This is a genomic window from Providencia sp. M-27 (assembly GCF_011077905.1).
GTDB classification, from domain to species: domain Bacteria; phylum Pseudomonadota; class Gammaproteobacteria; order Enterobacterales; family Enterobacteriaceae; genus Providencia; species Providencia huaxiensis.
Window position 1 is genome coordinate 57,672 of sequence record NZ_JAALBT010000007.1, and the last position, 57,671, is coordinate 115,342.

Sequence of the window (57,671 nt, forward strand, 5' to 3'; positions counted from 1 at the left end):
ATGTTCCAATATTTCACTGGGATCAGCTTGGCTCTGTTCAAAATGAGACTCATGAGTAACATCATCAATGGATGTTTCTGATCTAGTTTGGCGTTGGTTACGTCGCCAATGGTCAATCAAAACATGATTCGCAATTTTAAACAGGTAAGCGCGGCTCTCTTTTACAGGCGTTTGTTCTTTACGGTTTAGCCATAGTGTAAACACATCCTGTGATAAATCATCAGCATCATTGCTGTTATCTAGCCGATTGCGGAAAAAGCGCACAAGTTGGCTATATGTTGACTGATACGCACCGCTAATTTTACGGGCAAGAGATTTATCAATAGTCATTTTACTGGTGTTAATGTCATAAAAGAGCACAATTGTGCTGATTAATAATCTGCTCAGATTACTTTATTATTTAAATCAATAAGTTGTTTTAATAATTGTGTTTTTACTAATAATAATGAATATCATTTTTGTTTGTATTATGCCTATAATCTGCAAAAAATAAAGTCGTGAGGCAGAATATGAGCAGTATGACGGGCCAGTTAGAGCGCCCGATTTTCCGTCCACTAGGCGGTTTGGTTTTAAGTTGTCTTTTCCATGGAACACTGGCAATCATTTTTATCGGGTGGTTTACCTCTTCAATTCCGAAGACTGGGGTGTTACCTCCGGCAATCTCGTTGCAGCTGGGTGTTTATCAGCTTGAACAACAGGCAGAGCCTGAAATTAACCATGCACCTAAACAACAGATGACAACGCGAGAGGAGTCATTACCTGAAGTTGTTGAAAAGGTGGATAAATTACCTGAGACTGCGATCGTAGATAATGGCACGTTAACAAAAGTTAGCGAAAAAAAACGCCCACCGAAAAAGAAAATTCCGCAAGAGAAAAGAGTAATCGAAGAAGCCCCTGTTACCACGCAGGAGTCTACGGTGACTTCCGCTCCTGCATCTGGAAGTGAATCTAGCAGCAGTGCGAATTTTTCCAGTAATGCGTCTGCGGCAGTAAGTGGGCACCAAGGTTGGCAAAGTGAGGTGCATCAGCGGATAGCCAAAACTAAGCGCTACCCGTGTGCAGCACTGCGTTACCGTTCAACAGGGGTCTCTCATATCAAAGTGATTTTGGATAGACGGGGTGAAGTGATTGCCGCCAGTTTATTGAATTCATCCGGTACAAAAATATTGGATAAAGAAGCATTGGCGACAATTTCACGTGCAGCGCCTTTCCCTATGCCACCAGAAACATTGTTGGTCGATGGCCAAGTCGAGTTTGTTGCGCCAATCGTGTTCGACACAACCTCTATTTAAATTCAACCAAATAGCCCTTTTGGGGGCTATTTATCAGACGAATTGGGCTTGTTTTTTGGGGTAGGCCGCTTAGGGCGATAAGGCCGCTGTTCTTTTTTTCGTTTTAAACGTGCAGGCTTCGTTGCCGGGGGCGCTTTGCTTCCTTGATTGTCGTCTTCATTACTCTCATCGTCTTCATTATCATCTTGATTTTCATCCGTATTAACGACTAGCGGTGGGGCTTGCTTGTGGCCTTTCTTTTTCTTTAAACGCAGTAATGTATTGGCTAAAACGAAGCCAATACATAAGGCGAGTAGAATAAAAATTCGCAATACATTGGTGCTGTTATCGGCTTGTTGAATTTCAGCGGAAAGGAGCTCTGTATCAATAGTTAAACGTAAATAGCCTTTTGGCTCTTTTGTGCCTTGGATGGGAACGACAAGTTGGTATTGAAAATTTTGCAGTGATGAGTTGTCATCTATTGCGAGCCGTTCTTTTACCGTTGCAGGCTCACCGACTTGAGTGATCAGTGTGCCACTGGCCGTATAGATGCTGGCATCTAAAATATACCTATCTTTTACCACGTTATTTAAATTGGCATTAATTCGTTCTAAATTAAAATCTTTACTGCCGGGAACAATATAATCAGATAAGCTGAAAGCGACTTGCTTAGCAAGAACATAGGTCAATTGTTTAAATTGCTCAATTCGGCCTTGGTTTTGGCTATTTCCTAAATAAGAAATACCATGCATGAGTAAAGTTACCAGCGCAACGCAGATAACGATAATAACTGTTTTGTGGAGCTTAAAGGTAAGTTTCATTGCTTTATTGGTGCTCTCGACTTATTTTGAGTATAAAGGTGTCGTTATACTTCAGCGAATATAGGGTTATCTTCCGTTTTAACAGTAAATACATAAGGTCATAAAGCCTTAAAATTTAGTATAGTGGCTTCGTTCGGCTGCTCGCAACTCTCATTATAAAAAAGTTACACTCTAAATAATTCGAGTTGTATGTAGGCGACAAACGAAGATAGTCCGATGAACATACACAAGTATGTGATTCGGCTAGCTGAGCGTAGTCAACAACCAGACAACTTGAAGTATGACGAGTATATCGATTACAGGAGCTAATTTTCATGTCAACGAGCTTAACCTATTGTTATCTACCCGACGAAATCCAAAAATGGCCGGGGTTGCCATTGTCGTTAAGCGGTGAAGAAGTGATGCCATTGGATTATCGTGCAGGTGACAGTGGGTGGTTACTATATGGTCGTGGCTTAGATAAAGCGCGGATCAGTAATTTCCAACAGCGATTAGGGATCGCTATCGTAATTGTCTCCTCGTGGCGTATTGATGATTACCAAGTGGTCAGAATTGCAGGGAGTATTACCCCTCGAATTAAAAAACTCGCTGACGAATGTTTATTAGATGTCGTGCCATTGGGGCAAATTCCACGTTTGCGTTCACCGGGTCTATTACTGATGGATATGGACTCGACAGCTATTCAAATTGAATGTATCGATGAAATTGCTCGCTTAGCCGGAGTGGGGGAGCAGGTGGCTGAAGTGACTGAGAGAGCCATGCTAGGGGAGCTCGATTTTACGGAAAGCCTACGAGCGCGAGTCAGCTTACTTGAAGGTGCAGATGCCGCTATTCTTGACCAAGTGATGGAAACACTGCCTTTGATGCCAGGTTTAACAAACCTCGTGCGTAAATTACAAGCGATGAATTGGCACATTGCGATAGCATCCGGCGGTTTTACTTTCTTTGCGGATAATTTACGTCAACGGCTTAAATTGGTGGCTGCTGTTGCGAACCAGCTAGAAGTGAAAAACGGTAAGCTTACAGGCAAGGTCAGAGGCCCAATTGTGGATGCAAAATATAAAGCGCAAACCTTGGTTAAGCTGGCAGAAAAACTGGAAATTCCAATCGAGCAAACTGTTGCCATCGGTGACGGGGCAAATGACCTGAAGATGATCCGTAAAGCGGGGCTGGGTATTGCTTATCATGCGAAACCAAAGGTGTATGCAAGGGCGAAGGTCGCTATTCGTCACGCAGATCTCATGGGGGTGATGTGTGTATTGAGTGGGGGCCTCAAACACGAAGAACGCTAAATATTCTTCATATTTCGTGCTGTGGCGGTGTTGGCCGCGCTCGCTAACCCTAGTCACATACTTATGTATGCTCCTAGGGCTTAGCTTTACTTGCCGCCTTGCTACAACACCATCCATTTAGAATATTAAGCTAAATTAGTATTCAAAATTTTAAGAAAATTTAGAGTGCTGTGGTTCGTCGGTTGTAATACATAATAATTTTAAGAGGAGTTTGCTGTGGCGAAAGGGGTTAAAAGAGCGTTTGTCTGTAATGATTGCGGGGCAGATTATCCACGTTGGCAAGGGCAATGCAGTGCGTGCCATGCATGGAATACCATTACAGAAGTGCGCCTGGCCTCCACAAGCTCTTCATCGCGTAATGACCGCTTAACGGGGTATGCAGGGAATGCGGCTGGGGTAAGTAAGGTTCAGAAGCTGTCTGAAATTAGTCTTGAAGAACTTCCTCGTTTTACTACAGGGTTTAAAGAGTTTGACCGCGTGCTCGGTGGGGGAGTCGTACCGGGCAGTGCCATCCTCATTGGGGGGAACCCGGGAGCCGGTAAAAGTACCTTATTGCTGCAAACCATGTGCTTATTGTCACGTGAAATGAAAACCCTGTACGTCACAGGGGAAGAATCACTTCAACAAGTGGCGATGCGAGCACACCGTTTAGGGCTACCGACTGACTCACTCAATATGCTGTCAGAAACCAGTATTGAGCAAATTTGCTTAACCGCAGAGCAAGAACAACCCAAACTGATGGTGATTGACTCCATCCAAGTGATGCATATGGCTGACATTCAATCATCACCGGGGAGTGTGGCACAAGTGAGAGAAACCGCGGCTTATCTCACTCGCTTCGCCAAAACGCGTGGTGTTGCCATCATAATGGTCGGTCACGTCACCAAAGATGGCTCACTGGCGGGACCAAAAGTTCTCGAACACTGTATTGACTGTTCTATCATGTTAGATGGCGATGCAGATAATCGCTTCCGTACTTTGCGTAGCCATAAAAACCGTTTCGGTGCAGTCAATGAATTAGGCGTGTTTGCCATGACAGAACAAGGGCTTAAAGAAGTGAGTAACCCTTCGGCAATCTTTTTGAGTCGTGGTGATGAAATTACTTCAGGAAGCTCCGTGATGGTAGTTTGGGAAGGAACACGGCCTTTGCTGGTGGAAATCCAAGCGCTTGTGGACCATTCAATGATGTCGAACCCACGGCGTGTTGCGGTTGGGCTTGAGCAAAACCGTTTGGCCATTTTATTGGCCGTATTACACCGTCATGGTGGTTTGCAAATGTCAGACCAAGACGTTTTTGTTAACGTCGTGGGTGGGGTAAAAGTGACTGAAACCAGTGCGGATTTAGCCTTATTACTTTCTTTGGTTTCCAGTTTTCGTGATCGTCCATTGCCTAGAGATCTGGTTGTATTTGGTGAAGTGGGGCTTGCAGGGGAAATTCGCCCTGTACCAAGTGGGCAGGAACGTATCTCTGAAGCAGCAAAACACGGTTTTAAACGCGCTATTGTGCCTCATGCGAATATGCCCAAAAAATCACCGCCAGATATGAAAGTGTATGGCGTAAAAAAATTAGCGGATGCATTAAGTATTTTGGATGAACTATAAGCTTTTAATTTAGGTAAAAGGAAAATACATGGCTGAATTTGACTATCTCAAAAACGCAATCAAACGAGCGGGTTACACGCTCCAGCAAGTTGCGGATGCGACAGATATGACCAAAGGCTATCTCAGCCAGTTAATTAACGACAAAATTAAGAGCCCCAGTGCACAAAAAATAGCGGCTTTGCATCGTTTTTTAGGCCTTGAATATCCAAATCAGCAAAAAACGATCGGTGTGGTGTTTGGCAAATTTTATCCATTGCATACTGGGCATATTTATTTGATTCAGCGAGCATGCAGCCAAGTGGATGAACTTCACGTCATTCTCTGCCATGATGAACCTCGCGATAAAGACTTGTTTGTTAACAGTTCTATGTCTCAACAACCCACTGTGAGCGACCGTTTACGGTGGTTATTACAAACCTTTAAATATCAAAAAAATATTCATATTCACTCGTTTGATGAAAACGGCATAGAGCCCTATCCACATGGTTGGGAAGTGTGGAGTGACGGAATGAAAGGCTTTTTGAAAAAGCATAATATCAATCCGAGTTTTATCTATTCAGGGGAAGCGAATGACGCTCCGCGCTATAAAAAATACTTAGGTATCGAAACCATTTTGATTGACCCTGAGCGCACGTTTATGAATATCAGTGGTAACCAAATTCGCCAAGCGCCATTTCGTTATTGGGAATATATTCCAACTGAAGTGAAACCCTTCTTTGTGCGTAAAGTGGCGATTTTAGGCGGTGAATCGAGTGGTAAATCGACGCTAGTCAATAAGTTAGCCAATATTTTCAATACATCCAGTGCGTGGGAATATGGCCGTGACTACGTATTTAGCCACCTTGGTGGTGATGAGATGGCATTGCAATATTCTGATTACGACAAAATTGCTTTAGGGCATGCTCAGTACATTGATTTCGCAGTAAAATATGCCAATAAAGTGGCATTTATTGATACCGACTTTGTCACGACCCAAGCCTTCTGTTTGCGCTATGAAGGTAAAGAACACCCATTTGTTCAGGCACTGATTGATGAGTACCGATTCGATTTGGTGATAGTTTTGGAAAACAACACCCCTTGGGTGGCTGATGGGTTACGCAGTTTAGGAAGTGATAAAGACAGGAAAGCTTTCCAAAACTTACTTATTGAAATGCTTAAGAAAAATAATATTGAGTTTGTCCGTGTAGAATCTTCTGATTACGATACGCGCTTCTTAGAGTGTGTCACCCTCGTTCAGCAGCTATTGATGTTGGATGACTTATAAAGCCTCACAATAAAAAACGGCATCGAATGATGCCGTTTTGATTCTATCTATATGATATCGATCCCTTAAATAATTTGAATTATAGGTAGGCGGCAAGAGAGTGAGTCCCTAGGAGCATACACCAGTATGTGACTAGGGCTCACGAAAGCAGCCAACACCGCTATAATTCTAAATTATGACAGGGATTATTTGGTCATACGCTTATACTTCATCCGGTGCGGTTGAAGTGCTTCCGCACCTAACGTCCGTTTTTTGTAATCTTCATATTCAGAGAAGTTACCTTCGAAGAACGTAATATTACCTTCGTCTTGGTAATCAATGATATGAGTTGCAATACGGTCAAGGAACCAACGGTCATGGGAAATAACCATAGCACAGCCCGGGAACTCTAACAGGGCGTTTTCCAACGCACGTAAAGTTTCAACGTCGAGGTCGTTGGTTGGTTCATCGAGTAACAGGACGTTACCGCCCACTTGCAGTAGTTTGGCTAAGTGTAAACGGCCGCGTTCACCACCAGATAACTCACCAACACGTTTACCTTGGTCTACGCCTTTAAAGTTAAAGCGACCGACGTAAGCGCGGCTTGGAATTTCAAAGTTACCAATACGCATGATGTCTTGGCCGTTGGAAATTTCTTCCCAGACAGTTTTGCTGTCGTCCATCGCATCACGGAACTGGTCAACAGAGGCAATTTTCACGGTATCGCCTAATGTGATGGAGCCAGAGTCCGGTTGCTCTTGGCCTGAAATCATACGGAACAGGGTGGATTTACCCGCACCGTTAGGGCCGATGATCCCGACAATCGCCCCTTTAGGAATGGAGAAATTCAGGTTATCAATCAGAACGCGGTCACCATAAGATTTACTTAGGTTTTCAACCTCGATAACTTTATCCCCTAAACGCGGTCCAGGTGGAATAAAGAGTTCGCTGGTTTCATTACGTTTTTGATATTCCACGCTATTAAGCTCTTCAAAACGAGCAAGACGCGCTTTACCTTTAGCCTGACGGCCTTTTGGATTTTGGCGGATCCACTCAAGCTCTTTCTCGATAGATTTACGACGAGCGGCTTCTGTAGAGGCTTCTTGCGCCAGACGTTCATCTTTTTGCTCAAGCCAAGAAGAGTAGTTGCCTTCCCAAGGAATACCTTCACCACGGTCAAGTTCGAGGATCCAACCCGCGACGTTATCTAAGAAGTAACGGTCATGCGTGATAGCCACAACAGTCCCTTCGTAGTCGTGTAAGAAACGCTCTAACCAAGCAACAGACTCGGCATCCAAGTGGTTGGTTGGCTCATCGAGCAGTAACATGTCTGGTTTTTCTAATAGCAGACGGCAAATTGCCACACGGCGGCGTTCACCCCCTGAAAGGTTCTCGATTTTGGCATCCCAAGCTGGCAGGCGTAGGGCATCTGCTGCACGCTCCAGTTGGTTATCAAGGTTATGGCCATCTTGCGCGGAAATAATCGCTTCTAACTCGCCTTGCTCTTTTGCGAGTTTATCAAAGTCTGCACCTTCTTCCGCGTAAGCCGCATAAACTTCGTCTAAGCGCGTTAATGCATTTTTCACTTCGCTAACCGCTTCTTCAACAGCTTCGCGTACGGTGTGCTCAAGGTTTAGCTTCGGTTCTTGCGGAAGATAGCCGATTTTCAGACCTGGTTGTGGACGTGCTTCACCTTCGATATCGGTATCAATACCCGCCATAATACGCAGTAACGTTGATTTACCGGCACCATTAAGACCTAAAACACCGATCTTAGCCCCCGGAAAGAAGCTCAGAGAGATATTTTTTAAAATATGACGTTTCGGTGGAACAATTTTTCCAACCCGATACATACTGTAGACGTATTGAGCCAATTTATTTACCTTTTGATTTGTAAAGGGAATTTTAGTTTTTTAGTCTATTTTTGCTTTAACAAGCTTAGGCTGAAAAGCATTTAATAAACAGCTATATAATTTTCTAGAACTATACCTGAACATCAGAAGATCATCCATCCCTCTCAGTGATACAAGCTTGATGACTTTCTATTATCAATTCGTGGGTGTGGAGTGTGTCTATACGCTATACAGTAAGTTGGCCATGATAAAAAGTTTTAAACATAAAGGAATTGAACACTTTTTTAAAATGGGCATTACGTCTGGTATTCAATCGAAGCACATAACAAAGTTACGGGTACAACTGACTGCGCTCAATGTTGCTAAAAAACCACAAGATATGTCTGCACCAAGTTGGAATCTCCATCAATTAAAACGGGGAGATTTGCAGCATCATTGGGCAATATTAGTGAATGGAAACTGGCGACTCACATTTAAATTTGAGGGTGAAGATGCCATTCTCGTTGATTATCAAGATTATCATTAAGTAAGGTGAACATAATGAGCAAAATGCATAATCCAGTACATCCGGGTATCGTTTTACGTGAATATTTAGAGGGTATTTCAGTCACTGAAGCTGCAAAAGCATTGGAGGTAACACGTACAACTCTCTCGCGTATTCTCAACGGTAATAGCGGTATTTCGGCAGATATGGCGATACGATTAGAAATGGCACTCGGAACCAGTGCTGAAATGTGGGTTGAGATGCAAGCCCAGTATGAACTTTGGCAAGCTTCTTTGGAAAAACGCCCCGCCATTAAACCTTTATTTCCGCGGAGGGAAGGTTCTAAGTCATTCATGGACTGAATGATACGTAAAAGACTGTAAAGTCGAAAAATTCAGGAACTCTCTGCTGTTACTAAATAAAAACTTTCGGTAGCATTCATAGTATTGATATATGTTTAATATATCCATGATCCTTCAAGTTGCAGCGCTTTTCGCCTACCTGCAACTCGAATTATTTGGGGTATATTTAGGTTAAGGCTTTTCCTGTATTTTGACTTTAGTTTAGCGATGGAGCGAGTGAATATGAAAGGTTGGTTAGCGGCAGTACCTGTGACAATGTTGCTGGTTTCCAGCACCGTATGGGCGGATTCCTTACAGGCACAGCGGGAGCGTTATCAGGCAATTAAGGTTGCATGGGATGCCAATAAAATGGATGAAGTCGAGCGCTTGCTGCCGACCTTGCATGATTACCCACTTTACCCTTATCTCGCTTATCGTGAGCTAACTCAAGACTTAGATATTATTTCACCTCGCCAAGTTCAGGAGTTTATTAATACCTATCCAACCTTGCCTGTCGCTAAAAACCTGAAAACACGCTTTGTCAACGAACTAGCTCGCCGCCAAGAGTGGAAATCGCTGCTTGAATTTAGCCCTGAAGCGCCAAAACCTGCCGAAGCACAATGTAATTTTTATTTTGCTAATTGGGCGGTGGGAAATAAGCAAATTGCTTGGCAAGGGGCAGAAAAAGCCTGGTTAAATGGCCGTTCAATGCCGAGTGCCTGTGATAAATTATTTAACGAATGGGAAAAAGCGGGTTATTTAACCCCTGAGATGACCCTTGAGCGTATTAACTTAGCCATAAAAGAGGGCAATACCTCGATTGCGAGTTATTTAGCGAAACGCTTACCGCCAAGCTATAAAACGATTGGTGATGCGTTAGTGAAATTACAAAATGACCCTGCCTCAGTTGTGACATTCGCCAAAACGATGACGCCAACAGATTTTACTCGTCAAGCCACCATCGCGGCTTTTAGCCGTTATGCACGCCAATCTCCTGATGCGGCTCGTACAGTACTGAATAGCATCAGTTCTGCCCAAAAAATGAATATGGCAGAAAAGCAGTTACTTAAAGACAGTGTTGCTTGGCAATATATGGGAGATGTGACCCCAGAGCAGGCTCAATGGCGTGATGAAACTATTCAAGAAAGTAATTCATCGTCATTGAAAGAGCGTCGTGTTCGTTTAGCGTTAGGAGCTGGTGATAAAACCGGTGTCGCGTCATGGCTAAAACGCTTGCCAGCAGATGTCAAAAATAAAGAAGAGTGGCAGTATTGGCAGGCTATCACGTTAATTGATGCAGGCAAAAAAGCGGAAGGAGAGGCATTACTTCGCCAATTAACGGAGAAGCGCGGCTTCTACCCAATGGTGGCCGCACAGGTGCTAGAAATTGACTATCCGGTGTATGTAAAAAGTGCGGTTAAGCCTGATTCAAGTATTGATCAATTGCCTGAAGTGCAACGTGTTCGTGAGTTAATGTACTGGGAAATGGATAACCTTGCCCGTTCTGAGTGGGTGAGTTTAGTGGCATCTCTGCCAGCAAACCAGAAAGAGCAATTGGCGCGTTATGCGTTTGATCATAAATGGGCAGATCTCAGTGTCCAAGCGACCATCACAGCCAAACTTTGGGATCACCTAGAAGAGCGTTTCCCATTAGCGTGGGACAAAGAATTCAATCTATATACCAAGTCGAAAGATATTCAAAAGAGTTATGCAATGGCGATCGCTCGCCAAGAAAGTGCGTGGAATCCACAGGCTCGTTCACCGGTTGGAGCGACAGGTTTGATGCAGTTGATGCCTGCAACAGCAAAACATACCGCACAGAAGCAGGGTATTAATTATGTGAATACGAGCCAACTGACTAACCCGACAACCAATATTGAGCTAGGAACAGCTTATTTGGAAGATGTTTATCAGCAATTTGGTAATAACCGTATTTTAGCTAGTGCGGCTTATAATGCAGGCCCATCCCGTGTGACTCGCTGGTTAGGTAACAGCGGGGGGCGCATTGATGCGGTCGCATTTGTCGAAAGTATCCCGTTCTCAGAAACCCGCGGTTATGTGAAAAATGTGTTGTCGTATGACTTATTCTATCGGCACTTTATGGGGCAGAAAAATAGTAAGATATTGCTTCCTAATGAGTGGAATATGAAATACTAATAAATACTCTTCATATTTCGAATTGTAGGGGTGTTGGCTACGTTCGCTAACCCTAGTCACATACTTGTGTATGCTCTTAGGGCTTAGCATCACTTGCCGCCTACCTACAATCCGAACTATTTTGAGTATTCATCTTTATTATATTTCGATTTATAGGGGCTTCGTATGTAAGCCCTAGTCACATACTTGTGTATGCTCCTAGTGCTTAGCATCACTTGCCGCCTACCTACAATCCGAACTATTTTGAGTATTCATCTTTATTATATTTCGATTTATAGGGGCTTCGTATGTAAGCCCTAGTTACATACTTGTGTATGCTCTTAGGGCTTAGCATCACTTGCCGCCTACCTACAATCCGAACTATTTTGAGTATTCATCTTTATTATATTTCGATTTATAGGGGCTTCGTATGTAAGCCCTAGTCACATATTTGTGTATGCTCTTAGGGCTTAGCATCACTTGCCGCCTATCTACAATCTGAACTATTTTGAGTATTCATCTTTATTATATTTCGATTTATAGGGGCTTCGTATGTAAGCCCTAGTCACATACTTGTGTATGCTCCCCGAGCTATCCTCGCTGGTCGCCTAGTCACAACTCAAACTATTTAGCATATTAACGCAGTAACTAAATGAAAATGGTGTTTGGTTGATGATTTCTAATAAGAGTGTGTTATTATTTGTACTAGTTAAATAGTATGGGTGGATAAACGATGACAGCAAATCAACAACATGACCCGGCGCTGACTGCCGATGAGAACGCTGACTGGCTGCGCTTTGTGAATTTATTACAATTGGCATTTGAACAAGATATTCATTTGCCAGTTCTTCAGTTATTACTTACGCCAGATGAGCGCACAGCGTTAGCGACTCGCGTTAAAATTGTGCAAGAATTGATGCGCGGTGAAATGAGTCAAAGAGAACTGAAAAATGAGCTAGGAGTGGGGATAGCAACTATTACTCGGGGTTCGAATAGCTTAAAGTCAGCGCCTATTCCTGTGAAGGAGTGGTTGGAGCAACAACTTCTCTAAAATACGCGTCATATTTTGCACTGTGGCGTTGTTGGCTGCATTTGGTTACCCGAATCACATACTTGTGTATGCTCATCGGGATAACCTCACTTGCCGCCTAGCCACAATCCAAACTATTTAGCGTATTGGTATTTATCGTATTTCAAATTGTAGGGGTGTTCAGGCTTCGCTCATTCGCCCTAGTCACATACTAGTGTATGCCCCTAGGGCTTAGCACCACTTGCCAGCTACTTATAATCCGAACTATTTATCGTATTGGTATTTATCGTATTTCAAATTAATAGTCACAAAAAAAGTATGGTTTCCCATACTTTAGTGTGAAAAGAGTGGTGTTTAATCGCACATGCAATTTTAATTATTTTAAGTATAATTAATCTTCTACTTGGTTTAGCTCTTTATAAATTTCATGCTTAATGGGAACCAAGGCCAATATCAAGGCTTGTTGGTAAACACTGGTGCGAGTTAATACCCCGTCAGTGAAAAAACCAATGGCACCACCTTGTTGTTTGATATTATCGATGCCTGTTAAAAAGGCCATTTCATCGCCGAGTTCACGGCCTTCACGAATACCCGCCAGAATTTTTTCTGGGATCATAATACTGGCAGAGCGGGATTCACCACGTATTTGCTTATGTTCAATTACTATCCAAGCAAATGTCATATCGTCTTCGATACCCGCTTCAATACCAACCCAAAAATCCGCTTCAGGGCGAACTTGCCTAGAGGCCATCACGCGTTGTCTAGCCCCAGTACGGGTTTCATTATTACCGATAGGTTGCTGTGGAACACTGCTATCGACATTAATATCTTCAATTTGATAACTGCCAGCCCCAAAAACAGCATCGAAAGCAAGATGGATCGCTTTAATTTTGGCAGGATTAGTCGTTGCAGCTATAACTTGGTACATTAATTATTTTCCTTTGAACACATACTTCGAAAAGTAATAACGGAACACATCTATGTTACAGGTTTATCTTGTTCGCCATGGCGAAACTGAATGGAATTTAGCTCGTCGCATCCAGGGACAATCCGATAGCCCTCTGACCGCCACTGGACGACTGCAAGCAAGGCAGGTGGCTGAGAGGATAAAGTCAGAAGGCATTACCCATATTATCACTAGTGATATGGGACGCACACTGGAAACTGCACAAATAATTGCAAGTGTGTGCGGGTGTGAAATTACCACAGAACCGCGTCTACGTGAACTAAATATGGGCGTTCTTGAGCAAAGAGCAATAGAGTCGTTAACGCCAGAGGAAGAACAGTGGCGTAAAAGCTTAATTGATGGCACACGTGGAGGACGAATTCCAGAGGGTGAATCAATGGAGGAGCTGTATACACGCATGTTTGCAGCACTAAATAGTTGTTTAGATTTGCCTGAAGGTAGCCGCCCGTTGATTGTTAGCCATGGGATTGCGTTGAGTACGTTAATTAGTCGTATTATGGGGGTTCCGGCTTATTCAGAACGCCGCCTTCGTTTACGTAACTGTTCGTTATCTCGTGTTGATTACCAAAACAGCCCATGGTTGGCGAATGGTTGGATAGTTGAAACGGCAGGTGAGGTCACACATTTATCGCAGCCGGCTCTTGACGAACAGCAAGGCTAACGATTTCGAAAAAGGAGTTTCAACAAACTGAAACTCCTCTGCTTTAAGGGGTCGCGGCCGAACCTGTTTTGATAGGAACATAATAATCAAAGGTATCGATATGTGTTTTGGGGTCATCATCTTCAAGGGTGACATGACGTAACTCGATGTTTTTTAATCGATAATGTTCGATGTCATAACCTGGTCGACGTGTTAAATTCAGCTTAGGCAGATATACACCATAAATTTGGTATAAAAACTCTTGTAATGCATCTCGAGTTGGCGTCCCATTGAATGAAAATTTAACATAATGGCCACTTGGTAACGTTAAGCTCGAGTATTGGTCTGTGTTAAAACTCGCATCTTCAGGTTTTACCGCCGTGGTATAGAACACCGTTTGTTCATCTTCTTTTTCTGGATTATGAATGGCATGGTGCAAGCCAAAAACTTCAGACGCAATCGTCGTCGTATTATCCAAATAGTAGTGCCAAAATGTTTGGCGCATTTGCGAACAAGCGGTCGACCACTCTTCTAACGCATAAGAACAACTTTGTTCCAAGCCAACCAGCTCTTGCTCTGGCATTTGTAGGAATTCATGTTCAATATTGGTGTGATTATCTAAAATAATCGGTGGGCAAATACCTGCCGCACACCACTCTTCACTCCGGCGGTAAAAAGCAGGGGTTAGGTTAAATTGCTTTTTAAAGGCTCGAGTAAAAGTTTGTTGCGAATCAAAGCGATACTGCAACGCAATATCAAGAATTGGTCGGCTTGTTAGCCGCAATGCCACAGCAGCTCGAGAAAGCCTTCTGGCTCGAATATAAGCACCAATCGCTTGGTCAGTCACCTCTTTGAACATTCGTTGTAAATGCCACTTTGAGTAGCCAGCTTTTGCGGCAACATTATCTAGCGAGAGTGGTTTATCTAGGTTGTCATCTATCCAGCGAAGCAAGTCGCGAATAATATTAGTTTGATCCATGTATATCCCCAGCCAATGCGACTTATAGAACAGATATAATCTATCAATGAATGGCTATTCTATATCAAGTTATCTTTTTCGTTTATAGTAAATGAGTTGTATTTGATAATTAGTTAAGAAAGTGAATAATAAGTCTTGTTTTACTACGAGGTTTTACCGATTTTTAGTTGAATAGGAAATTCAGTATGCGTTGTTCCAGATTAAAAAATATCGCACTTACAGCATTATTATTAGCGTTGCCGAGCATGACATTTGCTGAAGAAATCGGTTCAGTCGATACTGTTTTTAAAATTTTCGGCCCTGACCATAAAATTGTCGTTGAAGCATTTGATGACCCTGATGTTGAGAATGTCACTTGCTATTTAAGTCGTTCAAAAACAGGGGGGATCAAAGGGGGTTTAGGGTTAGCGGAAGACACCTCTGATGCTGCAATTTCATGCCAGCAAGTTGGACCGATTGAGTTAAGCGACCGTGTCAAACGCAAACCGACGAAAGGGCAAGTTGTCTTTCAAAAACGAACGTCTTTAGTCTTCAAAAAATTACAAGTTGTACGTTTTTACGATCCAAAACGTAATGCATTAATTTATTTGACTTATTCAGACAAGATGATCGACGGTTCACCAAAGAATGCGCTAAGTGCAGTGCCGATTATGCCTTGGTGATAACAAAAAACGGTTGAGTCGATGTACTCGCAATAAAAATGGCTCGCCAATAAAAAATCCGTTGCCTAAAAGACAACGGATTTTGATAATCAGTAAATAATTAGCTTGCTAATTATTCGTCTAAATCACCGCAGAAGCGATAGCCTTCACCGTGGATGGTTGCAATGATTTCTGGTGTGTCAGGTGTCGATTCAAAATGTTTACGAATACGACGGATCGTGACGTCAACAGTTCTGTCGTGTGGTTTTAATTCACGGCCAGTCATTTTCTTCAGCAGGTCTGCACGAGTCTGAATTTTTCCTGGGTTTTCACAGAAATGCAGCATCGCACGGAATTCACTACGGGGTAATTTGTAGTGCTCACCCGCAGGGCTGACTAATGAACGGCTATTGATGTCTAATTCCCAACCATTAAATTTATAGCTTTCTACTAAACGGCGTTCTTCAGTACCGCCCGCTAAATTCATTGTACGGGACAGTAAGTTGCGCGCACGAATAGTCAGTTCACGTGGGTTAAATGGTTTAGTGATATAGTCGTCAGCACCAATTTCAAGGCCAAGGATTTTATCCACTTCGTTATCGCGTCCTGTTAGGAACATTAACGCAATGCTTTCTTGCTCACGAAGTTCACGAGCAAGTAATAAACCGTTTTTACCTGGTAAGTTAATATCCATGATGACTAAATTGATGTCATGTTCAGAGAGAACATTATTCATCTCTTCGCCATCAGTTGCCTCATGAACCACATAGCCTTCCGCTTCAAAGATGCTTTTCAGCGTATTGCGTGTGACAATTTCATCTTCAACAATCAAAATGTGTGGGGTCTGCATAGTTGCTACCTAAAGTATTAAAATAAGAATACTGAACTCACAATCCGTTTCCAGTTAGGTGGTTATTAATATTGTTCTCTGGAAAAACACGTTTATGAGTATAAATTTGTTTTGAAATTCAACAGTGACATTATGTTGCCATTTCAGGCAAAAGACTTTAACAACAAGTCAAAATATAAGCACTTTCCCAATATTGTACTGTTAACAGCAATATAACAGCTAATACTGCATTTACCACCTAAAAAACTAACTTTTGTTGATACATATCAAAATCAATTGTAGCACGTTAACAAAAATTGTTAGGTAGATAATTATATAAATTAATGCGGTGTTTAGGAATCAGATAGCGTCTAAAAAAAGGGAGCAGTTGATGCATAGGGGATGCTTCGGATTGGTATTAATGAATATAGTCTTCAATGAGTTAAATATACCATTATAAATAATGTTTAATTTGTGACTTACCTCCGATTTCGAAATGTTATTTTAATACAAAAAAAGGTGAAAAATTTATCTTGTTAGCGATAACGGGATGCAAATATTCAGTTTGTGAGCTTTTATGTTATTTAATTAGGAAAGATACTTATTTTATTTTGTCGCGGGTGGTTTTTAACAATCACCTAGCATTTGTTTGTAATTTAACCAGATGAAGAAGTATGCGTTTTAAGTGTAAGTACTTACTTTGCAATTTATTGCATTAGTGGTTGTAGGCTGATGACTATGAATGGTAAGTGGTAAGAAATATATGAGCTAAATATGTGGGGTGAGTGGGTCATTTTTACGCATTTTTTCACCTTGGTCCTCTTCACAAGAAATGGCTAAAGGTCATCTGTGTTGTCTGTTTTATAGGCAATTTCGTTTTTTGTTGGTTAAAAAATTATTCATCTTGAAATTTTAATTATTTTAGTTTTTAAAACCAATATTGGTGTGATGGATATCTTTTTGGGGAGGTGTTTTTCATGCTGGTAGATAATTTATCAAGTAAAAAAAGGGTTTTAAAAGGGATGTTTTACAAATAAATTTGACAAAATATACCAATTGCTTTAACCGTATAGGGAGAAACTTAAAGAATCTAAGAGACAGACAGAATCTATGCGTAATATCAGCCTGACTATTATTATTACCACCACCACCGTAACCACAGGAAACGGGGCGGGCTGACGCATCCAAAAAATAAAAATGAAAAAGCCCGCATACTTAACCGATGCGGGCTTTTTTTTGGTGTTAATTCAGGAGAGAAATACCATGCGTGTGCTTAAATTTGGCGGTACTTCGGTTGCAAATGACGAACGAGTACTGAATGTTGCTGACATCGCTGAAGGCAAATTAGCAGATGGACAAGTGGCTTTGGTGTTATCCGCGCCAGCAAAAATCACTAACCATTTGGTTGCTATGATTGAAAAAACGGTTGCAGGACAAGATGTCATCACGCATGTTAATGATGCTGAAATGATTTTTGCTAACCTTTTAAAAGGATTAAAAGAAAAACAACCTGGTTTTGAATATGACCGGTTAAAAAAACTGACAGAGCACGAATTCGCGCAAATCAAACAAGTACTGCATGGTATTACTCTTCTCGGACAGTGTCCAGACAGCATTAACGCATCAATTATCTGCCGTGGTGAGAAACTCTCTATCGCAATTATGGAGTCTGTGCTAAAAGCACGCGGTCATAATGTGACCGTCATTAACCCTGTTGAGAGCTTACTCGCGAAAGGCCACTACCTTGAATCTACAGTTGATATAAATGAGTCAACAAAACGCATTTCTGATTTAAATATACCGAAAGATCATTTTGTCCTAATGGCAGGCTTCACCGCAGGTAATGAGAAGGGTGAATTAGTGGTATTAGGCCGTAATGGGTCTGATTATTCAGCCGCAGTGCTAGCGGCTTGCTTACGTGCCGACTGTTGTGAAATTTGGACTGATGTTGATGGCGTCTATACATGTGACCCGCGTTTAGTGCCTGACGCTCGTTTATTGAAAGGTATGTCATACCAAGAGGCCATGGAGTTATCCTATTTTGGTGCCAAAGTTCTCCATCCTCGTACCATCGCCCCAATTGCTCAATTCCAAATCCCTTGCCTGATAAAAAACACCACTAATTTAAGCGCACCAGGCACTTTAATTGGTGATGGCCAAACTGACGACAGCACGCCAGTGAAAGGGATCACCAACCTGAATAATATGGCGATGATCAACGTATCTGGCCCCGGTATGAAGGGGATGGTCGGTATGGCTGCACGTATTTTCTCCGTCATGTCTCGTCGAGGGATCTCGGTTGTTCTGATCACGCAATCTTCATCAGAATACAGTATTAGTTTTTGTGTCCCACAAAATGAGTTAGTCAGAGCCCGTGCAGCATTGGAAGAAGAGTTTTACTTAGAGTTGAAAGATGGCGTACTTGAGCCACTGGATGTGATGGAGCAGTTAGCGATCATTTCTGTGGTGGGCGATGGCATGCGTACTTTGAAAGGCATTTCGGCTCGTTTCTTCTCTGCGTTAACTCGTGGCAACATTAACATTGTCGCTATTGCGCAGGGGTCTTCTGAGCGTTCTATTTCTGCCGTTATTGCCAATGACGCAGCCACAACTGCGGTACGCTTATGCCACCAAATGCTATTTAATGCAGAACAAGTTATTGAAGCCTTTGTCATCGGTGTTGGTGGGGTTGGTAATGCGTTAATTGAACAAATTCATCGCCAGCAACAATGGCTAAAACAAAAGCATATTGACTTACGTGTCTGTGGTATTGCGAATTCACGTGCAATGCTCACGGATATGCAAGGGATCGATTTAGGTAACTGGAAAGCGGAACTGGCGGAAGCGAAAGAGCCATTTAGCTTAAGCCGTTTAATTCGTTTAGAGCGTGAATACCATTTCTTGAACCCTGTCATTATCGATTGCACATCAAATCAGGAAATTGCAGAGCAGTATGTCAATTTCTTGAAAGATGGCTTTAATGTGGTCACACCGAATAAAAAAGCCAACACTTTGTCGATGGATTACTACCATCAGTTACGTGCGGCAAGTGAAACATCGAAACGTAAATTCCTCTATGACACCAACGTAGGTGCAGGTTTACCCGTTATCGAGAACCTACAAAACTTACTGAATGCAGGGGATGAACTAGTTCACTTTAGCGGAATTTTATCGGGTTCTTTATCATTCATCTTTGGGAAATTAGACGAGGGCATGTCTTTATCGGAAGCCACAACACTGGCTAAAGAAAAAGGTTTCACAGAGCCAGACCCTCGTGATGATTTATCAGGTATGGATGTGGCGCGTAAATTATTAATTTTAGCCCGTGAAGCGGGTTACAATTTAGAACTACAAGATATTGAAATTGAACCTGTTTTACCTGCTGATTTTGATAGCAGTGGTTCTGTTCCTGAGTTTATGGCTCGTTTACCACAACTGGATGCACAATTTGCACAGCGTATAAAAGCCGCAGAAGCGGAAGAAAAAGTGTTACGCTATGTTGGGTTAATTGAAGAAGGGCGCTGTCGGGTGAAAATCGTTGCTGTGGATGGTAATGACCCTCTCTTCAAGGTTAAAAATGGTGAAAATGCACTGGCCTTCTATACACGTTACTACCAGCCAATTCCTTTAGTATTAAGAGGTTATGGTGCAGGTAATGATGTTACTGCAGCTGGTGTATTTGCGGATGTGCTGCGTACCCTTTCATGGAAACTGGGAGTTTAATAAGTGATTAAAGTTTATGCACCGGCTTCAATTGGTAATGTGAGCGTCGGGTTTGATGTTCTTGGCGCTGCAGTTTCTCCAGCGGATGGCTCATTGTTAGGTGATTGTGTAACAGTTGAAGCGGCGGACACTTTTTCGTTGACGAATAAAGGCAAATTCGTTGCTAAACTTCCGAAAAAAAATGAACACAATATTGTTTACCAGTGCTGGCAATTGTTTTGTGAGCGCCTTGGTCGACCATTAAATGTCGCTATGACGCTCGAAAAAAATATGCCAATTGGTTCAGGGCTCGGTTCTAGTGCGTGTTCTGTTGTTGCAGCACTGATGGCGCTAAACGAATTTGCAGAGAAACCCTTCGATGATACCCAATTGCTTGGCATGATGGGGGAGTTAGAGGGGCGTATTTCAGGAAGTGTGCACTATGATAACGTCGCACCGTGCTTTTTAGGTGGTTTACAGCTGATTATCGAACAAAATGGCATTATTTCTCAGCCTGTGCCTGCATTCGAAAACTGGTATTGGGTCATGGCCTATCCTGGCATTAAAGTATCGACAGCGGAAGCGCGTGCGATCCTTCCTAATAGCTATCCCCGCCATGATATTGTAAATCATGGTCGATACCTATCAGGGTTCATTCATGCTTGTCATACAAACCAATCGTTACTTGCAGCAACGATGATCCAAGATGTTGTGGCTGAACCTTATCGTACACAACTATTACCCGGTTTTGCGGCAGCACGCCAGAATGCAAAAGAAATCGGTGCATTAGCTTGTGGCATTTCTGGCTCTGGGCCAACACTGTTTGCTATTTGCGATGAGAAGCATATTGCTGAAAAAATGGCGAGCTACTTGCAACAACATTATATTCAGAATGATGAAGGCTTTGTGCATATCTGCCGTTTGGATCTGGCCGGGGCAAGGACAATAGGGTAAATAATGAAACTGTATAATTTAAAAGATAACAACGAACAAGTAAGTTTTGCGCAAGCGGTTAAGCAAGGTTTAGGCAAGCAACAAGGTTTATTTTTTCCTCAAGACTTACCTGAATTCACTGCGACTGAAATCGACGAATTATTAAAATTAGATTTTGTCACTCGTAGCAGCCGTATTTTAAGTGCTTTTATTGGTGATGAGATCCCTCATGAGGAGCTCGCTGCAAGGGTCGAAGCCGCGTTTGCTTTTCCTGCGCCAGTTTCTAAGGTTGAAGATGATATCGCGACACTGGAGCTATATCATGGGCCAACACTCGCATTTAAAGACTTCGGTGGTCGCTTTATGGCTCAGGCACTGGGGCAAGTCGCTGGTGAGCAGCCAGTGACCATTTTGACTGCCACTTCTGGGGATACAGGAGCAGCTGTTGCACACGCATTCTATCGTCTTAAGAACGTCCAAGTTGTCATTCTCTACCCAGAAGGAAAAATTAGCCCGCTGCAAGAAAAACTCTTCTGCACGCTGGGTGAAAATATTCATACGGTTGCGATTAAAGATGACTTCGATGCATGCCAAGCATTAGTAAAACAATCGTTTGATGATGAAGAACTAAAAAAAGCGCTGTATTTAAATTCGGCTAACTCGATCAATATCAGCCGTTTATTAGCGCAAATTTGTTATTACTTTGAAGCTGTCGCACAGATCCCAGCAGAAAAACGGGATCAATTAGTGATCTCGGTTCCGAGTGGTAATTTTGGCGATCTTACAGCGGGTTTATTAGCTAAATCAATGGGCTTACCTGTTAAGCGCTTCATTGCAGCTACTAACGTCAATGATACTGTGCCACGTTACCTCGTTGATGGGCAATGGAAGCCAAAACAAACGGTAGCAACCCTATCGAACGCGATGGATGTTAGTCAGCCAAACAACTGGCCTCGTATAGAAGAGCTATTCCGTCGTAAAGGTTGGTCTCTTGATGAATTAGGGCATGGGGCTGTGAGTGACGAAGTGACTAAAGAAACAGTACGTGAATTAGATAAAAAAGGGTATTTATCTGAGCCACATGCTGCAGTTGCTTATCGTGTGCTTCGTGACCAATTGCAAGAAGGCGAGTTCGGGCTGTTTTTAGGTACGGCACACCCGGCTAAATTTAAAGAGAGTGTTGAAGAAATTCTTAATAAGGCAATACCTTTACCTAAAGAGTTAGCAGAGCGTGCGGAACTACCACTACTCTCACACTTTTTATCCTCTGATTTTACACAATTACGCACATTTTTAATGAAGTTAGCACCTAAGCAATAAATATTGCTAGAGTACAAAAAACGGAAGCGAGAGCTTCCGTTTTTATTGGTAATACCATCTTTTATTAAGATAATTATAGGGTTTCATATTGCCACATCACTTATACACTTCTAACGGATTGGTTTGTCACATTGAGCTAATGCCATCGTGCCCGTCTCTACCGCCATCAGGTCCACCGAGTCCTCCTTTTCCTCCTTGGCTACCATTACCCCCATTGCCGCCATTACCACTACCAGAGCCGTTGCCCCCATTACCCCCGTTACCGCCATTAGTTCCACCATGCCCTCCATTTCCCCCATTGCCATTTACCGTTCCATTACCGCCATTCCCACCACTACCACCACCATCGCCATCACCGCCATTTCCACCATCACCTCCAGTTATACTGCCATTGCCGCCATTTCCTCCATTGCCATTACTGCCTTCTTCTGCGTTACCGCCATTGCTACCATTACCGTTATTTGATCCCGTTCCGCCATTTCCACCATTTTGACCATCACCCCCATGGCCACCGTGACCCCCATGGCCACCATGACCACCTTGACTATCATTTCCAGCTTGGCCCGAATTTCCATTTTGTCCATAGCTTACAAAGCTAAAAAATTTAGAATAGTAATATTGGCCATGGAGTTTCGAACATACCTTATTATTAATTTCATTAATATTAAGTTCATTTTTTAATAAACAATTAGATGCAGTATTAAATAAGGAGTGAGAGTATGCTGAAAATGAAATAAAACTCATTAATAAGACACCAAGTGAGATGTAATTTTTATACATTATAAATTCCTCCGTTCCCCCCTCATCGAGTGAGGAGGGAAATATTTAGTGACTAGTTAAATTATCTACCGTTGCCGCCATTACCGCCATTACCGCCGTTGCCGCCATTACCACCATTGCCACCATTACCACCATGACCGCCATTCCCACCATTTCCTCCATGGCTTTGTTCGTAAACAGTAGAATAAGTAGAAATATTGTCAGAATGTTTTTCTTGGAAAGAAGTTGCAGATGATAGAATTGGGAATAATAAAGATACTATGACAATAGATGCTTTATACATATAAGATCCTCGTTTAAAAGTTTAAATTAAAATGAACTGCAATGAAATTGTAATTCATGGTTTTGAATAAGCAATTAGTTATTTATCTATGTGTGTAATTAAATTTGTTTTACGATAAATATAAAGTGTTATGGCTTTTTTTTATTTTTTTTTGTTTTATATTAATAACAAATATTTAATTAGTTATATAACTAATAAACCCTTAGTGATTAAAGTAATTAATTAGCAATTGATGATGTAATATTTTATTTTCTAATTAATTTTATAGTTGTGTGTGGGGTATTTTTTGAAAAAAGGGTAAAGTGGGGATTTTTAAATTTGGTCCCACTTTACTTTTGATTTAACCGCATATAGACCAGTATTTCCGAAGAGAGTATATTAAATGGATATAGGGCTATACATTATGAGGAAAATATTCTTTAAATTTTATTTGGTATCTTATTGCTTTTATTCGATGTTCAGCCAAACATCATCATCATCTCCATTTTTTACTTGAAACCAAACATCATCATCATCTCCGTTATAGGCTATTTTTAAGTCTATACTTAGGATAGGTGGCTCTGGCGGGAAGGGAAGAATAGGGGTAGCCAAAGAGAGTGCTGGAAATAATAAAGATGCAAGTATGATTGATTTTTTAAACATATAATCGCCTTTTAAAGTTAATATTAAAATGAACTGCCTAGAAATAATAAACTATTTTTTTTGATGTTCAATAAATAGCTTCATTTGTTTTTAATAAAAAATGAAATGGGTTTAATAAAATTGAATGCGAGGGGGTTAGGCTTATTTTGATTGATTTAAAACCATATTAATTAGTTATTTGATAATATGGTTTTAAAATTTCAATTAATTATTTTTTAAATTTTCTATTATTTTACTTTGAATCGATTCTGATGAGCTGTTTTTATGAAAGCTTAACATAGTGACTGCTTTTTCATTTTCATTCATTTCGGAAAATGATTTCGCAACTTTTACTGCCGGTTGTTTATAGTTAGGTGATAGGCTTTGGTGGCGACTGATCATACTTTGCATTATTGGTGATGTATTGTTTTGCGTAAAACTCAATGCAGCAGCAGCTTGGGCGTGTTCATCTAACTCAAGGAATGACTGAGTTGAATTGATATCATTATTGGTCGAAATACCCGCTTTACTTAAATGGCTATTAATCGATTTTAAATTAGAATAAGAAGTATTGTTTTCAGTGAAATTTAATGCATTTGCAGCATTATAATGTATTTCTTTTTCAGTTTGAGCGGCAGATACATGTCCTGTTACAGCTACAAGTGTTAAAGCAAAAATAAATTTTTTCATTGTGAACCCTTATTAAGTTAAATAGTTTATCTTATAACTATAATAAGGCTTTATTTCTGTCTGAATACTGACAACAAAATGACAAAATTGCCATTTATGGTAGACATTCAATTTGGTTTCATAGGTAAAAATACAGTAAAGCGTGTTGAAAAATCATCTGATTTTACAGAGATCCTGCCTTTATGCGCTAATATAATTGATTTGACGATTGCCAACCCAATTCCACTTCCTTCATTTTTTCTTTGCCTTGATTTATCTACTCGATAAAATCTATCAAAGAGTTTTTCTAAGTGTTCTTCGGGTATTTTTATACCGGGATTGCTGATGATTAATTCAATACCCTCTTTTACATTTGAAATGTTAATGCTGACAGAGTCACCCCTTGGGGTGTAGCGGATAGCATTTGATAATAAATTAGTAATCGCTCTTCTTAACATGTCTTTATCGGCCATAATAGGATTAGTGTCCCCAATTAGCTTAAGTTTTATTTCATTCTCTTCAGCGAGATATTCAAAATAATCAAATATGAGCTCTATTTCAGTTTTAATATTAATGATTTTTTTCTCTGGGATAAGCCTATTATCATCTGCTTGAGCAAGAAAAAGCATATCAGAGATCATTCGTGATAGTCGGTTATATTCTTCCAAATTAGAATATAACACTTCAGCTAGCTCTTCTTTACTGCGGTTTTTACTCAAAGATATTTGAGTTTCAGTCATTAAATTAGTGATTGGTGTACGCATTTCATGAGCAATATCTGCCGAAAAATTTGTTTGCCTTACGAAAACATCTTCAATTTTTACTAACATCTGATTAAATGATTTTGTTAATTGCTTCAATTCATTAGGTACAGAATCAGGATCTAAACGGACGCTTAAGTTTTCGGATGTGACATTTTTTATTTCATCGCTTACATCTTTAAGGGGTTTTAATCCCTTTATCACAAGGAAATAAACGACAAGAATAGTAAATAAGCACAGTATAATTGCACTGATAATCAAACTGTTTATTAATGAGCTCAGATAATCATGATGAAAATTTAATGATAGCGCAGTAACTAATCGATATTGTTTAGGCTCTGAAGGAGGGCCCACCTGAATAAGACTTTCTGATAGACGATAATCTTTGAGCTCTACGTCTTGGTTATTTTTATCAGGATCATAATTTTTTAAGTGCGTAATAAGTTTATCTGTTGCATTGGGAGATACTAATGTATTTCCTTTATTATCAATGAGATAAATGGTAACATCTTGATGCTCATTAATAATGGTTTTAATTCGTGCGTATTGCTCACTTTGTGGATCTGAATTGCCATTTAATAAGCTTTGGATCGTTAAATTCAACTGGTTAAGTGTGTATTCATCTTGCTGCTTAAAATGTAACATAACTGAGTTGATCATGATCGAGCTAAATAATAGTAAGGCGAGGGAGAGAGTAATACTGATCAAAACAATAAGACGAATTGAAATAGAGACAGGAGATCGAAACAGCTTAATCATTTTCAGGGATCTCGAGTAAATAGCCCATCCCTCTAATGGTATGAATCAATTTAGGTTCATAGCCTTGATCTATTTTAGCCCTCAGCCTTTTAACTGCAACATCAATGACATTGGTATCACTATCAAAATTCATATCCCAAACTTTTGAGGCGATAAGAGAACGAGAAAGAACTTCGCCTTGGTGAAGAATAAAAAATTCCAATAATGAAAATTCTTTACTGGTGAGTATAATTTTATCATTTTCACGTGTAACGCGTCGTTTGATCAGGTCAACATGCAAATTAGCAATGGTAAATTGTGTTTTTTGGATGCTGTTATTGCCTCTGCGTAATAAAGTTCTTACTCGAGCAAGTAGCTCAGAAAAATCAAATGGCTTAACAAGATAATCGTCAGCACCTATCTCTAACCCTTTGACTCGATGTTCAACATTACCTAAAGCAGTAAGCATGAGGATTGGCGTATTTTTTCCTGTATTGCGTAAGTTTTTAGCAATCTCCCAGCCATTAATATCTGGCAACATCACATCAAGAATAATTAAATCATAGTCTTCAGTTGTCGCCATATGCAGGCCTGTAATGCCATTTTCGATTGCATCAACAATAAACCCGGACTCACTTAAGCCTTTAGATAAGTATTCTCTTGTTTTATGTTCATCTTCAACAATAAGTAGTTTCATCTCAGGCCCTGCAGTCAGGAAAACAATGTAATCATTCTAAGCACTATGGCAACGAAATGTAAAATGACAAATTTGTCATTTTCATGTCATGAATCTAACAGGAGGCCTTTTTTACTATAGTGACAATTTTAATCACTAGAGGCATGGCTATACCATGTATTCCCCTAAAATATTAATAATAGCTTATGCCCTAATTTTGACTGGTTGTGTTTCGCTTGCCCCTGAATATCAACGCCCTAATTTTAATTTGCCTCATCAATTCAGTGGCAATGTTTCTGATGTAGTAACGCGGGATAAAACAGCGCGGGATAAAACAGAATTAGCAATACCAAGTTGGTCTCAATTTATTCAAGACCCACAAATGAAAAGCGTGATAGAAATTGCGCTTGAGAAAAACAGTGATTTATATCTTGCGGCCTTAGATGTAGAAGAAGCTCGTGTGCGTTTTGGGCTAGCGGGAGCAGAAAAATATCCTCAAATTAGTTCATCGATGAGCGGCGATTATAGCCAATCATTAGAGTCTGGGTCATCCTTCAATAAGAAATACAGTGCAGGCGTTGATATCAGCTATGAACTGGATTTTTTTGGGCGTATTAAAAACTTATCTGATGCCGATAAAGCAAAGTTTATTGCTTCTCAAGAGATGAAGCGTGCGACACAAATTATCACAATCAAAACGGTAGCAGAGGCGTATTTAGATGTGGTGTATAACCAGAAATTATTATTAATTTCGCAAGAGACGAAGCAAAGCTACCTCAATAGTCAATCGATTGTAATGCAAAAAGTGGCGGCAGGAAAAGCCGCGCTATCAGACCTAGAACAAGCTAAAGGGCAAGTACAGTCTATTTCTATTAATATCGAAAAAATTGAAAGTGAAATTGCAAAAAATGAAAATTTACTGAATTTTTTGACAAATGACTACGCAACAAAAATAAATTTAGATCTAGGACGCTACGAGCCAAACTATCCTTTAATTACAACTCCTTCAGATATTCCCTCTGAAATATTATTAAAACGCCCAGATATTATGGCTGCGGAGCAAAATATTATTTCTGAGAATGCCAATATAGGTGTAGCAAGAGCCGCTTTCTTTCCTTCTATTTCCTTTAATACAGGAATTGAAAACAGTAATGATTCTTTAACAGGGTTATTTGATTCTTCAAATGGTATTTGGAATTTTATTCCTAAAATTACGCTACCTATTTTTACTGGTGGTACAAATAGCCGAAACTTAGAGTTAGCAAATATTAGAAAAAATAAAGCGATTACTAATTACGAAAAAAGTATTCAAGTAGCATTTCGAGAAGTGAAAGATGCCTTAGTGATCAAATCGAGTTTAGAAAAACAACTCATCTCCCAAGTGCAATATGTCAACACGCTGCAAAACGTCTTAACACAGAAACAAGCGAGTTATCGATATGGCAGTTTGAGCTATCTCGATGTTCTTGAAGCACAGCGTAGCTTATTTACCGAACAACAAAATTTATTGATGTTGAAAATAGAACAGCAGAAGAATGAAATAAATTTATTCTCTGCATTAGGTGGCGGATTAATAAAATCATGAGGGTAACAATGAAAAAATTAAATACAGTATTTTTTGCAATTTCAATGGCGATGTTAACAGCAACTAGTTATGCAAATGCTGCTGAACATAACCACTCTATTTATCCAGAAAAAGTCGCAGAGCCGACAATCAATACCGAAGGAACGCTAATCTCGATTGATAAAGATAATAAAAAGTTAACAATAAATCATAAAGAAATTCAAAGTATTGGCTGGCCACCAATGACGATGCGTTTTACCTATGAAGATGAAAATATGATTAACGGCTTACAAGAAAATGATGAATTAAAATTTTCATTTGTACAACAAGGCAATCTTTCAATGTTGAAATCCGTCGAAAAGATAAACTAAATAGGTAGAGAGATGTTATGTCATTAGTTAACCTGACCAAATTGCTATTGGTAATTATTTTATCGAGCGTTATTTCAATTTTATTTTACCGATATTTTTTCGTTGTAGAAAATAATAGCCAACCAGTTGAAAAACAAGAACGCACCGTATTGTATTGGTATGACCCGATGTATCCCAATACCAAGTTTGATCAACCAGGGAAATCCCCGTTTATGGACATGGATCTTGTTCCTAAATATGCGGATGAAAACTTGGCTTCAGCGAATAGCAAAGGGATAACAATTAACCCAACACAGACACAAAATTTAGGACTTAAAACGGTGGATGTAAAGTGGGGGAAATTAAGCTATGACTTAACATTTCCAGGCGAAATTGCATTTAATGATCATCAATTCGCTATCGTGCAAGCGCGAGAAAATGGTTTCGTTGAAAAAGTTTACCCATTCACCGTTGGTGAGAGGATCCAAAAAGGGGTTCCTATTGCTGATCTAACGATCCCTGCATGGGTTGAAGCGCAAAGTGAATATCTTGCACTCAAGCAGATGAATGCGAGCCAGCAAGATCTTAATAGCGTCATTGAGCGTTTACGTTTAAATGGCATGCCAGAGGGAGCACTTTCTCAGTTTATTAAAACAGGAAAAGTCCAATCACGTTTTACGATCCAAGCACCTATTTCAGGGGTAATTACTGCACTTAATCTACGTTTAGGGATGAACGTATCTAAAGAAGTTGTTATTGCACAAATACAAGGAACAGATCCATTATGGATTAATGCCTCTGTTCCTCAGTCAGTTGCTGAATTACTGAATAAACAAACAGAATTTACAGTTTCTATTCCCGCTTATCCTTCACAGTTATTTACTGTAAAAAACTGGCTGATATTACCTAGCGCAGACCAAGCAAGTCGTACAATTAATATTCGTACAGAAATTGCGGACCCTAGCCATTTATTAAAACCGGGTATGACTGCATATTTGAATTTAGTTGCAGAAGGTAATGAAAGTTTATTGATCCCTTCACAAGCCATTGTGGATTCAGGGAAAGAACAACATGTTATTGCTGTTGGTGAGAATGGTGAATTTATTCCGAAAAGAGTACGAGTGCTCAGTGAATCTCAACAAATGACGGCAATATCTGAAGGGCTACAAGTGGGTGAGCATATTGTGACTCAGGGGATTTTCCTGATTGATTCCGAAGCGAATATTGCGGGAGCATTAGCCAAGATGGAAGCACTTCCTGAACCTTCAGCGTCATCTAATCATTCATCACATAAATCTCAGGAGTAGAGTATGTTGGAATGGATTATAAGACGCTCAGTCGCTAATCGCTTTTTAGTCCTAATGGGAGTCATGTTTTTAGTTATTGCGGGTATTTGGAGTATCCGCAGTACACCTGTTGATGCATTACCTGACTTATCTGATGTACAAGTGATCATCAAAACCACTTATCCAGGGCAAGCGCCCCAACTGGTCGAAAACCAAGTCACATACCCAATAACGACGACGATGTTATCTGTGCCGGGAGCAAAAACGGTACGGGGTTTTTCTGCATTTGGTGACTCATATGTTTATGTTATTTTTGAAGATAATACAGATTTATACTGGGCTCGTTCACGCGTTTTAGAATATTTAAATCAAGTCCAAAACCAATTGCCAAAAGGTGCGGTAGCCTCTATTGGCCCTGATGCGACAGGGGTTGGCTGGGTTTTTGAATATGCTTTAGTGGACAAAACAGGAAAGCATAATCTAGCTGAACTGCGCTCATTACAAGATTGGTTTTTGAAATATGAATTGAAGGCTTTGCCAAATGTTTCCGAAGTTGCAACCGTCGGAGGTGTGGTTAAATCTTATCAAATCTTAGTTGACCCGCTCAAGCTCAGCCAATTTTCTGTGACATTACCTGAAATAAAACAGGCAGTTGAAATGGCTAACCAAGAAGCGGGTGGCTCATCGATTGAAATTGCTGAAGCTGAATATATGGTTAGAGCGAGTGGCTATCTTCAATCTATTGATGATTTCAATAAAATCTACCTAAAAACTCCCGAAAATGGCGTGCCAATTTACCTACAAGATGTTGCTCGAATACAGGAAGGCCCCGAAATGCGTCGTGGGGTTGCTGAGCTAAATGGGGAAGGCGAGGTAGTTGGTGGTATTATCTTGCTTCGCTCAGGTGAAAATGCACGTAATGTGATCCATGATGTAAAACAGAAACTTGAAGATTTAAGTGCCAGTTTACCGGAAGGCATCGAAATTATTACAACTTATGATAGAAGTATTCTTATTGATAACGCGATTGATAATTTAAGCTATAAGTTGCTAGAAGAATTTATTGTTGTCGCATTGGTGTGCGCTATCTTCCTATGGCATTTCCGTTCTGCATTAGTCGCAATTATTTCCTTGCCTCTCGGATTATTTATTGCCTTTATTGTCATGCGTTATCAAGGAATAAATGCAAATATTATGTCATTGGGGGGGATTGCAATTGCTATCGGGGCAATGGTAGATGCCGCCATTGTGATGATCGAAAATGCACATAAAAAATTAGAAAAATGGCAACATGAAAATGAAGGTAAAGCCATTGATAATGCCCAGCGTTGGAAAGTTATTACTGACTCTGCTGTTGAAGTTGGGCCAGCATTATTTATCAGTTTATTAATTATCACATTGTCTTTTATTCCTATCTTTACGTTGGAAGGACAAGAAGGCCGTTTATTTGGCCCACTCGCATTTACAAAAACCTATGCCATGGCGGGGGCTGCAGCGTTAGCGTTAATTGTGATTCCAATCCTAATGGGGTATTGGATCCGCGGTAATATTCCAAATGAAAATAAAAATCCACTGAATCGTTGGTTGATTGCTCTCTACAGTCCTATTCTAATTAAGGTATTAGCATGGCCGAAGACCACCTTATTAATTGGTTTCTTATCTTTATTTACCGTGATATGGCCATTAAAACATTTAGGGGGGGAATTTCTTCCTGCGATTAATGAAGGTGACTTACTTTATATGCCTTCAACACTGCCGGGAGTTTCGCCTGCCCAAGCGGCATTTTTACTACAAAATACAGATAAGCTAATCAAAACTATTCCTGAGGTCGATACGGTATTTGGTAAAGTCGGTAAAGCTGAAACGGCAACGGACTCAGCCCCTATGGAGATGATTGAAACAACGATACGTTTGAAGCCGCAAGCAGAGTGGCGAGAAGGGATGACACTTGAAAAAATTATTGATGAGCTTGATGAAACCGTGCGTCTGCCCGGGGTTGCAAACTTATGGGTTCCGCCTATTCGCAATCGTATTGACATGTTATCTACGGGAGTCAAAAGCCCTATAGGCATCAAAGTGTCAGGAAGAGATCTTGATGAGATCGATGCATTAGCCCAAGAAATTGAAAAAGTGACAAAATCGGTTCCCGGGGTTGTTTCTGTTTTGGCTGAGCGATTGGTTGGTGGGCGTTATATTGATGTCAAAATTGACAGAGAAAAAGCGGCACGTTTTGGCATGAGTATCAGTGATGTACAAGTTTATATTTCAATGGCGACTGGTGGGGAAATGATCGGGGAAACGGTTGAAGGGATTGAGCGTTACCCAATTAGCATAAGATATCCTCAAGATTACCGAAATAGCGTATCTGCGATGAAGTTATTACCAATTTTAACGCCGAGCAAACAGCAAATTGTGCTTAGTGATGTTGCGGATGTATCCGTGAATATGGGCGCTCCAATGTTGAAAACAGAGAACGCAAGACCGACTAGCTGGATTTATATTGATGCGCGTGATCGCGATATGGTCTCTGTTATTAAAGATATTGATGCCGCAATAAAAGATAACATCCAAATGAAGCCGGGCTTGAGTTATTCCTTTACGGGACAATTTGAATTGCTCGAAAGAGCCAACCAAAAATTAATGTTAATGGTTCCTGCTACCATACTGATTATTTTTGTCCTGCTTTATTTAGCATTCAGACGATTTAGTGAAGCATTACTGATTTTATTAAGCTTACCTTTTGCTTTAGTGGGCGCTATTTGGTTCCTTTATTGGATGAACTTTAATTTATCGGTTGCAACAGGGACAGGGTTTATTGCATTGGCAGGTGTAGCCGCTGAATTTGGCGTAGTTATGTTGATTTATTTACGCCATGCAATCGAAGATAAAGAAAAACAGCAAGGAATAAGCAAGTTATCAAACCAAGATTTAGACCATGCATTATATGAAGGTGCTGTTTTACGTGTCCGTCCTAAAGCCATGACAGTTGCCGTAATTTTAGCGGGTTTATTGCCAATATTACTTGGGACAGGAGTCGGTTCGGAAGTCATGAGCCGTATAGCAGCACCGATGATTGGCGGTATGATCACCGCGCCATTATTGTCCCTATTTATTATTCCAGCAGCTTATAAATTAATCTGCCAGTTACGCCATAAAAAATAGACACTTTTTAAGTACTCGTCATTATTATTGATAAGGTAAATAGCAATGAAAAAGATAATTTTAGGTGGAATGTTTTTACTCTCATTTTCTGCATTTTCTCAAAACCAGAGCGTGCAATTGTATAAAGATGCAAATTGTGGCTGCTGCCAATTATGGGGAGAAGGGGTTAAAAAAGCAGGGTATGACGTTGTGGTCAATGAAATCAGTTATGATGACTTGAACAAACTGAATGATGAGCTGAATGTGCCATACAACTTACGCAGTTGCCATATCGCTAAATACAAAGGTAAGGTGATTGTTGGTCATGTTCCTGTCAGCAGTCTTGATGCGATTGATACCTTACCGGCGGATGTGGTAGGAATTTCTGTTCCGGGTATGCCAATTGGTAGCCTAGGGATGGAGCAGCCGGATGGCCGTACTCAGCCTTATTCTGTGGTGCAGTTTAAAGCAAATGGGGAATATCGTTAATTAAGATAAAATTTATTAAGTTGCAGGGTTATCTGCAACTTATTGGTTTTATTCGCTTTCTAATATTAATTCGATGGCTTTGAGTTCTTCTTGCGTAAAATTACGATTTTTTAGGATCCCCATTGCATCATCAATTTGGCTAATACGGCTTGCACCGATGAGAACGGAAGTGATCCTATCATGTCTAAGTAACCAGGCTAAGGCCATTTGGTTTAACTTCTGCCCTCTTTTTACCGCCAATTCATTCAATTGTTTAACTTTTGATAAAATGGTTGAGGTGAGCCTTTCAGGGGGTAAAGAAGGGTTGCCTGCCGCGCGTGAATCAGCAGGAATGCCATTAAGGTAGCGATCAGTTAAAATTCCACCGGCTAGCGGAGAATACGCAATAGAGCCCACCCCTTCTTCTTCCAGTAAATCGAGTAAATCTTCTTCGGGAGTGCGTTCTAGCATGGAGTATTTAGGCTGGTGGATCAAGCAAGGGGTCCCCAATTCATTGAGAATACCAATTGCTTCTTTGGCTAAATTGGTTGGGTAATTAGAAATCCCTACATACAGGGCCTTTCCTTGGCGAACAATGAGATCTAGCGCTCCCATGGTTTCTTCTAATGGGGTATTGGGATCAGGTCGATGATGATAAAAGATATCCACATAATCCAAGCCCATTCGCTTCAAGCTTTGGTTAAGGCTTGCAACCAAATATTTTTTACTTCCCCAGTCACCATAAGGGCCATCCCACATAGTGAAACCCGCTTTTGATGAAATGATCATTTCATCACGATAAGGCAGAAAATCTTGTTGCATGATTTGGCCAAATGTACTCTCGGCAGATCCAGGAGGTGGCCCATAATTATTAGCCAGATCGAAATGGGTGATCCCAAGGTCAAAAGCATGACGAAGCATGGCTTGGCAGTTATCAACGGGTTTGTTATTACCAAAGTTGTGCCATAACCCTAATGAAATGAGTGGTAATCGTAACCCGCTACGGCCACATAAACGATATTCCATTTCGTTATAGCGCTTTGATGATGCAACATAAGGCATACTTCACCTCCAAAATAGTGGGTAAAACCTCAACTTATACTGTCATAAAGCTAAAAAGCAGGCTGAGGAATCAATGCTAATTTGTTATTGGCTAGAAAGTTTATAAATAAACTGTGATAGAGCTGGAAAAAAGAATGAAGTATTTTGAAATACGTGGGTATCGGCTGTGCGCTAGTCCCCACGTTTTATGTATTAAGAATTAAGCTTGTTCTGAACGAGTAAATACCAGCTCGTTACCTTTAGATTGGCTTTTATCAAATTGATAGCCTTCCAAATTAAAATCAGCCAGTTGGTCTGTTGTCGTCAATTTATTTTGGATAATAAAGCGGCTCATTAAACCCCGTGCTTTTTTTGCATAAAAACTGATAACTTTATATTTACCATTCTTTTCATCAAGGAAAACAGGTTTGATGATTTGACCATCCAATTTCTTCGTATTCACGGATTTGAAGTACTCATCAGAAGCTAGGTTGATCAATATTTGGTCTTTCTGTTCTGCTAAGGCGTGATTTAACTGTTTGGTGATAATGTCTCCCCAAAACTCATACAAATCTTTTCCGCGGGTATTTTTTAAACGAATTCCCATTTCTAAGCGATAAGGCTGCATTAAATCTAGCGGTCTTAAAATACCGTAAAGACCTGATAATATGCGTAAATGGGATTGGGCAAACGCAAAATCGTCTTGCGAAAAGGTTTCAGCTTGCATTCCAGTATAAACATCCCCCTTGAAAGCGAGGATCGCTTGGCGTGCATTTTCTGGGGTAAAGTCCGCATGCCATTCTTCAAAACGAGCAGCGTTGAGCCCTGCAAGTTTATCACTAATTTTCATTAAACTGGCGATATCCGCAGGGGTTAACTTACGACAGACATTAATTAATTTTTGAGACTCAGTGAGTAATTCAGGCTGAGTAAATTGCTGCGTCGCAAGTGGGCTTTCGTAGTCTAATGTTTTTGCAGGTGAAATTGTAATAAGCATGACTTGACCCTTTATAAAGAATGATACTGCTTACTTTAGCAAAAATTCTTCCTAATTGGGTAATTGATACGATAAGCCAAACCAATATTATTCTTTATTACAATAAGGGCGCAGTATAACTTGCTAAAAGGATTCAGTTTCTAATTGGCTAGCGAAACCGATTGCCAATCAAATAGTTGCTTTTGACTAGATTTACTTGCTTGCAGCAATATGGATGCATGATATTATCTGTAGACGGTGCGGCGATAGCCACAATTCCTTTATAACAACGAGATTAAAGAAATGACCGATAAACTAACCTCACTACGTAGTCTGACAACCGTTGTTGCTGATACTGGCGACATCGAAGCGATGAAGCTTTATAAACCACAAGACGCGACCACAAATCCATCGCTGATCTTAAATGCTGCACAAATTCCTGAGTACCGTAAATTAATTGATGAAGCGGTAGAATGGGCACGTAAGCAAAGCAGTGATCGTGAGCAACAAATTGTTGATGCTTGTGACAAACTGGCTGTTAATATCGGTCTGGAAATTCTGAAATTAGTTCCGGGTCGTATTTCTACTGAAGTTGATGCGCGCCTTTCTTATGATGAAGAAGCTTGTATTACTAAAGCACGTCACTTAATTAAAATGTATAACGATGCAGGCATCAGTAATGACCGTATTCTGATTAAACTAGCTTCGACTTGGCAGGGTATCCGTGCTGCAGAGAAACTGGAAAAAGAAGGCATTAACTGTAACCTGACCTTATTATTCTCTTTTGCTCAAGCACGCGCTTGTGCGGAAGCAGGTGTATACCTGATTTCTCCATTTGTGGGCCGTATCCTTGACTGGTACAAAGCGAATACAGATAAAAAAGAATTCGCACCACATGAAGATCCAGGTGTAGTTTCTGTTACTGAAATCTACAATTACTACAAAGCTCACGGTTATAAAACTGTGGTTATGGGCGCAAGCTTCCGTAACGTGGGTGAAATCATTGAGTTAGCAGGTTGTGACCGCTTAACTATCTCCCCAGGCTTATTGAAAGAACTGTCTGAGTCACAAGGTGAATTAGTCCGTAAACTGACTGATACAGGTAAAACTCAAGAGCCAGGCGCTAAGTTAACTGAAGCTGAGTTCTACTGGCAGCACAACCAAGATCCAATGGCGGTTGATAAACTGTCTGACGGTATCCGTAAGTTTGCAGTAGACCAAGAAAAACTGGAAAAAATGATTGCAGATTTACTGTAGTTTATTTCGTTTTTTCTTAAAACCCAGCCAGTTGGTTGGGTTTTTTTATACCTATTTTTCATTGAGTTAGTTCTCAATTTCAAGATATAAAATTGAGGTCGCTGTATGCAAAAGCGCATCATGCTATGATAATGCTCCTGTTTATCCATTAGTAGACAGTTTCTGAATTGATCAATTTTTTGAGGTTTGTATGAATGAATTGCGCATAGGTCTGGTTTCTGTTTCTGATCGTGCTTCGAGTGGTATTTATGAAGACAAAGGTATTCCAGCACTAGAAGAGTGGTTAGCAAAAACGCTGACAACCCCTTTTCGTATCGAAACTCGCCTGATCCCTGATGAGCAAATCATGATAGAGCAAACATTATGTGAGCTGGTGGATGAATTTGCTTGCCATTTAGTCCTCACTACTGGTGGCACAGGGCCCGCTCGTCGCGATGTCACGCCTGATGCAACCCTTGCGATTGCTGACCGCGAGATGCCGGGTTTTGGTGAGCAAATGCGCCAAATTAGCCTGAAATTCGTCCCTACTGCGATACTATCACGTCAAGTGGGGGTAATACGTAACCAAGCTCTGATTTTAAATTTACCTGGACAGCCTAAAGCGATTGCGGAAACTCTGGAAGGTTTAAAAGACAAAGAAGGGAATGTGGTAGTTTCTGGTATTTTTGCCAGTGTTCCTTATTGCATTCAATTACTTGATGGCCCCTATGTAGAAACAGACCCTACAATAGTGAAAGCGTTCAGGCCTAAATCGGCTATTCGCTCTGAGTAGTCTTTTAATGTAATCAGGTGAGACTTAACTCACCTGATTAATAATATTTAATGCATAAAATCACATACGTTAGTTAAATTTAACCACGCTGGCCAATCGGTAATACTGTTTTGCCATATTGCTCATTTAATATTTCCGCAACTGCTAAATAAAATGCGCTAGCACCACAGATAATTCCTTCAAAACCTGCAAATTTTAGTAATGCTGCATTTCCTGTAATATTACCGATTGCTAATAAAGCGAATAATATAGTTAAGCTACCGAAGACAAATTGCAAAACAAAATTAGCTTTGAACGTTCCTAAAAACATGAAAAAGGTAAAAATTCCCCAAATAGCGAGGAAAACACCTAAAAATTCAGGTGAAGTTGCTTCGGCTAATCCCATTGATGGTAAAAATAATAAACCCACTAATGCAATCCAAAACATACCGTAAGAGGTAAATGCAGTTGCACCGAATGTGTTGCCTTTTTTGTATTCAATCAGACCCGCAATAAATTGAGCAATACCACCATAAAAAATGCCCATACTTAAAATAACGGATGAAAGAGGGAAAAAACCTGCGTTATGAATATTCAGCAGGATGGTTGTCATACCAAAGCCTAGTAAACCAAGTGGGCCTGGATTTGCAAGAGAGCTAGACTGCATATAACCTCTGGTAAAATATAAATAATTCAAATAGATAAGAAACAAAAAGTTTTGCCAAAGTGACATCGGCGGCGCATCATACGCAGTTTTAATTGTTTAAACAATGATCACAAGACAGGTTTTTTTGCAATAAATGCAAATTTTTTTGATTCTCCCCCTTGATGAATGAATTTGTGACCCCATCTTAAAAGCATCAACTGATATCAATCCAAATTATTGCGTATTGAAAAATAATTTAGGCTCTGAGTGAAAACTCCCTTGAAAATGAAATATTGAGCCTCATATAGATTGATATCGAAATCATAGTGAAAAGAATTCCTTTGGAGGCGTTTTAGATGGGTAAAATCATTGGTATCGACTTGGGTACAACTAACTCATGCGTTGCAATTATGGATGGTACTACAGCTCGTGTTCTGGAGAACAGCGAAGGTGATAGAACGACTCCTTCCATCATTGCGTACACTCAAGATGGTGAAATTTTAGTTGGTCAGCCAGCAAAACGTCAGGCTGTGACTAACCCAGAAAATACTTTATTTGCAATCAAACGTTTGATTGGTCGTCGTTTCCAAGACGAAGAAGTTCAGCGCGACGTTTCTATCATGCCATATAAAATCATTGCGGCTGATAACGGCGATGCTTGGTTAGATGTGAAAGGCCAAAAAATGGCTCCACCACAAGTTTCAGCTGAAGTTCTGAAAAAAATGAAGAAAACAGCAGAAGACTATTTAGGTGAGCCAGTAACAGAAGCGGTTATTACTGTTCCTGCTTACTTTAACGATGCTCAGCGTCAAGCAACTAAAGATGCTGGCCGTATCGCGGGTCTAGAAGTAAAACGTATTATTAACGAACCAACAGCTGCGGCATTAGCATATGGTTTAGACCGAGAAATTGGTAACCGTACTATCGCGGTATATGACTTAGGTGGTGGTACCTTTGACTTATCAATCATCGAAATCGATGAAGTTGATGGCGAAAAAACCTATGAAGTTCTGGCTACCAATGGTGACACACACTTAGGTGGTGAAGACTTTGATACACGTTTAATTAACTATTTAGTTGAAGAATTTAAGAAAGAACAAGGTGTTGACCTGCGTAACGACCCGTTAGCAATGCAACGTCTGAAAGAAGCTGCAGAAAAAGCGAAAATTGAGCTGTCTTCTGCACAACAAACAGATGTTAACCTGCCGTATATTACAGCAGATGCAACAGGTCCTAAACACATGAATATCAAAGTGACTCGTGCGAAATTAGAGTCACTGGTAGAAGATTTAGTTAAGCGTTCTATGGAGCCAGTTAAAGTTGCTCTGCAAGACGCAGGCTTAAGCGTGAGCGAAATCAACGACGTTATCTTAGTTGGTGGCCAAACACGTATGCCAATGGTTCAAAAAGTTGTTGCTGATTTCTTTGGTAAAGAGCCACGTAAAGATGTGAACCCAGATGAAGCAGTTGCAATGGGTGCAGCAGTTCAAGGTGGTGTTTTAGCCGGTGATGTTAAAGACGTTCTGTTACTTGATGTAACTCCTCTGTCTTTAGGTATCGAAACGATGGGTGGCGTGATGACTTCGTTAATCTCGAAGAACACCACTATCCCAACTAAACATAGCCAAGTGTTCTCAACAGCGGAAGATAACCAAGCAGCGGTAACTATCCATGTTCTGCAAGGTGAGCGTAAACGTGCAAGTGATAACAAATCACTGGGTCAGTTTAACTTAGACGGTATTCAAGCTGCTCCACGTGGTATGCCACAAATCGAAGTGACTTTTGATATCGATGCTGATGGTATCTTGCATGTGTCTGCTAAAGATAAAAATAGTGGACGTGAGCAAAACATCACCATTAAGGCTTCTTCAGGCCTGAATGATGAGGAAATCGAAAAAATGGTACGTGACGCAGAAGCAAACGCTGAAGCTGACCGTAAATTTGAAGAGCTAGTTCAGGTTCGTAACCAAGCTGACCAATTAGTTCACGGTACTCGTAAACAAATCGAAGAAGCCGGTGATAAATTACCAGCTGAAGATAAAGCGAATATCGAAAAAGCAACTTCTGAATTAGAAGTGGCATCAAAAGGTGAAGATAAAGCGGATATCGAAGCGAAAATCCAAGCTTTAGTCACTGCATCTGCAAAACTGTTGGAAATCGCACAGCAACAAGCTCAAGCGGGCGGTGCAGCTGGCGCAGAAGCGAAGAAAGATGATGACGTTGTTGACGCTGAATTCGAAGAAGTTAACGACAAAGATAAAAAATAATGCCCTTAGCGGGCGCAGTAGCTGTAGCAAATGATAGTTAATGGTTACTGATACCGGATACGGGCGTCGAGGGAACTCTACGCCCGTTCCGCATGTTAAGGGTAAATTAAATGGCCAAAAGAGATTTTTATGAGGTATTAGGCCTCGAGAGAAATGCTTCTGAGAAAGATATTAAGCGTGCTTATAAGCGTTTAGCGATGAAGCACCACCCTGACCGTAATCAGGGAGATAAAGAGTCAGAAGATAAATTTAAAGAAATTAAAGAAGCTTACGAAGTACTTTCTGACGAGCAAAAACGTGCTGCTTATGACCAATATGGTCATGCTGCGTTTGAGCAAGGCGGAATGGGGGGCGGTGGCTTCGGTGGTGGTGCTGACTTCAGTGATATCTTTGGTGACGTCTTCGGTGATATTTTTGGCGGTGGCCGTAGACAGCAGCGCCCAAGCCGTGGTTCTGACCTACAGTACAACATGGAACTGACTCTCGAAGAGGCTGTCCGTGGAGTGACCAAAGAAATCCGTATTCCGACCTTGGAAACCTGTGACGTCTGTCATGGTAATGGTGCGAAGCCTGGGACGAGTGCAGATACGTGCTCTACCTGTCACGGTATGGGCCAAGTCCATATGCGCCAAGGCTTTTTCTCTGTACAACAACCTTGTCCAACGTGTCATGGTCGCGGTAAAGTTATCAAAGATCCATGCAACAAATGTCATGGTCATGGCCGTGTTGAAAGATATAAAACCCTGTCAGTCAAAATTCCTGCAGGGGTAGATACAGGTGACCGTGTTCGTTTATCAGGAGAAGGTGAGGCCGGAGAAAACGGAGCACCAGCAGGCGATTTATTCGTTCAGGTTCATGTATTACCTCATAACATTTTTGAGCGTGATGGTAATAACCTGCATTGTGAGGTTCCGATTAACTTTGCTGATGCAGCATTGGGGGGCGAAATTGAAGTGCCAACCCTTGATGGCCGTGTGAAACTGAAAATCCCAGCAGAAACTCAAACCGGTAAAATTTTCCGCATGAAAGGAAAAGGTGTGAAATCGGTACGTGGTGGTTTGCAAGGTGACTTAATGTGCCACATTGTTGTTGAAACCCCTGTAAAACTGAATGAAAAACAGAAAGAGTTACTCAAAGAATTTGGTGAGTCACTAGGTGGAAAGAGTGGTGAGAAGAATAGCCCGCGCTCTAAAAGCTTTTTAGATGGCGTGAAAAAATTCTTTGATGATTTAACTAATAAATAATTAGTTAATAATTGGTAATGTTAGAATGGCTGACTGAGCATATTGCCAAGTCAGCCATTTTTTTATCTTATTTTACGACTTCACCACTCGCAACTACGGTTTCGCGGACTTTGTTAGCAAAATCTTGAGCTTCTTTAATAATGGTGCCTTCATCTGCGGTCAGCAGCTGGCGGTCTTGCATCAATACCTTGCCATCAACAATAGTATGGCGAACATTAGCTCCATTTGCACCATAGACTAATGCGGCATAGGGGCTATACATAGGAACCATGTTTGGTGATTTAGTATCAATAACAATGATGTCAGCTAATTTCCCTGCTTCGAGAGAGCCTAATTTGTCTTCCATGTGTAACACGCGTGCAGAACCCATGGTTGCCATATTGACAACCGTGATCGGTGGCATTGCGGCTCTATCTTTATTGGCTAGTTTGTGAATTTTACCCACTAAGTTTAGCTCATTTAACGTCGTTAATGTATTACTCGACATCGGGCCATCCGTTCCTAAACCAACACGAATACCTTTTTCAAGCATGGTTGTGACCGGGGCGACCCCTTTAGCAGATTTCGTGTTTGCGCTGATATTATGTGCGACACCAACATCATACTGTTTGAGGAGATCCATATCTTTTTCATCAACCATAATGGCGTGAGCTGCAATAACTTTATTATTCAGTGCTCCAATATCAGCCATATATTGTACAGGGCTTTTCCCTCCCGTACGTTTGGCTATTTCTTCTTGCTCACGATCAGTTTCAGCCAGGTGGATCATCACTGGCACATTAAGTTCTTGAGACAATTTTGCGATTTTCTGTAAATGCTCTGTGGTATTGGTATAAGGTGCATGAGGCGCAAAAGCGGGTGTGATACGAGGGTGATCTTTGTATTGGTTGATAAAATTCACTGCATAATTGATACCTTCATCTGCATTTTTTGCATCAGCGACAGGAAATTGAATGACTGATTCCCCAAGGACAGCCCTCAATCCAATTTTATCAACGGTTTTAGCCACTTCATCTTCAAAATAATACATATCAACGTAAGTTGTGACACCACCTTTAATCATTTCAATATTAGCAAGGTTTGCTCCAACTCGTACCATTTCACGGGAGACCATTTTGTTTTCTAATGGGAAGATATAACGGTGTAAACGGTCTGGTACATCATCGGCCAAAGAACGGAACACGGTCATAGATGCATGTGTGTGAGTGTTAATTAACCCAGGCATGACAATGTCGCCATCAACCTTCAGGATATTAGGTGCTTGATAACTTTGAGCTAGTTCAGGGCCACCAACGGCAATGATTTTATTGTCTTTGATGACAACAGTACCATGGTCAATAATTTGTTTCTGGGCATCCATTGTTAAGATGGTTCCATCGACAATAATGATGTCAGCAGATGTAGCTGCAAAGCTAGAAAAAGAAGCACTAATAATGGAAACAGCCAGTAAAGATTTTAAAAACGACATTTTGGCCTCATATCTGGTGAGAAAATATAAAAATTATGAGTAAAAAATATTAATACTATTTCTGATAAAATTAAGTTTGCTGCTTACTGATTGAATATTCAAATAATAATTTTATTAATGACTTAATTTTGCTAATAAAATACCAAAAACAATAACGACACAGGCAACGACTCGCATTACGTTGAATTTTTCTTTGAGAAAGGCAATGGATAGGAACATGGCGAAAAGTACACTAGTTTCTCTAATCGCTGCGACCATGACAATTGGCGCTTGGCTCATCGCCCATATAGCAATGCCATAGCTAATGAGCTGCATTAGCCCACCTAGTAACCCTGAACGCCAGTATTGTTGAATTCCAACAATGAAGGTACCTCGGTATTTGATAAAACCGGGTATAGCTAACACCATTCCGTTCAATAAAAATAGCCAAAGTGTATATGTCACGGGATCTTCACTTGCTCTGGCTCCATAACCATCAGATAAGGTATAACAGGCAGTAAAGAAGGCAGTTGATATGGCAAAAGCTAGAGCTTTCCCATTGATATTTAATGTGAACTTTTTCCCAGCAAAGGCAATGAGCACGACACCACTAATAATAAATAAAACACCAATAAGACCCATCAATGGAATTAATTCATTAAATAGCAACACACCTAGTAGTGCCGTTATTAATGGGGCGGACCCGCGTGATATTGGATAAATCTGGCTTAAGTCACCGTGTGTATAAGCCTGACTTAAAAAATAGGTGTATCCAATATGAAAAAGTACGGATAGGGCTAACCAATGAATAGCTTCTGGTGACGGTAGGCCAAACCAAAATATTGCGGGTACCGCTAAGACGCCAGAAAAAACAGAAATCATGACTAGACCGAAAAAACGGTCATTGCCAAATTTAACTATGGCGTTCCAGCTTGCATGGCAGAAAGCTGCAAACAGCACAGAAAGTAATACGTAAGTTGTCATTGTTAAATTGTAATCATTAGTATTTTATTAGCAATCCAAACACATTTTTTTGCGAAGCGCTTGGCAGATATCTTGTGGATAGTCTTCCATATTTAAAATTTTTACGAAAGGTATCGAAGAAAGAAATATATGTTTTTTGCCTGCGAAGATAAAAAGTGTAGATTTTTGATACCAAAAAAATTGAATTTATAAAGTCCGTTTATCACAAAATTTATTATTTGTTTTTATAAAAATTGTCTATAGTAAAATTAACGTTTTTTTCTCATTTGCCGTGATCTCTAACCTAAATTGATCGGTAATTTCGAGTGTTAAGTGATAAATAAACGATTTTTTACGAATTAATAATTAGCATAGTATTAACATTCAAAAAAACATTGAGGTTAAATATATGACAGCAATTATTCGTAAATTTTTAAGGTTAGAAGCAGCAGGGGGCTTACTTCTGATTATTGCTGCCATAGTCGCTTTAGTGATGGCAAATTCGCCATTGCAGGGGGCTTATCAGCAATTTTTAGATATCCCTATATCAATTAAAATATCAGAATTTGGTTTAGATAAACCTTTGATATTATGGGTTAATGACTTCTTAATGGCGATTTTCTTTTTGGTGGTTGGCCTTGAAGTAAAACGTGAATTATTGGAAGGATCCCTCGCAGGACGTGACAAAGCGATATTTCCAGCAATTGCGGCACTAGGTGGAATGATTGCTCCTGCATTAATTTATTTATTATTTAATGGTGGAGATGCAGTTACCCAGCAAGGTTGGGCAATACCTGCCGCTACAGACATTGCTTTCGCGTTAGGTGTGATGGCGTTACTAGGTAAGCGAGTACCCACAGAGCTAAAAGTGTTCTTATTGGCATTGGCTATCATTGATGATTTAGGCGTTATCGTAATTATTGCATTTTTCTATACCAGCTCAGTTTCTTTGGTTGCATTGGGGTTATCAGCACTGTGTATTGCGATCCTTTGTATGATGAATTGGCGTAGAGTAGAGAATACAGCCGCTTACTTAGTTATTGGGTTAATATTGTGGGTGTGTATTTTGAAATCTGGCGTTCATGCCACATTAGCTGGGGTAATTGTCGGCTTCTTGATCCCTTTACGTGGTACTAACCAGACTAAGCCTTCAGAAGAATTGGAGCACGTCTTACATCCATGGGTTGTTTACTTAATTCTACCTATTTTTGCATTTGCTAATTCAGGTGTGCAACTTCAAGGTGTGACTTTTGACGGTTTATTAAGCCCACTGCCATTAGGGGTAGCCGCTGGCTTGATCTTAGGTAAGCCTATTGGGATTTTTCTGTTTAGTTGGGTTTCGGTAAAACTTGGGTTTGCAAAATTACCGGAGTCGATTAACTTAAAACAAGTATTTGCAGTTTCTGTACTGTGTGGGATCGGTTTTACTATGTCTATTTTTATCACTGGCCTCGCATTTGATGGGCTTGATGAGGTGTATAGTACCTATTCACGCCTAGGTATTTTGATTGGTTCGACGTTAGCCGCGTTTTTAGGGTATTTTATGTTAAGAGTAGTGTTACCGAAACAAAAAGAACCAATCTAATACAAGCTTATTGTGTAGTTTTGCAAATTATTAGTAAGAATTTCCGAACTAATAATCTATGATATACCGTAGTGTGTTTATTAATACACTACGGTATTCATTTTAAAGGCCCTGAAAATATAGGGTACAGGTAAATGTGTATGGTCAATAGTAGTTACCATAACTAGACTAGCGACGGTACAAAAGGAATCGATATGCGGGTTTCACATCTTAATTTTAACCATCTTTACTACTTCTGGCATGTATGTAAAGAGGGCTCTGTTGTCGGAGCAGCAGAAGCGCTTTACCTGACTCCTCAGACAATTACAGGGCAAATAAAAGCACTAGAAGAGCGTTTAGGTGGCAAATTGTTTAAAAGGCAGGGGCGAGGTTTAGTGCCATCTGAGCTTGGACAATTAATTTTCCGCTATGCAGACAAAATGTTTATGCTTAGCCAAGAAATGCTTGATATTGTCAATTACAGCCGCGAATCTAACTTACTGTTTGATGTCGGGGTTGCGGATACGCTATCAAAACAGCTAGTAAGTAAAATATTAGAAACTACGGTTGTTGAGCATGAACAGATTCATTTACGTTGTTTTGAATCAACCCATGAATTGCTATTAGAACAGCTCAGCCAACATAAATTAGATATGATTTTATCTGACTGCCCAGTTGACTCATCGCAGCAGGAAGGCTTGTTTTCGGTGAAATTGGGCGAGTGTAATATGAGTTTCTTTTGCCGTCAGCCTATCCCTAAAAAGCCATTTCCTGAATGTTTAGAGGAACGTCGCTTATTGATCCCTGGTCGGCGATATTTGTTAGGTAGGCATATACTCGCTTGGATCCGCAATAAAAACTTGCAGGTTGAAGTATTAGGTGAATTCGATGATGCCGCACTTATGAAAGCATTCGGCATGCATTATAACGCAATTTTTGTTGCTCCTTCGCAATATACACCTGATCTTTTAGGTGGAGAAGATATTGTGGAGTTAGGGCGTTTAGAGAGCGTTAAAGAAGAATATTACGTTATTTTTGCAGAGAGAATGATCCAGCACCCAGCAGTACAACGAGTGTGTAATAAAGATTTTTCAGATTTATTTTCAGTTCCGCTTGATAGCCTAGATAAAAAACAATAATAAATAAAAAAACCGGCATAAGCCGGTTTTTTTAAGCTAATCAAGAAGCAAAATTACATTGCTTTGATTTGAGCAACTAAGTTAGCTTTATGACGTGCTGCTTTATTTTTGTGGATCAGGCCTTTAGTAGCATGGCGATCAACAATAGGTTGCATGTCATTGAATGCTTTCTGAGCAGCTTCTTTATCGCCTGCAGCGATAGCAAGGTAAACTTTCTTGATAAAAGTACGTACCATAGAGCGACGGCTAGCGTTATGCTGGCGACGTTTCTCTGACTGAACGGCACGTTTCTTAGCTGATTTGATATTAGCCAAGGTCCAACTCCCAAATGTATTCTATTGAGGACAATTCAAAGGTCGAGGAATATGCCCTTTCGCCCTTCATTTGTCAATGGATTTGTGCAAATAAACATCGTGTACTTCGATGTTCATGCGCTGTGAATGGTGCAAGATTCTATCAGCAAATATGAGAAGAATACAGATCTTCGCGTGAAAAAATGCGTAATTGATGGCAGAAATTTAAAAAGAACTAAGACGAAAAATAATTTTTAGCTTATCAATCAATGTCGAGTATGAAAATTAATCATGATATGGTTGTTTTTTGTTCTTTTTAACCGTTCGGTTATAACCATTGAAGTATAAAACATAAAAATATAATATTTTTAGAGACCTTGGAACAAATTTGTTGTATTGATAATCCATTGGTTACCCCAAAGTTTTTGATGTTCGAATGCAATAGCTCTGTTGGGGAGCGTAATAACCCACTAATTGCATAAAATAGTGGGGAATAAGTCGTGTAGAGATCAAAAAAATAGGGTTTAATGAAACCTTTTGCGAACTAAGGTTAACCTTATGCGTCGTACAAGGTATAATCCTGCAATTTCCTCGGTATTGAGCCTGTTATGGAGCTAATTCGCGGTATACAGAATATCCGGGCGTGCCATCATGGTTGCGTGCTGACTATCGGTAATTTTGATGGTGTCCATCGTGGGCATCAGGTTTTACTTCAAAATTTGAAACTTAAGGGGGCTCAGTTAGGGCTACCAACTGTTGTGATGATATTTGAGCCACAGCCCCTTGAATTTTTTATTGGTGACAAGGCGCCTGCGCGTTTGACACGCCTGCGAGACAAAGTTAAATATCTCGCAGATAGTGGTATCGATTACCTCTTATGTGTTGAATTTAACCAGCACTTTGCATCATTAACACCTGCTGAGTTTGTTTCTGACTTACTCGTCAATAAGCTTGGTGTAAAGTATCTCGCTATAGGTGATGATTTCCGCTTTGGGAAAAATCGCATGGGGGACTTTGCTTTTTTACAACAAGCGGGTGATGAATTTGGTTTTGAAGTTGCAGATACAGAAAGCTTCTGTGATTCAGGGCTACGTATCAGCAGTACAGCGATACGTAAGGCAATTCAAGAAAATAATCTTGAATTAGCTGAAAGCCTATTAGGGCACTCTTATCGTATTAGCGGGCGAGTGGTTCATGGTAATCAACTTGGCAGAACAATAGGTTTTCCGACAGCAAACCTACCGTTAAAACGTTTAGTCACACCCGTTACTGGTGTGTATGCTGTAGAAGTTTACGGTTTAGGTGATAAGCCTTTACCGGGTGTGGCAAATATTGGCACACGTCCGACTGTATCTGGAAAAGGAACACAGTTAGAAGTTCATCTGATTGATGCAAATATGGATTTATATGGGCGTCATATCGATGTAGTGTTACGTAAGAAATTACGTGATGAGCAGCGGTTTGCTTCGTTGGAAGCGCTTAAGGAGCAAATTGCTAATGATGTAATTGCAGCGAGAGAGTATCTTACTGCAATAGGAATCAGATAATTTAGCGGAAAATTGGAACTGAGAATCGATGAGTGACTATAAAAATACCCTGAATCTACCAGAAACAGGGTTCCCAATGCGTGGCGATCTCGCTAAACGCGAACCACAGATGTTAGAGCGCTGGTACAAAGAAGGTTTGTATCAGGCAATCCGTAAAGCAAAATCGGGCAAAAAAACCTTTATTCTGCACGATGGCCCTCCATATGCTAACGGCAGTATTCATATTGGTCACTCAGTTAACAAAATTCTCAAAGACATTATTATTAAGTCCAAAGGGTTGGCGGGCTATGACTCCCCATACATCCCAGGTTGGGACTGCCATGGATTACCGATTGAACACAAAGTTGAACAAATCGTCGGTAAGCCAGGGGAAAAAGTTTCCGCTGCTGAATTTCGTGCACAATGCCGTCAATACGCTAAAGAGCAAATTGAAGGCCAAAAAGCTGATTTCATGCGTCTAGGTGTATTAGGTGAGTGGGATAAACCTTATCTAACAATGGATTTTAAAACCGAAGCTCACATCATTCGAGCATTGGCGAAAACTATTGCAAACGGCCATTTAGTGAAAGGGGCAAAACCTGTTCACTGGTGTACTGCCTGTGGTTCTTCATTAGCAGAAGCTGAAGTTGAATATTATGATAAAACTTCACCATCTATCTATGTTCGCTTCCCAGCCGTAGATGGTAAAGCTGTGTGCGAAAAATTTGGCATTGTTAGCGAAAAAACACCTTCGTTAGTCATCTGGACAACAACGCCTTGGACTTTGCCTGCTAACCGTGCGATTTCTTTAAACCCTGAGTTTAAATATGATTTAATCGAAGTAAATGGTGAGTTACTCATTTTAGCTGCCGACCTTGTCGAAGTGGTGATGAAAACGGTAGGGGTTGAGGCATGGGCCGTTTTAGGTGAATGTGAAGGTTCTGCACTTGAGCTTTTACGTTTCCAGCATCCATTTATGGGCTTTGATGTGCCTGCAATTTTGGGTGACCACGTGACATTAGACGCCGGTACGGGGGCTGTTCATACTGCACCGGGCCATGGTCCTGAAGACTATGTTGTTGGCCAAAAATATGGTTTAGAAACAGCGAACCCTGTGGGCCCTGATGGCTGCTTCTTACCAAATACTTATCCAACATTAGATGGCGTATTTATTTTCAAAGCGAATGACCTTATCGTTGAATTATTGAACGAAAAAGGCGCGTTACTATACAAACAAGCGATTCAACACAGCTACCCATGCTGCTGGCGCCATAAGACTCCGGTTATCTTCCGTGCTACGCCACAGTGGTTTATCGGTATGGATAAAAACGGCTTACGTGAACAATCTCTGAAAGAAATTGATATTGTTCAATGGATCCCGGGTTGGGGGCGCGCACGTATTGAGTCAATGGTTGAAAACCGTCCAGACTGGTGTATTTCTCGTCAACGTACTTGGGGTACCCCAATGTCGTTATTTGTTCATAAAGACACTGAAGAACTGCACCCTCGTACATTAGAATTAATGGAAGAAGTGGCTAAGCGTGTTGAAGTGGATGGCATCCAAGCATGGTGGGATCTTGACCCTGCTGAGCTGTTGGGTGATGAAGCCGAAACATATCGTAAAGTACCTGACACCTTAGATGTATGGTTTGACTCTGGCTCAACGCACTTTGCGGTTGTGGATGCACGCCCTGAATTCCACGGTAATTCAGCGGATATGTACCTCGAAGGGTCGGACCAACACCGCGGCTGGTTTATGTCATCATTGATGTTATCAACAGCAATGAAAGGTAAAGCACCTTATCGCCAAGTATTGACACATGGCTTCACTGTTGATGGCCAAGGCCGCAAAATGTCTAAATCTTTAGGCAACACAGTGAGCCCTCAAGATGTCATGAATAAACTGGGTGCTGACATCTTACGTTTATGGGTTGCATCAACGGATTACACCGGTGAAATCGCAGTTTCAGATGAAATTTTAAAACGTGCAGCGGACTCATACCGCCGTATTCGTAATACCGCGCGTTTCTTACTGGCTAACCTGAGTGGCTTCAATCCTGAAACCGACATGGTGAAACCAGAAGATATGGTGGTTTTAGACCGCTGGGCGGTGAGCCGTGCTTTAGAAGCTCAGCAAGAGATTGCTAAAGCTTATGATGAATACGACTTCTTGTCTGTGATCCAGAGACTAATGCATTTCTGCTCCATTGAAATGGGGTCATTCTATCTGGATATCATCAAAGACCGTCAGTATACCGCGAAAAGTGATAGCTTAGCGCGTCGTAGCTGCCAAACTGCATTATTCCATATTGTTGAAGCGTTAGTGCGTTGGATGGCTCCAGTTCTGTCATTCACTTCTGATGAAATTTGGAATGAATTACCAGGAAAACGTGCTCAATTCGTTCTTACAGAAGAGTGGTATGACGGTTTATTTGGTTTAGATGAATCAAATGAAATGAACAACAGTTTCTGGACTGAGCTACTGGCTGTTCGTGGTGAAGTGAATAAGGTCTTAGAACAAGCGCGTACTGATAAACTCATCGGGGGCTCATTAGAAGCTGCTGTGACATTGTATGCCGATAAAGCTCTGGCCGAAAAACTGCAAAGCCTTGGTGATGAATTACGCTTTGTTTTACTGACATCACAAGCCCATGTCGCTGATATCGCAACAGCTCCTGCAGATGCGCAAGAAAGCGAATTAAAAGGTCTGAAAATTGCGTTCAGTAAAGCTGCGGGTGAAAAATGTCCTCGCTGCTGGCACTACGCAAGTGATATTGGCTCTTCGAGCGAGCAACCAGAAATTTGTGGTCGCTGTGTTACTAACGTAGCCGGTAACGGCGAAACGCGTAAGTTTGCTTAATGAAGACGCCAGTTTGTTCTACCGGTTTGCGTTGGTTATGGTTGACCATTGTGATCATCGTTGCGGATTTAGGCATTAAGCAGTTAGTGCTTAGTGACCTAAATTTGTACGAGCCACATCCGATAATGCCATTTTTCAACATAATGTACGCACAAAATTTTGGAGCGGCATTTAGTTTCTTGGCTGATGAAGGTGGCTGGCAACGTTGGTTCTTTGCAGGTATTGCAATTGGGATATCCATTATCCTAATGGTCATGATGTATCGTCAAAGCGCACAAAAACGCCTATCAAATATTGCTTATGCATTGATTATTGGTGGTGCTATCGGTAATTTAAGCGATCGTTTAGTTCATGGCTTTGTTATTGATTATCTTGATTTTTACGTTGGTAATTGGCATTGGCCAACATTCAACCTAGCAGATATGGCGATATGTATTGGTGCGGCCCTTGTCATTTTTGAAGGTTTCTTACCCGATAAATCAAAGCAAGAAAAAGCCAAATAACATAGTCGCGCACTAGGTTAGAATGTAATAACTCACAGCCCAGATTTTCTGGGCTGAATTTTATGATAAATAGGTTTGTTTTATGTCTACTCAAATACAGACGCAGAGCTCTGTTTTACTGCATTTCACATTGAAATTGGAAGATGGCTCTACGGCTGATTCTTCGCACGCACAAGGGAAGCCTGCGTTATTTGTTTTAGGGAACGACTCCTTATCGCCAGAACTGGAAGCCCAATTGATTGGCCTTAGTGAAGGTGAAAAGAAAAGTTTTTCACTGCCCGGAGACACGGTTTTTGGGAAACATAATCCTGACTTAGTTCAATATTTTTCATTGCGTGATTTTATAGAAACGGGCATCCCTGAAATTGGTACGATAATGCTATTCACAGCGATGAATGGCAGTGAAATGCCAGGTGTAGTAAAATCAATTGAAGGCGAGTCGATTACAATTGATTTTAATCACCCGCTCGCTGAGCAGCAAATTAGTTTTGATATCGAAGTGCTTGAAGTAGATCCGCAATTGGAGAATCACAATGCAAATATTAATGGCTAACCCTCGTGGGTTTTGTGCAGGCGTAGACCGCGCAATTAGCATCGTAGAAAGGGCATTAGAAATCTATGGCGCTCCAATTTACGTTCGTCACGAAGTGGTTCATAACCGTTATGTTGTTGATGATTTACGTCAACGCGGTGCTATCTTTATTGAGGAAATCTCCGAAGTCCCTGATGGGTCAATCTTGATTTTTTCTGCACACGGAGTTTCCCAAGCTATTCGTCAAGAAGCGCGCTCTCGCGATCTAACAATGTTATTTGATGCGACTTGTCCTTTAGTGACGAAAGTTCATATGGAAGTTGCACGAGCGAGCCGCAAAGGCAAAGAAGCCATTTTAATTGGCCACGCTGGGCACCCAGAAGTCGAAGGTACGATGGGGCAATATAGCAACCCTGAAGGTGGGATGTATCTTGTTGAAAGCCCAGAAGATGTTTGGAAACTGAAAGTGAAAGATGAAAATAATCTCTCTTTCATGACACAAACGACGCTTTCTGTTGATGATACTTCTGATGTCATTGATGCGCTGACATCTCGCTTTCCAAGTATCGTTGGGCCTCGTAAAGACGATATTTGTTATGCAACGACTAACCGCCAAGAAGCGGCGAGAGAGCTTGCAGAACGTGCTGACATTGTTTTAGTCGTCGGTTCTAAAAACTCATCGAACTCAAACCGTCTTGCGGAGTTAGCTTCGCGTATGCAAAAACCTGCCTATTTAATTGATGGTGTGGAAGATATTAAAACGGAATGGTTAGCGGATAAAAATATTATCGGCTTGACAGCAGGGGCATCTGCGCCAGACATTTTAGTTCGACAAGTTATTGATAGACTTAAAGAATTGGGAGCTGATTCTGTTGTTGAATTGCAAGGCCGTGAAGAAAATATCGTCTTCGAAGTTCCTAAAGAATTAAGGGTTGAAGTCAAAGAGATTAATTAATCATTTGATTTTAATTACGGAAACAGCCGCTTTATGATCCCGATCTCGCGGCTGTTTTAACCTTTCCATTCAAATAGTTCCTTTCGAATATCCTCTGAATTAAAACTTTTACTGATAATCCTTTCTCTCTCTACGCTTTTGTTAATAACGATACATTTTTGCTAGCAGAATATGGTCAGGATAGTTAATCTGTATCACAATCATTTCTAAACTGTGGGTAAAAATAGTCTTTTTATCCTAAGCAACAGTTCAAATTTATCTATTTGCATTAATTAAAAAAGGATAAACCATGGCGAATTCAGTGGTACGTGTTGCAGTCGTTGGTGCAGGTGGGCGTATGGGACGCCAGCTAATTCAAGCCGCGCAACAACAGGATGGCATTCAATTAGGTGCAGCGATTGAGCGTGAGGGCTCATCGCTTATCGGGACAGATGCAGGTGAGCTCGCTGGTATCGGTAAGTTAGGTATTTCCATTGTTGATTCGCTAAATCAGGTTGTTAATGATTTTGATGTTGTCATTGATTTCACTCGCCCAGAAGGGACTTTACACTACCTTGCATTTTGTAAAGCCAACCAAAAAGCGATGGTAATTGGAACGACAGGTTTTGATGAGCAAGGTAAGCAAGCCATCGCCGAAGCGGCGAAATCCATTCCTATTGTCTTTGCGGCAAATTTCAGTGTTGGTGTCAATGTGGTGCTGAAATTACTGGAAAAAGCAGCAAAAGTGATGGGAAATTACACTGATATTGAAATTGTTGAAGCACATCACCGCCATAAAGTGGATGCGCCATCAGGTACGGCTCTAGCTATGGGGGAGTCTATTGCTACTGCACTTGGGAAAGACTTAAAAGAGTGTGCGGTATATACCCGTGAAGGTTATACAGGGGAGAGAGAACCTGGAACCATTGGTTTTGCAACTATTCGTGCTGGGGATATTGTCGGTGAACATACCGCAATGTTTGCAGATATTGGTGAGCGAGTAGAAATTACCCATAAGGCCTCTAACCGTATGACCTTTGCAAATGGCGCCATCAGGGCATCTGATTGGGTTTGCGATAGAAATAGTGGGTTATATGATATGAAAGATGTATTAAATCTGGATGATTTATAGTTTTTTTTATTTTTATTTTCAATTATAAATTAGTTAGTTGTGATTTGTTATTGTATTTTTAATATCGATTTAAATTATTTCATTTTAAATCGATATTAATTCATGTTTTATGTGTTTTTCTCTTCTTTTTTGGTCGTTAATTATCCTTTTCTCCCTCTTCTAGCTGGGTTATTATCAATAAACTAGTTATCTTGCTTTGCAACCGTTTACTTATTCATTTTTACTATGGTTTATACTGCTCATCCAACTAAAAATGAGGTAGTTAAGTAAAAAAGTAAGATAAAAGTGAAAAAAATGCATTTTTTTCTAGACAAGACTCCATCTCATCATTAGAATGCGCGCAATTTGCCAAAAATTTGCTTAAAAACTCATTTTGGCATTGATTTAGATCGCAAAATCTGAATTAATATGCATAAAACGTGATTTATTATTCTCCGGAGGGTGTTTTGATTAAGTCAGCTATATTGGTTCTGGAAGACGGAACCCAATTCCACGGGCGTGCTATCGGTGCAGAAGGCGCTGCTGTTGGAGAAGTCGTTTTCAACACGTCGATGACCGGATATCAAGAAATAATTACAGACCCTTCCTATTCCCGCCAAATTGTTACTCTCACTTATCCCCATATTGGTAATGTCGGCACTAATGCTGATGACGAAGAATCTCCAAATGTTCATGCGCAAGGCTTAATCATTCGTGACTTACCATTGGTTTACAGTAACTTCCGCGGGCAAGAAGGGTTATCCGAATATCTAAAACGCCATAACGTCGTGGCGATTGCGGATATCGATACACGTAAATTGACACGTTTACTGAGAGAAAAAGGCGCACAAAACGGTTGTATCATTGCGGGTGATAACCCTGATGTTGCACTCGCATTGGAAAAAGCGCGTAGTTTTTCAGGTTTGAATGGGTTGGATTTGGCAAAAGAAGTCTGCACTAAAGAGATTTATAACTGGTCCCAAGGTTCATGGACGCTGGAAAATGGCCAGCAAGGCGCGAAAACCGCGGAAGAACTCCCTTTACATGTTGTCGCTTATGACTTCGGTGCGAAGCGTAATATCTTACGTATGTTAGTTGACCGCGGCTGTCGTTTAACGGTGGTGCCAGCAACAACATCCGCAGAAACCGTATTGGCGATGAACCCCGATGGTATTTTCTTATCGAATGGCCCTGGTGACCCGGCCCCTTGTGATTATGCAATCAAAGCAATTGAAACCTTTTTAACCACAGAAATCCCCGTATTTGGTATTTGTTTAGGTCACCAATTACTTGCTCTGGCTAGCGGAGCCAATACCATGAAAATGAAGTTTGGCCATCATGGTGCTAACCATCCTGTTAAAGATTTAGACAAAGATGTGGTGATGATCACGGCGCAAAACCATGGTTTTGCGGTTGATGAATCGACACTTCCCGACACACTGCGCGTGACTCACAAGTCACTGTTTGATGGAACATTGCAAGGTATTCACCGTACGGATAAACCTGCATTTAGTTTTCAAGGCCACCCAGAAGCAAGTTCAGGGCCACATGATGCGGCAAATTTATTCGACCATTTTATTGAGTTAATTAATGAATACCGTCAAAACACCCCTCGTCAAAACGCACAATAATCGGGAGCAAGAGAAATGGCAAAACGTACTGATATAAAAAGCATTCTGATTTTAGGTGCCGGCCCAATTGTGATTGGCCAGGCATGTGAATTTGACTACTCAGGTGCTCAAGCGTGTAAAGCATTGCGTGAAGAAGGCTATCGCGTAATCTTAGTTAACTCGAACCCTGCGACTATTATGACTGACCCAGAAATGGCAGATGCAACTTACATCGAGCCGATTCACTGGGAAGTTGTGCGTAAAATCATTGAAAAAGAGCGCCCTGATGCCGTTCTACCGACTATGGGCGGCCAAACGGCATTAAACTGTGCGCTTGAATTAGAACGTAAAGGTGTTTTGGCTGAGTTTGGCGTGACCATGATTGGGGCGACCGCTGATGCAATTGATAAAGCAGAAGATCGCCAACGTTTTGATAAAGCAATGAAAAAAATCGGCTTGGGCACAGCACGCTCAGGTATCGCACATAATATGGAAGAAGCTTATGCCGTTGCAGATGCGGTCGGTTTTCCCTGTATTATTCGCCCATCATTTACGATGGGGGGGACCGGTGGCGGTATCGCCTATAACCGCGAAGAGTTTGAAGAAATCTGTACTCGCGGTTTAGATTTATCCCCGACTAATGAATTATTGATTGATGAGTCGCTGATTGGTTGGAAAGAATATGAAATGGAAGTTGTCCGCGATAAAAAAGACAACTGTATTATCGTCTGTTCCATTGAAAACTTCGATGCGATGGGGATCCACACGGGTGACTCTATCACCGTCGCGCCAGCTCAAACATTGACCGATAAAGAATACCAAATCATGCGTGACGCATCGATGGCCGTATTGCGTGAAATCGGCGTTGAAACAGGTGGCTCTAACGTTCAATTCGCGGTTAACCCTAAAGATGGGCGCTTAATTGTTATTGAAATGAACCCGCGGGTTTCACGTTCATCGGCACTTGCCTCTAAAGCGACAGGCTTCCCAATCGCTAAAATTGCAGCGAAATTAGCTGTCGGTTATACCCTTGATGAGTTAATGAATGACATCACTGGTGGCCGTACCCCTGCATCATTCGAACCTTCCATTGACTACGTTGTGACAAAAATTCCGCGCTTTAACTTTGAAAAATTTGCGGGCACGAATGACCGGCTCACAACGCAAATGAAATCGGTTGGCGAAGTGATGGCTATTGGCCGTACATTCCAAGAATCAATGCAAAAAGCGTTACGTGGGTTAGAAGTGGGGGCAACAGGCTTCGACCCGAAAGTGGCTCAAGAAGACCCTGAAGCACTGACTCGTATCCGTCGTGAACTAAAAGATGCCGGTGGAGAGCGTATTTGGTTCGTTGCGGATGCATTCCGTGCGGGTCTTTCTGTTGATGGTGTTTTCAATTTAACCAATATTGACCGCTGGTTCTTAGTGCAAATCGAAGAACTGGTACGTTTAGAAGAAGAAGTGGCTGAATTAGGTATCAATGGCCTGACTAAAGACTTCTTACGTGTACTCAAACGGAAAGGTTTTGCAGATGCCCGTTTAGCTAGTCTAGTAGGGGTTTCTGAAGCAGAACTGCGTAAATTACG

Annotated in this window: 51 protein-coding genes and 1 other annotated feature (2 of these 52 cut by a window edge); of the genes, 33 read left to right on the forward strand and 18 right to left on the reverse strand. The window is 40.8% G+C overall.

Annotation, left to right across the window (positions count from 1 at the left end):
• Positions 1-330 carry the 5' portion of an RNA polymerase sigma factor gene (locus G6Q48_RS11685; RefSeq protein ID WP_102139067.1) on the reverse strand. The gene continues 207 nt to the left of window position 1, outside the view, so 330 of the gene's 537 nt are visible here — the first part of the coding sequence; the start codon lies at positions 328-330; its stop codon lies off the left edge, out of view.
• A gap of 179 nt (positions 331-509) precedes the next feature.
• Here G6Q48_RS11685 and G6Q48_RS11690 point away from each other — a divergent pair, with 179 nt between their 5' ends.
• Entirely contained in the window at positions 510-1,292 is a 783-nt protein-coding gene (locus G6Q48_RS11690) for an energy transducer TonB family protein (RefSeq protein WP_166266586.1), read from the forward strand.
• Positions 1,293-1,318: 26 nt separating this feature from the next.
• Here the strand turns inward: G6Q48_RS11690 and G6Q48_RS11695 are convergent, their stop codons facing one another.
• A complete protein-coding gene (locus G6Q48_RS11695) occupies positions 1,319-2,092 on the reverse strand; it encodes an AhpA/YtjB family protein (protein ID WP_102138949.1) in 774 nt (257 codons plus the stop codon).
• A gap of 314 nt (positions 2,093-2,406) precedes the next feature.
• Between G6Q48_RS11695 and serB the strand changes: the two genes are divergently transcribed.
• From serB to nadR, 3 genes are all read left to right on the forward strand, one after another.
• The gene (gene serB / locus G6Q48_RS11700; protein WP_102138950.1) at positions 2,407-3,384 is read left to right on the forward strand and encodes a phosphoserine phosphatase; all 978 of its coding nucleotides are present in this window, start codon (positions 2,407-2,409) and stop codon (positions 3,382-3,384) included.
• 216 nt (positions 3,385-3,600) lie between these two features.
• A complete protein-coding gene (gene radA / locus G6Q48_RS11705; RefSeq protein ID WP_166266610.1) occupies positions 3,601-4,986 on the forward strand; it encodes a DNA repair protein RadA in 1,386 nt (461 codons plus the stop codon).
• Positions 4,987-5,014: 28 nt separating this feature from the next.
• Positions 5,015-6,250, forward strand: coding sequence for a multifunctional transcriptional regulator/nicotinamide-nucleotide adenylyltransferase/ribosylnicotinamide kinase NadR (gene nadR, locus G6Q48_RS11710; RefSeq protein ID WP_102138952.1), 1,236 nt, complete (start codon positions 5,015-5,017; stop codon positions 6,248-6,250).
• A gap of 185 nt (positions 6,251-6,435) precedes the next feature.
• Here nadR and ettA read toward each other — a convergent pair whose 3' ends face one another.
• Positions 6,436-8,103, reverse strand: a complete 1,668-nt coding sequence (ettA, locus tag G6Q48_RS11715; RefSeq protein WP_004914750.1) for an energy-dependent translational throttle protein EttA — start codon at positions 8,101-8,103, stop codon at positions 6,436-6,438.
• Between the two features lie 223 nt (positions 8,104-8,326).
• On the opposite strand from ettA, the gene G6Q48_RS11720 reads away from it, so the two are divergent.
• The 4 genes from G6Q48_RS11720 (at position 8,327) to trpR (ending at position 12,094) form a co-directional block, all read left to right on the forward strand.
• Positions 8,327-8,608 carry a type II toxin-antitoxin system RelE/ParE family toxin gene (locus G6Q48_RS11720; RefSeq protein WP_166266612.1) on the forward strand — a complete coding sequence of 94 codons (282 nt, stop codon included), beginning with the start codon at positions 8,327-8,329 and terminating at the stop codon, positions 8,606-8,608.
• A 14-nt stretch (positions 8,609-8,622) separates the two neighbouring features.
• A complete protein-coding gene (locus G6Q48_RS11725; RefSeq protein ID WP_166266614.1) occupies positions 8,623-8,928 on the forward strand; it encodes a HigA family addiction module antitoxin in 306 nt (101 codons plus the stop codon).
• A gap of 222 nt (positions 8,929-9,150) precedes the next feature.
• Complete coding sequence (gene sltY, locus G6Q48_RS11730; RefSeq protein ID WP_166266616.1) at positions 9,151-11,064, forward strand: murein transglycosylase; 1,914 nt, start codon at positions 9,151-9,153, stop codon at positions 11,062-11,064.
• Between the two features lie 712 nt (positions 11,065-11,776).
• Positions 11,777-12,094, forward strand: coding sequence for a trp operon repressor (trpR, locus tag G6Q48_RS11735; protein WP_094961916.1), 318 nt, complete (start codon positions 11,777-11,779; stop codon positions 12,092-12,094).
• Positions 12,095-12,464: 370 nt separating this feature from the next.
• On the opposite strand, the gene yjjX is transcribed toward trpR, so the two are convergent.
• Positions 12,465-13,001, reverse strand: a complete 537-nt coding sequence (yjjX, locus tag G6Q48_RS11740; protein ID WP_004914743.1) for an inosine/xanthosine triphosphatase — start codon at positions 12,999-13,001, stop codon at positions 12,465-12,467.
• Positions 13,002-13,053: 52 nt separating this feature from the next.
• Between yjjX and gpmB the strand changes: the two genes are divergently transcribed.
• Positions 13,054-13,701, forward strand: a complete 648-nt coding sequence (gene gpmB, locus G6Q48_RS11745) for a 2,3-diphosphoglycerate-dependent phosphoglycerate mutase GpmB (RefSeq protein ID WP_102138956.1) — start codon at positions 13,054-13,056, stop codon at positions 13,699-13,701.
• A gap of 43 nt (positions 13,702-13,744) precedes the next feature.
• Here the strand turns inward: gpmB and robA are convergent, their stop codons facing one another.
• Positions 13,745-14,659 carry an MDR efflux pump AcrAB transcriptional activator RobA gene (robA, locus tag G6Q48_RS11750; RefSeq protein WP_166266618.1) on the reverse strand — a complete coding sequence of 305 codons (915 nt, stop codon included), beginning with the start codon at positions 14,657-14,659 and terminating at the stop codon, positions 13,745-13,747.
• 185 nt (positions 14,660-14,844) lie between these two features.
• Here robA and creA point away from each other — a divergent pair, with 185 nt between their 5' ends.
• Entirely contained in the window at positions 14,845-15,321 is a 477-nt protein-coding gene (gene creA / locus G6Q48_RS11755; protein ID WP_102138958.1) for a protein CreA, read from the forward strand.
• Between the two features lie 112 nt (positions 15,322-15,433).
• Here the strand turns inward: creA and arcA are convergent, their stop codons facing one another.
• Positions 15,434-16,150: a two-component system response regulator ArcA gene (arcA, locus tag G6Q48_RS11760; protein ID WP_004905684.1), complete on the reverse strand. Its 717-nt coding sequence runs from the start codon at positions 16,148-16,150 to the stop codon at positions 15,434-15,436.
• A 1,089-nt stretch (positions 16,151-17,239) separates the two neighbouring features.
• On the opposite strand from arcA, the gene thrL reads away from it, so the two are divergent.
• The 4 genes from thrL (at position 17,240) to thrC (ending at position 22,084) form a co-directional block, all read left to right on the forward strand.
• Positions 17,240-17,308 (forward strand): thr operon leader peptide, encoded by a 69-nt coding sequence (thrL, locus tag G6Q48_RS23200; RefSeq protein ID WP_071548816.1) that lies wholly within the window; start codon positions 17,240-17,242, stop codon positions 17,306-17,308.
• Positions 17,247-17,368, forward strand: a sequence feature (Thr leader region). Its footprint overlaps the gene before it by 62 nt.
• A gap of 24 nt (positions 17,369-17,392) precedes the next feature.
• Positions 17,393-19,852 carry a bifunctional aspartate kinase/homoserine dehydrogenase I gene (gene thrA, locus G6Q48_RS11770; RefSeq protein ID WP_166266620.1) on the forward strand — a complete coding sequence of 820 codons (2,460 nt, stop codon included), beginning with the start codon at positions 17,393-17,395 and terminating at the stop codon, positions 19,850-19,852.
• A 3-nt stretch (positions 19,853-19,855) separates the two neighbouring features.
• Positions 19,856-20,785, forward strand: a complete 930-nt coding sequence (gene thrB / locus G6Q48_RS11775) for a homoserine kinase (RefSeq protein WP_102138959.1) — start codon at positions 19,856-19,858, stop codon at positions 20,783-20,785.
• 3 nt (positions 20,786-20,788) lie between these two features.
• Complete coding sequence (gene thrC, locus G6Q48_RS11780; RefSeq protein ID WP_166266622.1) at positions 20,789-22,084, forward strand: threonine synthase; 1,296 nt, start codon at positions 20,789-20,791, stop codon at positions 22,082-22,084.
• Positions 22,085-22,210: 126 nt separating this feature from the next.
• On the opposite strand, the gene G6Q48_RS11785 is transcribed toward thrC, so the two are convergent.
• From G6Q48_RS11785 to G6Q48_RS11810, 6 genes are all read right to left on the reverse strand, one after another.
• Positions 22,211-22,864, reverse strand: a complete 654-nt coding sequence (locus tag G6Q48_RS11785; RefSeq protein WP_166266624.1) for a hypothetical protein — start codon at positions 22,862-22,864, stop codon at positions 22,211-22,213.
• A 61-nt stretch (positions 22,865-22,925) separates the two neighbouring features.
• Entirely contained in the window at positions 22,926-23,147 is a 222-nt protein-coding gene (locus tag G6Q48_RS11790) for a hypothetical protein (protein ID WP_102138962.1), read from the reverse strand.
• A gap of 447 nt (positions 23,148-23,594) precedes the next feature.
• Positions 23,595-23,789, reverse strand: a complete 195-nt coding sequence (locus G6Q48_RS11795) for a hypothetical protein (protein ID WP_102138963.1) — start codon at positions 23,787-23,789, stop codon at positions 23,595-23,597.
• Between the two features lie 204 nt (positions 23,790-23,993).
• On the reverse strand, positions 23,994-24,458 hold the full coding sequence (locus G6Q48_RS11800; RefSeq protein WP_102138964.1) for a hypothetical protein: 465 nt from the start codon (positions 24,456-24,458) through the stop codon (positions 23,994-23,996).
• A gap of 107 nt (positions 24,459-24,565) precedes the next feature.
• On the reverse strand, positions 24,566-25,957 hold the full coding sequence (locus G6Q48_RS11805) for a Cu(+)/Ag(+) sensor histidine kinase (protein ID WP_166266626.1): 1,392 nt from the start codon (positions 25,955-25,957) through the stop codon (positions 24,566-24,568).
• Positions 25,950-26,633, reverse strand: a complete 684-nt coding sequence (locus G6Q48_RS11810) for a heavy metal response regulator transcription factor (protein ID WP_102138966.1) — start codon at positions 26,631-26,633, stop codon at positions 25,950-25,952. The genes G6Q48_RS11805 and G6Q48_RS11810 overlap by 8 nt, the downstream gene beginning before the upstream one ends.
• 154 nt (positions 26,634-26,787) lie before the next feature.
• On the opposite strand from G6Q48_RS11810, the gene G6Q48_RS11815 reads away from it, so the two are divergent.
• Genes G6Q48_RS11815 through G6Q48_RS11835 form a run of 5 tightly spaced genes read left to right on the forward strand, consistent with a single transcriptional unit; the run spans position 26,788 to position 33,442 of the window.
• Entirely contained in the window at positions 26,788-28,197 is a 1,410-nt protein-coding gene (locus tag G6Q48_RS11815) for an efflux transporter outer membrane subunit (RefSeq protein ID WP_166266628.1), read from the forward strand.
• Between the two features lie 8 nt (positions 28,198-28,205).
• A complete protein-coding gene (locus tag G6Q48_RS11820; RefSeq protein ID WP_229597530.1) occupies positions 28,206-28,547 on the forward strand; it encodes a copper-binding protein in 342 nt (113 codons plus the stop codon).
• A gap of 17 nt (positions 28,548-28,564) precedes the next feature.
• Complete coding sequence (locus G6Q48_RS11825) at positions 28,565-29,833, forward strand: efflux RND transporter periplasmic adaptor subunit (RefSeq protein ID WP_166266630.1); 1,269 nt, start codon at positions 28,565-28,567, stop codon at positions 29,831-29,833.
• Positions 29,834-29,836: 3 nt separating this feature from the next.
• A complete protein-coding gene (locus G6Q48_RS11830; RefSeq protein ID WP_166266632.1) occupies positions 29,837-32,974 on the forward strand; it encodes an efflux RND transporter permease subunit in 3,138 nt (1,045 codons plus the stop codon).
• Between the two features lie 45 nt (positions 32,975-33,019).
• A complete protein-coding gene (locus tag G6Q48_RS11835) occupies positions 33,020-33,442 on the forward strand; it encodes a DUF411 domain-containing protein (protein WP_102138971.1) in 423 nt (140 codons plus the stop codon).
• 48 nt (positions 33,443-33,490) lie between these two features.
• Here the strand turns inward: G6Q48_RS11835 and G6Q48_RS11840 are convergent, their stop codons facing one another.
• Both G6Q48_RS11840 and yaaA read right to left on the reverse strand, forming a co-directional pair.
• Positions 33,491-34,483 (reverse strand): aldo/keto reductase, encoded by a 993-nt coding sequence (locus G6Q48_RS11840; RefSeq protein WP_166266634.1) that lies wholly within the window; start codon positions 34,481-34,483, stop codon positions 33,491-33,493.
• Positions 34,484-34,682: 199 nt separating this feature from the next.
• Positions 34,683-35,459: a peroxide stress protein YaaA gene (yaaA, locus tag G6Q48_RS11845; protein WP_166266636.1), complete on the reverse strand. Its 777-nt coding sequence runs from the start codon at positions 35,457-35,459 to the stop codon at positions 34,683-34,685.
• 282 nt (positions 35,460-35,741) lie between these two features.
• Between yaaA and tal the strand changes: the two genes are divergently transcribed.
• Positions 35,742-36,695 carry a transaldolase gene (gene tal, locus G6Q48_RS11850; protein ID WP_166266638.1) on the forward strand — a complete coding sequence of 318 codons (954 nt, stop codon included), beginning with the start codon at positions 35,742-35,744 and terminating at the stop codon, positions 36,693-36,695.
• Positions 36,696-36,885: 190 nt separating this feature from the next.
• Positions 36,886-37,467: a molybdopterin adenylyltransferase gene (mog, locus tag G6Q48_RS11855; protein WP_102138975.1), complete on the forward strand. Its 582-nt coding sequence runs from the start codon at positions 36,886-36,888 to the stop codon at positions 37,465-37,467.
• A 79-nt stretch (positions 37,468-37,546) separates the two neighbouring features.
• Here the strand turns inward: mog and satP are convergent, their stop codons facing one another.
• Positions 37,547-38,113, reverse strand: a complete 567-nt coding sequence (satP, locus tag G6Q48_RS11860) for an acetate uptake transporter (RefSeq protein ID WP_166266640.1) — start codon at positions 38,111-38,113, stop codon at positions 37,547-37,549.
• A gap of 335 nt (positions 38,114-38,448) precedes the next feature.
• Here satP and dnaK point away from each other — a divergent pair, with 335 nt between their 5' ends.
• Positions 38,449-40,359 carry a molecular chaperone DnaK gene (gene dnaK / locus G6Q48_RS11865; RefSeq protein WP_102138976.1) on the forward strand — a complete coding sequence of 637 codons (1,911 nt, stop codon included), beginning with the start codon at positions 38,449-38,451 and terminating at the stop codon, positions 40,357-40,359.
• Positions 40,360-40,469: 110 nt separating this feature from the next.
• Positions 40,470-41,603 (forward strand): molecular chaperone DnaJ, encoded by a 1,134-nt coding sequence (dnaJ, locus tag G6Q48_RS11870; RefSeq protein WP_102138977.1) that lies wholly within the window; start codon positions 40,470-40,472, stop codon positions 41,601-41,603.
• Between the two features lie 67 nt (positions 41,604-41,670).
• On the opposite strand, the gene G6Q48_RS11875 is transcribed toward dnaJ, so the two are convergent.
• Positions 41,671-43,071: an amidohydrolase gene (locus G6Q48_RS11875; protein ID WP_166266642.1), complete on the reverse strand. Its 1,401-nt coding sequence runs from the start codon at positions 43,069-43,071 to the stop codon at positions 41,671-41,673.
• Positions 43,072-43,185: 114 nt separating this feature from the next.
• Positions 43,186-44,034, reverse strand: coding sequence for an EamA family transporter (locus tag G6Q48_RS11880; RefSeq protein WP_102138979.1), 849 nt, complete (start codon positions 44,032-44,034; stop codon positions 43,186-43,188).
• Between the two features lie 388 nt (positions 44,035-44,422).
• On the opposite strand from G6Q48_RS11880, the gene nhaA reads away from it, so the two are divergent.
• Both nhaA and nhaR read left to right on the forward strand, forming a co-directional pair.
• Positions 44,423-45,598: a Na+/H+ antiporter NhaA gene (nhaA, locus tag G6Q48_RS11885; RefSeq protein WP_102138980.1), complete on the forward strand. Its 1,176-nt coding sequence runs from the start codon at positions 44,423-44,425 to the stop codon at positions 45,596-45,598.
• Between the two features lie 194 nt (positions 45,599-45,792).
• The gene (gene nhaR / locus G6Q48_RS11890; protein ID WP_102138981.1) at positions 45,793-46,716 is read left to right on the forward strand and encodes a transcriptional activator NhaR; all 924 of its coding nucleotides are present in this window, start codon (positions 45,793-45,795) and stop codon (positions 46,714-46,716) included.
• A gap of 53 nt (positions 46,717-46,769) precedes the next feature.
• Here the strand turns inward: nhaR and rpsT are convergent, their stop codons facing one another.
• On the reverse strand, positions 46,770-47,030 hold the full coding sequence (gene rpsT, locus G6Q48_RS11895) for a 30S ribosomal protein S20 (RefSeq protein ID WP_004914688.1): 261 nt from the start codon (positions 47,028-47,030) through the stop codon (positions 46,770-46,772).
• A 587-nt stretch (positions 47,031-47,617) separates the two neighbouring features.
• Here rpsT and ribF point away from each other — a divergent pair.
• The 8 genes from ribF to carB all read left to right on the forward strand — a co-directional run.
• Positions 47,618-48,556: a bifunctional riboflavin kinase/FAD synthetase gene (gene ribF, locus G6Q48_RS11900; protein ID WP_102138982.1), complete on the forward strand. Its 939-nt coding sequence runs from the start codon at positions 47,618-47,620 to the stop codon at positions 48,554-48,556.
• A 28-nt stretch (positions 48,557-48,584) separates the two neighbouring features.
• Entirely contained in the window at positions 48,585-51,395 is a 2,811-nt protein-coding gene (ileS, locus tag G6Q48_RS11905; protein WP_102138983.1) for an isoleucine--tRNA ligase, read from the forward strand.
• Positions 51,395-51,898, forward strand: coding sequence for a signal peptidase II (gene lspA / locus G6Q48_RS11910; protein ID WP_102138984.1), 504 nt, complete (start codon positions 51,395-51,397; stop codon positions 51,896-51,898). The genes ileS and lspA overlap by 1 nt, the downstream gene beginning before the upstream one ends.
• 82 nt (positions 51,899-51,980) lie before the next feature.
• Positions 51,981-52,451 carry an FKBP-type peptidyl-prolyl cis-trans isomerase gene (fkpB, locus tag G6Q48_RS11915; RefSeq protein ID WP_166266644.1) on the forward strand — a complete coding sequence of 157 codons (471 nt, stop codon included), beginning with the start codon at positions 51,981-51,983 and terminating at the stop codon, positions 52,449-52,451.
• Positions 52,432-53,385 carry a 4-hydroxy-3-methylbut-2-enyl diphosphate reductase gene (gene ispH / locus G6Q48_RS11920; RefSeq protein WP_166266646.1) on the forward strand — a complete coding sequence of 318 codons (954 nt, stop codon included), beginning with the start codon at positions 52,432-52,434 and terminating at the stop codon, positions 53,383-53,385. Before fkpB ends, ispH begins: the two co-directional genes overlap by 20 nt.
• Before the next feature lie 289 nt (positions 53,386-53,674).
• Entirely contained in the window at positions 53,675-54,496 is an 822-nt protein-coding gene (dapB, locus tag G6Q48_RS11925) for a 4-hydroxy-tetrahydrodipicolinate reductase (protein ID WP_166266648.1), read from the forward strand.
• A gap of 446 nt (positions 54,497-54,942) precedes the next feature.
• Positions 54,943-56,106: a glutamine-hydrolyzing carbamoyl-phosphate synthase small subunit gene (carA, locus tag G6Q48_RS11930; RefSeq protein WP_166266657.1), complete on the forward strand. Its 1,164-nt coding sequence runs from the start codon at positions 54,943-54,945 to the stop codon at positions 56,104-56,106.
• A 15-nt stretch (positions 56,107-56,121) separates the two neighbouring features.
• Positions 56,122-57,671, forward strand: partial view of a carbamoyl-phosphate synthase large subunit gene (gene carB, locus G6Q48_RS11935; RefSeq protein ID WP_166266659.1) — the start only. 1,672 nt of this gene lie beyond the right edge of the window; only the first 1,550 of its 3,222 coding nucleotides appear in the window; its start codon is at positions 56,122-56,124; its stop codon lies off the right edge, out of view.

Excerpts from the sequence above, each read along its gene's own strand:
- G6Q48_RS11690 (WP_166266586.1), top strand. The coding sequence starts at position 510 with ATGAGCAGTATGACGGGCCAGTTAGAGCGCCCGATTTTCCGTCCACTA.
- G6Q48_RS11695 (WP_102138949.1), bottom strand. The coding sequence starts at position 2,092 with ATGAAACTTACCTTTAAGCTCCACAAAACAGTTATTATCGTTATCTGC.
- serB (WP_102138950.1), top strand. The coding sequence starts at position 2,407 with ATGTCAACGAGCTTAACCTATTGTTATCTACCCGACGAAATCCAAAAA.
- nadR (WP_102138952.1), top strand. The coding sequence starts at position 5,015 with ATGGCTGAATTTGACTATCTCAAAAACGCAATCAAACGAGCGGGTTAC.
- G6Q48_RS11720 (WP_166266612.1), top strand. The coding sequence starts at position 8,327 with ATGATAAAAAGTTTTAAACATAAAGGAATTGAACACTTTTTTAAAATG.
- G6Q48_RS11725 (WP_166266614.1), top strand. The coding sequence starts at position 8,623 with ATGAGCAAAATGCATAATCCAGTACATCCGGGTATCGTTTTACGTGAA.
- sltY (WP_166266616.1), top strand. The coding sequence starts at position 9,151 with ATGAAAGGTTGGTTAGCGGCAGTACCTGTGACAATGTTGCTGGTTTCC.
- trpR (WP_094961916.1), top strand. The coding sequence starts at position 11,777 with ATGACAGCAAATCAACAACATGACCCGGCGCTGACTGCCGATGAGAAC.
- yjjX (WP_004914743.1), bottom strand. The coding sequence starts at position 13,001 with ATGTACCAAGTTATAGCTGCAACGACTAATCCTGCCAAAATTAAAGCG.
- gpmB (WP_102138956.1), top strand. The coding sequence starts at position 13,054 with ATGTTACAGGTTTATCTTGTTCGCCATGGCGAAACTGAATGGAATTTA.
- robA (WP_166266618.1), bottom strand. The coding sequence starts at position 14,659 with ATGGATCAAACTAATATTATTCGCGACTTGCTTCGCTGGATAGATGAC.
- creA (WP_102138958.1), top strand. The coding sequence starts at position 14,845 with ATGCGTTGTTCCAGATTAAAAAATATCGCACTTACAGCATTATTATTA.
- arcA (WP_004905684.1), bottom strand. The coding sequence starts at position 16,150 with ATGCAGACCCCACACATTTTGATTGTTGAAGATGAAATTGTCACACGC.
- thrA (WP_166266620.1), top strand. The coding sequence starts at position 17,393 with ATGCGTGTGCTTAAATTTGGCGGTACTTCGGTTGCAAATGACGAACGA.
- thrC (WP_166266622.1), top strand. The coding sequence starts at position 20,789 with ATGAAACTGTATAATTTAAAAGATAACAACGAACAAGTAAGTTTTGCG.
- G6Q48_RS11785 (WP_166266624.1), bottom strand. The coding sequence starts at position 22,864 with ATGTATAAAAATTACATCTCACTTGGTGTCTTATTAATGAGTTTTATT.
- G6Q48_RS11790 (WP_102138962.1), bottom strand. The coding sequence starts at position 23,147 with ATGTATAAAGCATCTATTGTCATAGTATCTTTATTATTCCCAATTCTA.
- G6Q48_RS11795 (WP_102138963.1), bottom strand. The coding sequence starts at position 23,789 with ATGTTTAAAAAATCAATCATACTTGCATCTTTATTATTTCCAGCACTC.
- G6Q48_RS11800 (WP_102138964.1), bottom strand. The coding sequence starts at position 24,458 with ATGAAAAAATTTATTTTTGCTTTAACACTTGTAGCTGTAACAGGACAT.
- G6Q48_RS11805 (WP_166266626.1), bottom strand. The coding sequence starts at position 25,957 with ATGATTAAGCTGTTTCGATCTCCTGTCTCTATTTCAATTCGTCTTATT.
- G6Q48_RS11810 (WP_102138966.1), bottom strand. The coding sequence starts at position 26,633 with ATGAAACTACTTATTGTTGAAGATGAACATAAAACAAGAGAATACTTA.
- G6Q48_RS11815 (WP_166266628.1), top strand. The coding sequence starts at position 26,788 with ATGTATTCCCCTAAAATATTAATAATAGCTTATGCCCTAATTTTGACT.
- G6Q48_RS11820 (WP_229597530.1), top strand. The coding sequence starts at position 28,206 with ATGAAAAAATTAAATACAGTATTTTTTGCAATTTCAATGGCGATGTTA.
- G6Q48_RS11825 (WP_166266630.1), top strand. The coding sequence starts at position 28,565 with ATGTCATTAGTTAACCTGACCAAATTGCTATTGGTAATTATTTTATCG.
- G6Q48_RS11830 (WP_166266632.1), top strand. The coding sequence starts at position 29,837 with ATGTTGGAATGGATTATAAGACGCTCAGTCGCTAATCGCTTTTTAGTC.
- G6Q48_RS11835 (WP_102138971.1), top strand. The coding sequence starts at position 33,020 with ATGAAAAAGATAATTTTAGGTGGAATGTTTTTACTCTCATTTTCTGCA.
- G6Q48_RS11840 (WP_166266634.1), bottom strand. The coding sequence starts at position 34,483 with ATGCCTTATGTTGCATCATCAAAGCGCTATAACGAAATGGAATATCGT.
- yaaA (WP_166266636.1), bottom strand. The coding sequence starts at position 35,459 with ATGCTTATTACAATTTCACCTGCAAAAACATTAGACTACGAAAGCCCA.
- tal (WP_166266638.1), top strand. The coding sequence starts at position 35,742 with ATGACCGATAAACTAACCTCACTACGTAGTCTGACAACCGTTGTTGCT.
- mog (WP_102138975.1), top strand. The coding sequence starts at position 36,886 with ATGAATGAATTGCGCATAGGTCTGGTTTCTGTTTCTGATCGTGCTTCG.
- satP (WP_166266640.1), bottom strand. The coding sequence starts at position 38,113 with ATGCAGTCTAGCTCTCTTGCAAATCCAGGCCCACTTGGTTTACTAGGC.
- dnaK (WP_102138976.1), top strand. The coding sequence starts at position 38,449 with ATGGGTAAAATCATTGGTATCGACTTGGGTACAACTAACTCATGCGTT.
- dnaJ (WP_102138977.1), top strand. The coding sequence starts at position 40,470 with ATGGCCAAAAGAGATTTTTATGAGGTATTAGGCCTCGAGAGAAATGCT.
- G6Q48_RS11875 (WP_166266642.1), bottom strand. The coding sequence starts at position 43,071 with ATGTCGTTTTTAAAATCTTTACTGGCTGTTTCCATTATTAGTGCTTCT.
- G6Q48_RS11880 (WP_102138979.1), bottom strand. The coding sequence starts at position 44,034 with ATGACAACTTACGTATTACTTTCTGTGCTGTTTGCAGCTTTCTGCCAT.
- nhaA (WP_102138980.1), top strand. The coding sequence starts at position 44,423 with ATGACAGCAATTATTCGTAAATTTTTAAGGTTAGAAGCAGCAGGGGGC.
- nhaR (WP_102138981.1), top strand. The coding sequence starts at position 45,793 with ATGCGGGTTTCACATCTTAATTTTAACCATCTTTACTACTTCTGGCAT.
- ribF (WP_102138982.1), top strand. The coding sequence starts at position 47,618 with ATGGAGCTAATTCGCGGTATACAGAATATCCGGGCGTGCCATCATGGT.
- ileS (WP_102138983.1), top strand. The coding sequence starts at position 48,585 with ATGAGTGACTATAAAAATACCCTGAATCTACCAGAAACAGGGTTCCCA.
- lspA (WP_102138984.1), top strand. The coding sequence starts at position 51,395 with ATGAAGACGCCAGTTTGTTCTACCGGTTTGCGTTGGTTATGGTTGACC.
- fkpB (WP_166266644.1), top strand. The coding sequence starts at position 51,981 with ATGTCTACTCAAATACAGACGCAGAGCTCTGTTTTACTGCATTTCACA.
- ispH (WP_166266646.1), top strand. The coding sequence starts at position 52,432 with ATGCAAATATTAATGGCTAACCCTCGTGGGTTTTGTGCAGGCGTAGAC.
- dapB (WP_166266648.1), top strand. The coding sequence starts at position 53,675 with ATGGCGAATTCAGTGGTACGTGTTGCAGTCGTTGGTGCAGGTGGGCGT.